Origin of the sequence: Streptomyces filipinensis (assembly GCF_014649495.1) — a bacterium.
In the GTDB taxonomy this organism is placed as follows: Bacteria; Actinomycetota; Actinomycetes; order Streptomycetales; family Streptomycetaceae; genus Streptomyces; species Streptomyces filipinensis.
Window position 1 is genome coordinate 288358 of sequence record NZ_BMTD01000009.1, and the last position, 56652, is coordinate 345009.

Consider the following 56652-nt stretch of genomic DNA (forward strand, 5'->3'; position numbering starts at 1 on the left):
TGCTGTGGACGACCTGGGCGGTGCTGGGCCTGTGGTGGGCCGTCGGCCGCTGGGTGAAGTCCCGGGAGCCGCGGATCCTGCTGGACGTCATCGCCAACGTCCTGCACAACGGCGCCCTGTTCGTGATCATGGCCGAGGCCTGTCTGATCTACGCGACGGCCGGCTGGTACAAGATCCAGGGCTCGCGCTGGCAGGACGGCACCGCCGTCTACTACCCGCTCCACCTGGACTACTTCTCGCCCTGGCCCGGACTGGCCGACCTGATGTCCTCCAGCGGCACGATCATGATGGTCGCCGCCTACGGAACGGTCATGGTGCAGGTCGCCTTCCCGTTCACCCTGTTCAACCGGCGGGTCAAGAACGTCCTGCTGGTCGTGATGATGCTCGAACACGCGGTGATCGCGGTGGTGCTCGGCCTGCCGTTCTTCTCGCTGGCGATGATCACCGCCGACGCGGTCTTCCTGCCGACGTCGTTCCTGCGCCGGCTGGGCGCGCTGGTGGCGGGCGCGCGTGGGCGGATCGCCCGGCGCGGTGACCGTACGGTGCCCGCGCCCCGCTCCCCCGAAGACGAGCCCGGCCACAGGCCCGAAGGCAAGCCCGACAGGCCCGAGGAGAGCGCGGAGGGCCGCGTAGGGTTCACCGCATGACCGACCCGACGAACCGCTGGCGCGAGCACGCCGGTGCCGCCGTGCTGCTCGACGGCTTCCACGCCCTCAAGCACGCGCTGCGCTTCGGGGCCGAGGTCCCGGTGGCGGTCGCCACCGACCGGCGGGCCGCGCTCGCCCTCGCCGAGGAACTGGCCGAAGACGTACGGGACGCGCTGGACGCGCTGCTCACGCAGGTGTCCGCGGAGACCTACGCCTCCCTCGTCCCGCGGCCCCACCCGACCGGTGTGGCCGCGCTCGCCGTACGGCCGTCACGCGAGGCCAACCTGCGTGCGCTGGCCCGCACCCCCCGCACCGCCCCGGTCGTGGTCCTGGACAACCCCCGCAACCTGGGCAACGCCGGTGCCGTGATCCGGCTGGCCGCCGGTTTCGGGGCGACCGGAGTGGTCACCACGGGCACGCTCGACCCCTGGCATCCCACGGTGGTGCGCGGCGGCGCCGGCCTGCACTTCGCGACCGCGGTGGAACACCTCGGCGTCGACGAGCTGCCGGCCGGGCCGCTGTTCGCGCTCGACCCGGAGGGCGAGGACATCCGCGGCACCGAGCTGCCCGACGACGCCGTGCTGGCGTTCGGCTCGGAGCGCAGCGGCCTGTCGGCCGAGTTGCGCGCGCGTGCCGACCATCTGCTGGCCCTGCCGATGCGCCCCCAGGTCTCCAGTTACAACCTCGCCACCAGCGTGGCGATGACGCTGTACCACTGGAGCGCGGCCGGGGGCGCACCCGCCGCGAACTGAGAGGGCTCAGACCTCCCGGCGGACCTCCACCACCCGGAACCGGTTGGCCACGAACGCGCCGTCGCACAGTGCGGCGTTCGCCGCGGGGTTGCCGCCCGAGCCGTGGAAGTCGGAGAAGGCCGCCGTCTGGTTCACGTACACCCCGCCGGTCAGGTTGAGCGACAGCTGGGCCGCCTCCTCCAGGCACACCTCCTCGACGGCCTGCTCGACCTCGCTGTCGGTGGTGTAGGCGCCGACCGTCATCGCGCCCTTCTCGCGGACCGTGCGGCGCAGCAGCTCCACCGCGTCGGTCACCGAGTCGACGGCGACGGCGAAGGAGACCGGCCCGAAGCACTCGCTCATGTAGGCGGCCTCGTCGTCGGGCTTGGCGCCGTCCAGCTTGACGAGTACGGGGGTGCGGACCACCGCGTCCGGGAACTCCGGGTTGGTGATCTCCCGGGAGGCGAGGGCGACTTCACCGAGTCCGGTGGCGGCTTCCAGGCGGGCCTTGACGTCGGGGTTGACGATGGCGCCCAGCAGCGCGTTCGCGCGCGCGTCGTCGCCGAGGAGGCCGTCGACCGCGCGGGCGATGTCCGCGGTGACCTCGTCGAAGGTCTTGGCGCCCTGCTCGGTCCGGATGCCGTCCCGGGGGATCAGCAGGTTCTGCGGGGTGGTGCACATCTGGCCGCTGTACAGGGACAGCGAGAACGCCAGGTTGGACAGCATGCCCTTGTAGTCGTCCGTGGAGTGCACGATCACCGTGTTGACGCCGGCCTTCTCGGTGTAGACCTGCGCCTGGCGGGCGTTGGCCTCCAGCCAGTCACCGAAGGACGTCGACCCCGTGTAGTCGATGATCCTGATCTCGGGGCGGGCGGCGAGGGTCTTGGCGATGCCCTCGCCGGGGCGCTCGGCGGCCAGCGCCACCAGGTTCGGGTCGAAGCCGGCCTCGGCGAGCACGTCCCGGGCCACCTGCACGGTGAGCGCGAGCGGCAGCACGGCGCGCGGGTGCGGCTTGACCAGGACGGCGTTGCCGGTCGCCAGGGAGGCGAACAGGCCCGGGTAGCCGTTCCAGGTCGGGAAGGTGTTGCAGCCGATGACCAGGGCGAGGCCGCGCGGGACCGGTGTGAACTGCTTGGTGAGGGCCAGCGGGTCGCGCTTGCCCTGGGGCTTGGTCCACTCGGCCGTCCCGGGCGTGCGGATCTGCTCCGCGTAGGCGTACGCCACCGCCTCCAGACCGCGGTCCTGGGCGTGCGGGCCGCCCGCCTGGAACGCCATCATGAACGCCTGGCCGGAGGTGTGCATGACCGCGTGCGCGAACTCGTGCGTACGGTCGCTGATCCGCTTGAGGATCTCCACACAGACCACGGCCCGCATCTCGGGGCCCGCGTCCCGCCAGGCCGCCTGCCCGGCCTTCATCGCGGGCAGCAGGGTGTCGATGTCCGCGTGCGGATAGGTCACGCCCAGCTCGATGCCGTACGGCGAGACCTCGCCGCCCACCCAGTCGTCCGTGCCGGGCTGGCCGAGGTCGAGGCGGTTGCCCAGCAGGGCGTCGAAGGCCGCCTTGCCCGCCGCCGCGTCCAGGCTGCCGTTCTCGCCGTAGGCCTTCGGGTGCTCGGGATGCGGGGACCAGTACGCGCGCGTACGGATCGCCTCCAGCGCCTGGTCCAGGGTGGGCCGGTGCTTCGCGATCAGCTCGTGCGTGGTCAGTTCGGCGGCCATACGGAACCAACTCCTCGTCTGGAGAACTCGTCGTCGAGTTCATTGACCTGGGCAGAAACATGGGCAGGGACGGCCGGTCAGAGCTAGAGTAACCGAACGATCGGTCGGGACAAGGGGGTCCGGCGCATCTGTGGAAAACGTCGTGCGGGAGGATCGCGCACATGACAGCACTCGACCTCAGCAGCCCCGTGGCCGTCGTCGGCACCGGCACCATGGGCCAGGGCATCGCCCAGGTCGCGCTGGTCGCCGGCCACCCCGTGCGGCTGTACGACGCAGCCGCCGGGCGCGCCCGGGACGCGGCCGCAGCGATCGGCGCCCGCCTCGACCGGCTCGTGGAGAAGGGAAAGCTCCCCGGTGCCGACCGGGACGCCGCGCGCGCCCGCCTGCAGCCGGTGGAGAGGCTCACGGAACTGGCGGACTGCGGGCTGGTCGTCGAGGCCGTCCTGGAGCGGCTGGACGTCAAACAAGAGCTCTTCGGCGCGCTGGAGGACATCGTCGCCGACGACTGCCTGCTCGCCACCAACACCTCCTCGCTGTCGGTGACGGCCATCGGCGGCCCCCTGCGCCATCCCGGCCGCCTCGTGGGCCTGCACTTCTTCAACCCGGCACCGCTCATGCCGCTGGTCGAGGTCGTCTCCGGGTTCGCCACCGACGTCACGTCGGCCACGCGCGCGTACGAGACCGCCCGCTCCTGGGGCAAGACCCCGGTGGCCTGCGCCGACACCCCGGGTTTCATCGTCAACCGGATCGCCCGCCCGTTCTACGCCGAGGCCTTCGCGGTCCACGAGGCACAGGCCGCCGACCCGGCCACCATCGACGCGATCCTGCGCGAGTCCGGCGGCTTCCGGATGGGCGCCTTCGAACTGACCGACCTGATCGGCCAGGACGTCAACGAGTCCGTGACCCACTCCGTGTGGCAGTCCTTCTTCCAGGACGTGCGCTTCACCCCGTCCCTGGCCCAGCGCCGGCTGGTGGAGTCCGGCCGCCTCGGCCGCAAGACCGGGCACGGCTGGTACGACCACGCCGAAGGCGCGGAGCGGCCCGAGCCGCACACCGCCGACAAGGAGCAGCCGCCGGCGTACGTCGTCGCCGAAGGCGGCCTGGGCCCCGCGGCCGAGCTGCTCACGCTGATCCGCGAGGCGGGCATCCAGGTCCGCGAGGAGGACGAGGACAACGGCACCCGCCTGGTGCTGCCGAGCGGTGGCCAGCTGGTCCTCGCCGACGGGCAGACCGGCGTGGAGTTCCGGGACGTCGTCTACTTCGACCTCGCCCTGGACTACCGCACGGCCACCCGCGTGGCGCTGTCCGCCTCCCCCGACACCTCACCGCGGACCCTCGCCGAGGCCACCGGCCTCTTCCAGGCCCTCGGCAAGGACGTCAGCGTCATCGGCGACGTACCCGGCATGATCGTGGCGCGTACGGTCGCCCGGCTCATCGACCTCGCCCATGACGCCGTCGCCAAGGGCGTGGCCACCGAGGAGGACATCGACACGGCCATGCGTCTCGGGGTGAACTACCCCGTCGGCCCGTTCGAGTGGGACCGCAGGCTCGGCCGTGAGTTCGCCTTCGACGTCCTGGACGAGATGCACGAGCGCGACCCCTCCGGACGCTACGCGCCCTCCCTCGCGCTCTACCGCCATGCGTACGCCGTCGAGGACAGGCGGGAGGGCACCTCATGACCGCGGCCAAGCGCGACACGTACACGCCCGAGACACTGCTCTCCGTGGCCGTGCGGGTCTTCAACGAGCGCGGCTACGACGGCACCTCCATGGAGCACCTGTCCAAGGCGGCCGGCATCTCCAAGTCGTCGATCTACCACCACGTCAGCGGCAAGGAGGAGCTGCTGCGCCGGGCGGTCAGCCGGGCCCTGGACGGTCTGTTCGCCATCCTGGACGAGGAGCGCGCGTGCGGGGGGCGGTCTGTCGACCGGCTGGAGTACGTCGTGCGGCGCATGGTCGAGGTGCTCATAGGCGAGCTGCCGTACGTGACGCTGCTGCTGCGTGTGCGCGGCAACACCGAGACCGAGCGGTGGGCGCTGGAGCGGCGGCGCGACTTCGACCACCGGGTCGCGGAACTGCTGAAGGCCGCGGCGGCCGACGGGGACGTCCGCGGTGACGTCGAGGTCCGCCTGGCCACCCGGCTGGTCTTCGGAATGATCAACTCGATCGTGGAGTGGTACCGGCCGGACCCGCGGGGCGCCGGCGAGCGCGAGGTGGCCGACGCGGTGGTCCAGCTCGTCTTCGCGGGCCTCAAGCAGAGCTGACCCGAGGCCGCGGGCGCGCCCTCGACCGGGCCCGCGGCACACCCCCGGTCACGTCTCCGGCACGCCCTCGACGGTCACGTCTCCGGCACGCCCTCGACGGTCACGCCTCCGGCACGCCCCCTTCGTCACGTCTCAGGCACCCCTCAGGTCACGCTTCAGGCCACGCCTCGGGCACCCCTCAGGCCACGCCTCGGGCACCCCTCAGCTCACGTCTCCGGCTCCACGTCGTCCTCCTCGAACACCAGCAGCGTGCGCGTGCTGAGCACCTCGGGGATCGCCTGGAGCCGGGTGAGCACCAGCTCGCGCAGTGCCCGGTTGTCGGGCGTGTGCACCAGCAGCAGCACGTCGAAGTCGCCGCCCACCAGCGCGATGTGGGAGGCGCCGGGCAGCTGTCTGAGCTGCTCGCGGACCGTGCGCCAGGTGTTCTGGACGATTTTCAGCGTGACGTACGCCGAGGTGCCGTGCCCCGCCCGCTCGTGGTCCACACGCGCGCTGAAACCCCGGATGACTCCGTCCTCGACGAGCCGGTTGATGCGCGCGTAGGCGTTGGCGCGCGAGACGTGGACACGTTCGGCGACGGACCGTATCGAGGCGCGCCCGTCCGCCTGAAGGATCTTCAGGATGTCCTGGTCGATGGCGTCCAGCGGGCGCGGCGGCAGCGGGACGCCGTCCTGCGGTCCGTCGGCCATTTGTTCAGCTGCCATTGCCCCCCGCTCCCTCGCCGTGGACGTCCTGCGTTCATTCCAGGCTGTGGAGAACCGTTTGTCCACAGCCTGGAGGGGGCTGTAGCCAAAATGTGCCGACGACCGAACAATCGGTTGGTGAGGCGCCTCAGAGTCGACGCGCCTCCCGTAGCCGCTCCCACGAGGAGGTGCCGTCATGACGGTTCTGGAGCAGCGGGGCGCGTACCGGCCTTCGCCGCCGCCCGCCTGGCAGCCCCGTATGGACCCCGCGCCGCTGCTGCCCGACGCCGAGCCCTACCGCGTCCTCGGCACCGAGGCGGCCGCCAAGGCAGACCCGGACCTGCTGCGCCGGCTCTACGCCCAGCTGGTGCGCGGCCGCCGCTACAACACGCAGGCCACCGCGCTCACCAAGCAGGGCCGCCTCGCCGTCTACCCCTCCAGCACCGGCCAGGAGGCCTGCGAGGTCGCCGCCGCCCTGGCCCTCGACGCACGTGACTGGCTCTTCCCCAGCTACCGCGACACCCTCGCCGTCGTCGCCCGGGGCGTGGACCCCGTCGAGGCCCTCACCCTGCTGCGCGGCGACTGGCACAGCGGCTACGACCCCCACACCCACCGCGTGGCCCCCCTCTCCACCCCGCTGGCCACCCAGCTCCCGCACGCCGTCGGCCTCGCGCACGCCGCCCGGCTCAAGGGCGACGACGTGGTCGCGCTCGCCCTGGTCGGCGACGGCGGCACCAGCGAGGGCGACTTCCACGAGGCACTGAACTTCGCCGCCGTCTGGCAGGCGCCGGTCGTCTTCCTCGTGCAGAACAACGGCTTCGCGATCTCCGTCCCCCTCGCCAAGCAGACCGCCGCGCCCTCCCTGGCCCACAAGGCCGTCGGATACGGCATGCCGGGCCGGCTGGTCGACGGCAACGACGCCGCGGCCGTGCACGAGGTCCTCAGCGACGCCGTACGGCACGCGCGTGCCGGCGGCGGCCCCACCCTGGTGGAGGCGGTGACGTACCGGATCGACGCCCATACCAACGCCGACGACGCCACCCGCTACCGCGGCGACGCCGAGGTCGAGGCCTGGCGCGCCCACGATCCGATCGAGCTGCTGGAGGCGGAGCTGACCACGCGCGGGCTGATCGACGAGGCCGGCATCGAGGCCGCCCGGCAGGACGCCGAGGCGATGGCCGCCTCCCTGCGCGAAGCCATGAACCGCGACCCCGAACTGAACCCGATGGACCTCTTCGACCACGTCTTCGCCGAGACCACCGCCCAGCTGCGCGAACAGCGCGCCCTGCTCAGGGCCGAACTGGAAGCCGAGCAGGAGCAGCACGGCACCCAGGAAGGCGGGGCCCGATGACCACCGTCGCCGTCAAGCCCGCCACCATGGCGCAGGCCCTCACCCGCGCGATGCGCGACGCGATGGCCGCCGACCCGTCCGTGCACGTCATGGGCGAGGACGTCGGCACCCTCGGCGGCGTCTTCCGCGTCACCGACGGCCTTGCCAAGGAGTTCGGCGAGGACCGCTGCACCGACACCCCGCTCGCCGAGGCCGGCATCCTCGGTGCCGCCGTCGGCATGGCCATGTACGGCCTGCGCCCGGTGGTGGAGATGCAGTTCGACGCGTTCGCCTACCCGGCGTTCGAGCAGCTCATCAGCCATGTCTCCCGGATGCGCAACCGCACCCGCGGGAAGATGCCCCTGCCCATCACCGTCCGTGTCCCCTACGGCGGCGGAATCGGCGGCGTCGAGCACCACAGCGACTCCTCCGAGGCCTACTACATGGCCACCCCGGGCCTGCACGTGGTCACACCCGCGACCGTAGCCGACGCCTACGGCCTGCTGCGCCAGGCCATCGCCTCCGACGACCCGGTCGTCTTCCTGGAGCCCAAGCGGCTGTACTGGTCCAAGGACTCCTGGGACGCCGAGCACCCCACGGAGGTCGAGCCCATCGGCCACGCGGTGGCGCGCCGCCCCGGCAGCAGCGCCACGCTGATCACCTACGGCCCCTCCCTGCCCGTCTGCCTGGAGGCCGCCGAGGCCGCGCAGGCCGAGGGCTGGGACCTGGAAGTGGTCGACCTGCGCTCGCTGGTGCCGTTCGACGACGAGACGGTCTGCGCGGCCGTGCGCCGCACCGGACGCGCGGTCGTCGTCCACGAGTCCACCGGGTTCGGCGGACCGGGCGGCGAGATCGCGGCCCGGATCACCGAGCGCTGTTTCCACCACCTGGAGGCGCCGGTGCTGCGCGTGGCCGGCTTCGACATCCCCTACCCGCCGCCCATGCTGGAGCGGCACCACCTGCCCGGCGTCGACCGCATCCTGGACGCCGTGGCCCGGCTGCAGTGGGAGGCCGAGGGCTGATGGCACAGGTGCTGGAGTTCAAGCTCCCCGACCTCGGCGAGGGACTCACCGAGGCGGAGATCGTCCGCTGGCTGGTCCAGGTCGGTGACGTCGTCGCCGTCGACCAGCCGGTCGTCGAGGTGGAGACGGCCAAGGCGATGGTCGAGGTGCCCTGCCCCTACGGCGGTGTCGTCACCGCCCGCTTCGGCGAGGAGGGCACCGAACTGCCGGTGGGCGCACCGCTGTTGACGGTGGCCGTCGGCGAACCGGCCGCGCACACCGAGCCGGAGGGCTCCGGCAACGTCCTGGTCGGCTACGGCACCTCCGACGCGCCGGCCCGGCGCCGGAGGGTGCGGCCGACTCCCGTGGTGACGGCTGCCGCGAACGGCAGCACCGGTCCGGGCGGCCCACGGACCCCGAGCGCGCCCTCGGAGACCGGCCCGGAACCGCGGCCCGACCGGGCCGCGGCCTCCACCGGTACGGCGACCGACGGGACGGCCCACACGCGCGTGGACGCACTCCACCTGGAGGGCCCGGTACCCGTGATCTCCCCCCTGGTCCGACGGCTGGCCCGCGAGGGCGGTGTGGACCTGCGGCAGCTCGCGGGCTCGGGCCCGGACGGACTGATCCTGCGCTCGGACGTCGAGGACGCCCTGCGGACCAGGGCCGCTCCGGGCAGCCGTACGGCCGGAGCACCCGCCGCGACGCACAGTGCCGTCGTGGCCCCGCCGGCACCCGCCGCCGCCTCGGCCACACACGCCGCGGGCATCCGCATCCCCCTCAAGGGCGTTCGCGGCGCCGTCGCCGACAAGCTCTCCCGCAGCCGCCGGGAGATCCCGGACGCCACCTGCTGGGTCGACGCCGACGCGACCGAACTCATGGGCGCGCGTGCCGCGATGAACGCCGCGGGAGGACCGAAGATCTCCCTCCTCGCGCTGCTCGCCCGCATCTGCACGGCCGCGCTCGCCCGGTTCCCCGAACTGAACTCCTACGTCGACGTCGAAGCCCGCGAGGTCGTCCAGCTCGACCAGGTCCACCTCGGGTTCGCCGCGCAGACCGCGCGCGGGCTCGTCGTACCGGTCGTCCGGGACGCCCACGCGCGCGACGCCGAGTCGCTGACCGCCGAGTTCGCCCGGCTCACCGAGGCCGCCCGCACCGGGACGCTCACCCCCGGGGACCTCACCGGCGGGACCTTCACACTGAACAACTACGGGGTCTTCGGCGTCGACGGCTCCACACCGATCATCAACCACCCCGAGGCGGCCATGCTCGGCGTCGGCCGGATCGTCCCCAAGCCGTGGGTCCACGAAGGAGAGCTGGCGGTCCGCCAGGTCGTCCAGCTCTCGCTCACCTTCGACCACCGGGTGTGCGACGGCGGCACGGCGGGCGGATTCCTTCGGTACGTGGCGGACTGCGTGGAACACCCGGCGGTGCTCCTGCGCACCCTGTGACGCCCGCGGGGCCCGCGAGGAAGGCCCCCTCGGGAGACACGAGCAGCACTCCTCGGGACATACTCGGGGGGTGACCGACAACGCCCCCGCCGCCCCCGGGACGCCGGTGCCGTACGACGCCGTCGTGCTGGCCGGCGGTGCCGCCCGGCGGCTCGGCGGAGCCGACAAGCCCGGCCTGCGCGTCGGCGGCCGGGCCCTGCTCGACCGGGTCCTCACCGCCTGCGCCGGCGCGGGCACGACCGTCGTGGTGGCCGACCGGCGGCCCACCGCGCGGCCCGTGCGCTGGACGCGCGAGGAACCGTCCGGCGGCGGACCGGTCGCCGCGCTGGCCGCGGGCCTGCGGCTCACCACCGCCGAACACGCCGTCGTCCTCTCCGCCGACCTGCCCTTCCTCCAGCCGGACACGCTGCGGCGCCTGCTGACCGCCCTGTGCGGCACCGGAGCCGACGGCGCGCTGCTCACCGACGCCGACGGCCGCGATCAGCCCCTCGTGGCCGCCTACCGCACCGCCGCGCTCCGCCGCGAGCTGGCCGGGCTCACGGCCGGCCCGGAGGGACTGACCGGGCTGCCGCTGCGCCGGCTGACCGGCGCCCTCCGTCTCACCCGTGTCCCGGACCCGCTCGCGTCCTTCGACTGCGACACCTGGGACGACATCGCCGACGCCAGGGCACGCATCAGGGAGCATGGGCACGTGTTGGATGAATGGATCTCCGCAGTCAAGGACGAACTGGGCATCGACCTGGATGTCGACACCGGCCTCCTGCTCGACCTGGCCCGCGACGCCGCGCACGGCGTGGCCCGCCCGGCCGCCCCGCTGACCACCTTCCTCGTCGGCTACGCAGCGGCCCAGGGCAAGGGCGGCCCCGAGGCCGTCGCCGAGGCCGCGCGCAAGGCGGCCGCGCTCGCACTGCGCTGGGAAGAGGAGAACGAGGAGAACAACGAAGGCGACAGCGGGGGCCCGAGCGCCCCGGACGCCGGATGACCGCCCCCGGAACGCGGGCCGGAGCGCCCGCCGAGGACAGCGACGACCTCGATGTCGAGGAGGCCCTGGCCCTGGTGAGGGAAGCCAAGGACGACCCCGGGGGCCAGGGCCAGGCGCCCGCCCCGGCGCCCGGAGCACACAGCGAGCGGCACCGGGCCACCCCATGGCCCGAGGCCCGCGAGACCGCCGCCCGTGCCGCCCGCGCCCGGGTCCGCCCCGCCCCCGTCACCGTGCCGCTCGCCGACGCCCTCGGCCTCACCCTGGCCGCCCCCCTCAACGCGCTGACCGATCTGCCCTCCTTCGACACCTCCGCGATGGACGGCTGGGCGGTCGCCGGACCCGGTCCCTGGGACGTACGGGACGAGGGAGTGCTCGCCGGGCATGCGCAGCCCGAGCCGCTCACCGACGGCGAGGCGGTCCGCATCGCGACCGGGGCCCGCATCCCCGCCGACACCACCGCCGTCCTGCGCAGCGAACACGGCCGCATCGACGCACAGGACCGGCTCCACGCCACCCGGGAGATGGCACACGGCCAGGACATCCGGCCGCGCGCCCAGGAATGCCGCAGCGGTGACCAGCTGCTGCCCATCGGCACCGTGGTCACCCCCGCCGTCCTGGGTCTGGCCGCGGCGGCCGGATACGACACCGTCACCGCCGTACCGCGCCCGCGTGCCGAAGTCCTCGTGCTCGGCGACGAACTGCTCACCGAGGGACTGCCACGCGACGGGCTCATCCGGGACGCGCTCGGTCCCATGCTGCCGCCCTGGCTGCGGGCGCTCGGTGCCGAGGTCCTGGCCGTGCGCCGGATCGGCGACGATGCCAAGGCCCTCCAGCGGGCCGTCACCGGCTCCCAGGCCGACCTCGTCATCACCACCGGCGGCACGGCCGGCGGCCCCGTCGACCACGTCCACCCCGTCCTGGAACGCATCGGCGCCGAACTCCTCGTCGACGGCGTCAAGGTGCGACCCGGCCACCCCATGCTGCTGGCCCGCACCAAGGACGACCAGCACCTCGTCGGCCTGCCCGGAAACCCCCTCGCGGCCGTCTCCGGCCTCCTCACGCTCGCCGAGCCGTTGCTGCGCACGCTCGCCGCCCACCCGGCCCCGGAGCCGTACGCACTGCCGCTCAGGGAGGCGGTCCAGGGGCACCCGTACGACACCCGGCTCGTCCCCGTGATGCTGCGCGGCGACCTTGGCGTACCGCTGCACTACAACGGTCCGGCCATGCTCCGCGGTATCGCCGCCGCCGACGCGCTGGCCGTCGTACCGCCGGGCGGGACACGGCAGGGGGAGGAGGCGGAGCTGATCGATCTGCCGTGGGCGGCGGCCGGCATCGAGGTGTGTTTCACGTGAAACTTCCGGGCCATGACGCCATCGCCCGCCAGGCGGGCGAGCATCTGGTGACCCAGCGGGTGAGACTCCCGAGGAAAGTGGTGGAGCGCCCGATCCGCCAGGTCGTCAAACGGCTGCTCATGGCCCTGCTCGTGCTGGTCGCCACCGCGCTGGTCGTCTACGTCGACCGCGACGGCTACCGCGACAACGCCGATGGCCCGGTCGACCTGCTCGACGCCTTCTACTACGCGACCGTGACGCTCTCCACCACCGGATACGGCGACATCACCCCGGTCAGCGACGGCGCCAGGCTCACCAACATCTTCGTCATCACGCCCCTGCGCGTGCTGTTCCTGATCATCCTGGTCGGCACCACGCTGGAGGTCCTCACCGAACGCACGCGGGAGGAATGGCGCCTGAACCGCTGGAGGTCCACCTTGCGTGACCACACCGTCGTCATCGGGTTCGGTACCAAGGGCCGGTCGGCGATCCAGACCGTCTGCGCGACGGGTCTGAAGAGGGAGCAGGTGGTCGTGGTCGACCCGAGCGCCAAGGCGGTCGACGCCGCGAACGCCGAGGGCTATGCGGGGGTCATGGGCGACGCGACCCGCAGTGACGTGCTGAAACGGGCCGAGGTGCACAAGGCCCGGCAGATCATCGTCGCCCCGCAGCGCGACGACACCTCCGTGCTCGTCACGCTGACGGCACGGCAGCTCAACCGGAGCGCGAAGATCGTGGCCGCCGTGCGCGAGGAGGAGAACGCGCCGCTGCTCAAGCAGTCCGGGGCCGACGCCGTCATCACCAGCGCCAGCGCGGCCGGCCGGCTGCTCGGCCTCTCCGTGCTCAGCCCCGCCGCCGGCATGGTCATGGAGGACCTGATCCAGCAGGGCAGCGGACTGGACCTCGTGGAACGCCCGGTCGTCCGCAGTGAGGTGGGCAAGCGGGCCCGTGAGACCGACGACCTCGTCCTGAGCGTCGTACGCGGGCACCGGGTGCTCGGTTACGACGACCCGGCCGTCGGCACGCTCCAGCTGACCGACCGGCTCATCACGATCGTCCGTGTCACTCCCGGTGCCCAGACCACCCCGGCCGCCCGGCAGCTGTCCCGCGACTGACGGGGCGCCCTGGGCCCCCGGGAGCGAGCGGGTCTGCCTCGAAGACGCCGTCGGCGGGGAGTAGCGTCGCGCGCATGCATGCGATCACGATTCCCGAACCTGGTGGTCCTGAGGCGCTGGTGTGGGCGGAGGTCCCCGACCCGGAGCCCGGCGAGGGCGAGGTACTGGTCGAGGTGGTGGCCAGCGCCGTCAACCGTGCCGACATCCTGCAGCGCCAGGGCTTCTACAACCCGCCGCCCGGTGCGTCCCCCTACCCCGGCCTGGAGTGCTCCGGCAGGGTCGCCGCGCTCGGCTCCGGCGTGTCCGGCTGGGCCGTCGGCGACGAGGTGTGCGCGCTGCTCTCGGGCGGCGGTTACGCGGAGAAGGTCGTCGTACCGGCCGGGCAGCTGCTGCCCGTGCCCGACGGGGTCGGCCTCACGCAGGCGGCCGCGCTGCCCGAGGTGGTCTGCACGGTCTGGTCCAACGTGTTCATGATCTCCCACCTGCGGCCCGGCGAGACGCTGCTCGTGCACGGCGGGTCCAGCGGCATCGGCACCATGGCCATCCAGCTCGCGAAGGCCGTCGGAGCCAAGGTCGCGGTGACGGCGGGCACGAAGGAGAAGCTGGAACGGTGCGCCGAGCTGGGCGCGGACATCCTCGTCAACTACCGGGAGCAGGACTTCGTCGCCGAGATCAAGCAGGCCACCGGCGGCGCGGGGGCCGATGTGATCCTCGACAACATGGGGGCGAAGTATCTGGACCGCAATGTCCAGGCGCTCGCCGTCAGCGGACGGCTCGCGATCATCGGCTTGCAGGGCGGCGTCAAGGGTGAGCTGAACATCGGCATGCTGCTGGGCAAGCGGGCCGCGATCAGCGCGACCTCGCTGCGGGCGCGGCCGCTGACCGAGAAGGCGGCGATCGTGGCGGCGGTGCGGGAGCATGTGTGGCCGTTGCTCGCCGGGGGGCATGTGCGGCCGGTCGTGGACCGCGAGCTGCCGATGCCGGAGGCGGCCGAGGGGCATCGGGTGGTGGAGGAGAGCGGGCACGTCGGCAAGGTGCTGTTGGTGGCACCCTGAGGACCTGAGGACCTGAGGACCTGAGGACCTGAGGCCCTGACGCCCTGACGCCCCGGCGGCACGACTGCCCGCGGCTGTGCGGGTACGGCTGCCCGCCGATGGGTGGGGCACGTCGGTGCCGTCAGCCTCGGCGGAGTCTGAGGGCCAGGAAGGCCAGCCCCAGACCGAGGCCTATGAGCACCAGACCGCTGCCCAGCGGGAGGAGCTGCAGGACCGGTTCGGTGGCGTCCCCGCTCTGCTGGGCGGCGGCGCTCTGGGCCGGGGTCCGGGTGGGGTCGAGGCCGGCCTGGTCCGGGACGGCCGAGGCCGACGGCGTCACGGTCGGGAGGTCCGCTGTCTCCGGCTCCTCCGGTCGGCCGCTGTCCGGAGCGCGGGTGGTCACGGGGTCGTCGTCGCCCTCCACCGCGGCCGCGGGCCCGTCCGGCCGGCCCGGTCGCAGCCGTCCCTCGCCCGCGCGGCTGCCCGCACGGGACGGCTCGACGGCCACGGGGCGGTACGAGGCGGAGGCGGAATCGGTGGGCATGGGGACGCGCGAGGCGGTGGCGGTGACGGGACCCTGGTGGCCGTGACGGTGGCCGGGTGGGTCCGGGTGCTCGGCACCGGCACCGCCCGAGCGGGCGTCCGCCGACAGCTCCGCGGACGCCGAGCCCTCGGTGTGCTCCGCACGGCCGGGGCGGCCCTCGTCCGCGGTGGCGGCCCGGTGCGGGTGTCCCGGGGCGGCGAACCCGGCCGGGGGCTCGGCGGCGTACGCCACGGTGGCGTACAGGGGGACGGTGCCGTACGCGGGAAGGGCCGCCGCGAGGACGAGCAGCAGCCGTGCGCAGGGGAACGTGATGCGCAGCCATGGAGTCACGTCGGTGACCTCCCGGAGCCCGGATGGCGTGATCGATGGATAACCGACGGAAATAAGCCTCACATTCAATGGCAAACAGGGCATTTCAGAATGCTCCGTTGGGCCTAAACGGTGGATCAGCCCCATGAGGGGGCACCACGGTGATGAGGTGTACGGGTGCGAGAGAATGGCGGCATGGAGATGCCGAGGAACGAACGGTCGCCGGAGAACCCCCAGATCCTCGTCGTGGGCCAGGACGGGATGGCGCTCGGCGGCGGCAACGGGGACGACGACTCCCGCGAGATTCCGGTGACGGAGCAGGTCGAGCAGCCTGCCAAGGTCATGCGGATCGGCAGCATGATCAAGCAGCTCCTGGAGGAGGTGCGCGTTGCTCCGCTGGACGAAGCGAGCCGGGTGCGGCTGAAGGAGATCCATGCCAGCTCCGTCAAGGAGCTGGAGGACGGCCTCGCGCCGGAGCTGGTCGAGGAACTTGAGCGGCTCTCCCTGCCGTTCACGGATGACGCGACCCCGAGCGACGCGGAACTGCGGATCGCGCAGGCCCAGTTGGTGGGCTGGCTGGAAGGCCTTTTCCACGGGATCCAGACGACGCTGTTCGCCCAGCAGATGGCCGCGCGGGCCCAGCTGGAGCAGATGCGCCGCGCGCTCCCGCCGGGTGTGTCCGGTCACGAGGGCGGCGACGACCCCCGCGCCGCGGGCCGCTCGGGCGGTCCGTACCTGTAACGGCCGCAGCGACGAGCAACGAGCGGAGCCCGGCACGGAATCGTGCCGGGCTCCGCTCGTCGCGTGTGGGCGGATGGTGTCAGGCAGGGTTGCCCGTCGAGATGGTCACCTCGATGGTGCCCGGGTCCTTCTGGTTGACGTCCGAGCCCTGGGAGGGGAACTGGTTCAGGACGGTGCCGTCGCCCCAGGTGTTGTCGTCCTGCTTGTCGACCTTGATCTTCCAGCCGGCGGCCTGGATGCAGTCCTTCACGGAGTTGATGTCCTTGTACCGGAAGTCGGGCAGCTGGACCTTGTTGGGGTCGTCCCAGGCCTCCGTCGGATTCGTGCACTTCTCCTTGTCGATCACCCGGCTCCTGTCCGGCCCGCGATAGCCGGGCTTCTGGGAGCTGGACGCGGAGGCACTCGCCCCGCCCTTGCCGGTCTGGTCGTCGCTGCCGCTGTTCAGCGTCAGCGCGACGACCAGGGCGACGACCGCGACGAGCGACACGGCGACCGAGCCGATGATCACCGGCTTGTTGCTCTTGCCCCCGCCGGAGCCCGCGGCGGACGGCTGCTGCGAGACCGTGTACGGCGGCGGGGTCGACGCGACCTGCGGAGCCTGCGGGCCGTAGCCCATCGGAGGCGGCGTCTGGTAGCCGCCCTGCTGCGGGTAGCCGTAGGACGGGGCGGGTGTCTGCGGCGCGCCGTACGGGCCGGGGGTGTACGGCGTCTGGACCGGTCCGGGGGCCGTCGGGGCGCTCTGGCCGACCGGCGGGAACACCGCGGAGCCGACGCCCGCGCCACTCTGCGTCGGCGCGGCGCCCGACACGATGCTCGGCGCGGCCGCCTGGAAGGAGCCGGCGACGCGCAGGCACTCGTCCCGCATGGCCTCGGCGGTCGGGAAGCGCTCGTTCGGGTTCTTCTTCAGCGCGCGGGCGACCAGGGCGTCCACCGACGGCGGCAGGGACCGGTTGATCGACGAAGGAGCCACCGGCTCCTCCTGGACATGCGCGTAGGCGATCGCCAGCGGTGAGTCGGCGTCGAACGGCAGCCGCCCGGTGACCAGCTGGAACAGCATGATGCCGACCGAGTACAGGTCGGAGCGGGCGTCCACGCCACGGCCGAGGGCCTGCTCGGGGGAGAGGTACTGCGGGGTGCCGACGACCATGCCGGTCTGCGTCATCGACGTCACACCGGACTGCATGGCGCGGGCGATGCCGAAGTCCATGACCTTGACCACGCCGCGCTTGGTCACCATCACGTTGCCCGGCTTGATGTCGCGGTGGACCAGCCCCATCTCGTGGCTGATCTCCAGCGCGGCCAGCACGTCCGCGGTGACCTTGAGCGCCTTGTCGGCCGGCATCGCGCCGTACTGCCGGATGTCCTCTTCGAGGACCGAGCCCAGCGGGCGGCCCTCGACGTACTCCATGACGATGTAGGGCGTCGTCAGACCGCCGAGATCGTCCTCGCCGGTGTCGAAGACCGAGACGATATTGGTGTGCGTGAGCTTGGCCACGGCCTGGGCCTCGCGCCGAAAGCGCTCGCGGAAGGCCTGCTCCCGGCCGAGTTCCGTGTGGAGCGTCTTGATCGCGACCTGGCGGTCGAGCACGGCGTCGTACGCCAGGTGCACCGAGGCCATGCCACCCTCGCCGAGCAAGTCGCGCAGCTGGTAGCGGCCACCGGCCAGCGCCTGTCCCGCGTACCGCCCGTGTGCGCCGTCCTGGCTCATCTCTCCGTGTCCCCCACTGGCCGGCCGGCGCCTTCGCTCATCGCACGGGCCTTGATCGAATGTGTCATTCCCGGCCAAGTCTGCCCCAGGGCACTGACACGTCAAGCTCGGTGCCCGTTCCGTGACCGTACGCGCAAGAAGCGTCGCGCAAGCGTTACAGGGGGCGTACGACCAGTGCACAGAATTTGCACGACAGCGCGTGCTACGGGTTTCATGACCGGTCCGGCTCCGGTCGGTCCGGGTTCCGGTTCCGAACCGGTGGCTCGCGCGGAGGCTGTAGCGTGGCCGACGGAGACCGTGACAACACCGCGCGCACCGCGGGCAGAAACGACGGCGAGGACTGATGGCACAGACGCAGCGCGCCCAGGGCCCGTCCGACCCCGAGGCGAGTGGCGGCGGTATGTCGGACGCGCCGGAGTTGTGGGGCAACGGCGGGCTCGTCGGCGACGGCCGGTACCGGCTGACCCACCGGCTGGGCCGGGGCGGCATGGCCGAGGTGTTCGCGGCCGAGGACGTCCGTCTGGGCCGTACCGTCGCGGTGAAGCTGCTGCGCGCCGACCTGGCCGAGGACCCGGTCTCCAAGGCCCGCTTCACGCGTGAGGCGCAGTCCGTCGCCGGCCTGAACCACCACGCGATCGTCGCCGTGTACGACTCCGGCGAGGACTTCGTCGGCGGCCAGTCCGTGCCGTACATCGTCATGGAGCTGGTCGAGGGCCGCACCATCCGCGATCTGCTGCTGAACGCCGAGGCACCGGGTCCCGAGCAGGCCCTGATCATCGTCTCCGGAGTGCTGGAAGCGCTCGCCTACTCGCACCAGCACGGCATCGTGCACCGCGACATCAAGCCCGCCAACGTGATCATCACCGACAGCGGTGCCGTCAAGGTGATGGACTTCGGCATCGCGCGCGCCCTGCACGGCGCCTCGACAACGATGACGCAGACCGGCATGGTCATGGGCACGCCGCAGTACCTCTCCCCGGAGCAGGCGCTCGGCAAGGCCGTGGACCACCGCTCCGACCTGTACGCGACCGGCTGCCTGCTGTACGAACTCCTCGCGCTGCGGCCCCCGTTCACCGGCGAGACCCCGCTGTCGGTGGTCTACCAGCACGTCCAGGACATCCCCACGCCCCCGTCCCAGGTCTCCGACGCCGTGCCGCCGGAGCTGGACGGCCTGGTCATGCGCTCGCTCGCCAAGGAGCCGGACGACCGGTTCCAGACGGCCGAGGAGATGCGCGGCCTGGTCCAGTACGGCCTGCAGATGCTCTACGAGCAGGGCGCCCACACCGGCACCTGGAACACCGGCCCGGTGGAGGCCCATGACGGCCGGCACACCCCGGCGGCCGGTTTCGCGGGCACCACCGCGATGCAGCACCCGGGCGACTTCGGCGCCGGGACCGCGCAGATCCCGCAGCCGGTCCTGCCCCAGGGCTACGGCCACGGCGACGACGGCGGCTTCGAGGGGCACGGAAACAAGGGCAGCGGCCGCGGCAAGCTGTGGATCCTCGCCGTCCTCGCGGTCATCGCCATCGCGGCGGGTGTCGCGCTGGCGCTGAAGAGCGCGGGCACCGGTACCGGCACCCACCCCGGGACGGACACCAAGCCGGCGACGACGCACTCGAAGTCCACGAAGGACCACTCGGACTCCCCGCCCCCGTCGGACGACAACACCGACCAGCCCACGGACACCGACACCGACACCAGCTCGGACACGAGTTCGGGCGGGGGCGGTTACCCGCCGTCGGACCCGCAGACCTCGCAGTCGCAGTCCACGGGCCCCACCGACGAGCCGTCGGACCCGCAGACCTCCCCGTCGCAGTCCACGGATCCCACCACCGGCGGCACGGACACCGGCACCACCGACGGCGGCACGGACACCGGCACCACGAACGCCGGCACCGACACCGGCACCACGAACGCCGGCACCGACGCGGGCACCACCGACGGCGGCACCACCACCGGGAACACGGCGGACGGCGGCGCGGGCGACCCCACCGGTTGAAGGACACCCACCGCGCCCGTGACCGCGTCACCCTGAGGTGATCCGGCCGTCGCCGCGGGCGCGGGCGCGCCGGGGTGCCCCGGCCCGTGACCGCGGGCGCTCACCGTACGAACGCGTCGCACACCGCGTCGTACTCGCGTGTCCACCACACCGCGAGCGCCGACGCGGCCGGGAACTGGCAGTCCGCGCGCGTGTCGCCCCTTTCGTAGTGCCAGCGCAGCATCCAGAAGTCGTTCAGCCGCTCCCACCACACCCGGTGCACGGCCGCCGTCAGCTCCGCCGGCGTGGCGCGGGCCGCGCGCCGGTACGCGCGCGCGTAGGCACGCACTTTCGGCAGGTCCAGGGGGCCCGGGGGCCGGACGAAGAAGATCGCGGCGGCACGTACGGCCTCCTCGGCGCGGGGCTGCACGCCGAGCCGGTCCCAGTCGACGATGGCCGCCGGGGCGTCGTCCTTGTAGAGCAGGTTGAACGGGTGGAAGTCGCCGTGCACCCAGCCCACCGAGTCGCCGCGCGGCGGCCGCCGGTCCGCGTGCTGCTCCAGCAGCGCCCGGCGTTCCAGCAGCCGGTGCCGGGCGAGCTCGTCGAAGGCGTCGGCGGGGCGGTGCCGCCGTACGTGGGCGAGCAGGTCGTCGATGAGGGCGAAGGTGTCCTCCGGATCGGCGCTCTCCACGGGATGGGGGCTCGTAGCCGGGCGGGTGCGCCCCTTGGGGGGCATCACGCGCTCCAGACAGGCGTGTACGGCCCCCAGGAGCGCCCCCAGGCGTGCACTCTCCCCGAGCGTGAGCTGGCCGCCGTGACGGTGCCTGCCGTCGATCCACGGGTGCAGGGCGTAGGCATGGCCCCCGACGACGGCGACCGTCCGGCCCTCGCGGTGCGCGAGCGGTACGGAGACCGGGACGCCGAGGTCGGCCAGGCGCTGGGTGGCGCGGTGCCGGCGCTCGATGGCGGCCGGGTCCGCGGTGTCGGGGTCGAAGTGGTGCTTGAGGAAATATCGGCCGCGGGTGGTGCGCAGCCGGTAGCCGCGGTTCAGCAGGCCCTGGTCGACCGGCTCACAGGTGAGGGCGGTACCGGCGGCGTACAGGCGGAGCAGGGCGCTGAGAGGGGGCGCATGGGGTACAAGGGGTGGTACACAAGAGCGCGGCACGCCGCAGATGCTAGGGCACGAAAAGACGCTGTGAGCTGGGGCTTGTCACAGGCAGTCTCCGATGATCGCTTTCGGTCACACGGCAGGCTTTATCAGAGAGTTCCGGCACTTCCGCTTTTTTCCGCCTGCATTCGGGCGACATAAGCAGCGGTCCTGGAGGCGGCGCCGCATACCGGGTTTCACGGCGGACTCGACACGTAATTCTTGATCGACTTCTCGGCCGGAGGCAGTCGTTCGCCGGTCGGCGAGCTGAAATACGCTGATTTTTCATGCTTCGAGCAAGGAGTCGGTCTCCGACACAAACTCTTCCCGAGAGCTGGGTGTGCGGGATAACGTGCCGGTGCTCCGGCCTTTCGCAAGGCTGTGACCAGCGCGCTTCCAGCCTTCTCCGATTTACTTGGAAATCCAAGCAAAATCGCAGGTCAGGTGGGGTTTCACAGAAATGTGGAGCACTGGGTAACGTGATGGTTGCAGGGCGCTCGCCGGGGCACCTGTCACGCCTGTTCCCGGCCGAGTGGCACCCACCCCGTGCCCGGTGGTCGAGACAGGTGAGCCGCACTGGCCTACCGGCAACCCCGGGGGCCGGAACGACGGAGGAGCACACGTGACCGTGGACAGCAGTGCCGCGCGCAAGCCGCGACGCAGCGCCGCAGGCAAGGCCGGCACCACCGGCACCAAGACCGGCAGGGCCGGGACCGCGTCCGGAGCCACCGGCACCAAGCGCACCACGCGCGCCGCCGCGAAGCAGAGCGCCGAGCCGCAGCTCGTACAGCTGCTGACGCCCGAGGGCAAGCGGGTCAAGAACGCCGAGTACGACGCCTACGTCGCCGGCCTCACCCCCGAGGACCTGCGCGGTCTGTACCGGGACATGGTGCTCACCCGCCGCTTCGACGCCGAGGCCACCGCCCTGCAGCGCCAGGGCGAGCTGGGCCTGTGGGCCTCCCTGCTCGGCCAGGAGGCCGCCCAGATCGGCTCCGGCCGCGCGCTGCGCGACGACGACTACGTCTTCCCGACCTACCGCGAGCACGGCGTCGCCTGGTGCCGCGGGGTCGACCCGACCAACCTGCTCGGCATGTTCCGCGGCGTGAACAACGGCGGCTGGGACCCGAACAGCAACAACTTCCACCTGTACACGATCGTCATCGGCTCCCAGACGCTGCACGCCACCGGCTACGCGATGGGCATCACCAAGGACGGCGCGGACAGCGCGGTCATCGCCTACTTCGGCGACGGCGCCTCCAGCCAGGGCGACGTGGCTGAATCGTTCACCTTCTCCGCGGTCTACAACGCTCCCGTGGTGTTCTTCTGCCAGAACAACCAGTGGGCGATCTCCGAGCCGACCGAGAAGCAGAGCCGCGTGCCGCTCTACCAGCGCGCGCAGGGCTTCGGCTTCCCCGGCGTGCGCGTCGACGGCAACGACGTACTGGCCTGCCTCGCGGTCACCAAGTGGGCGCTGGAGCGCGCCCGCGACGGCGAGGGCCCCACCCTGGTCGAGGCGTACACCTACCGCATGGGCGCCCACACCACCTCCGACGACCCCTCCCGCTACCGGGGCGACGAGGAGCGGCAGTCCTGGGAGGCGAAGGACCCGATCCTGCGCCTTCGCCGCTACCTGGAGGCCTCGAACCACGCGGACGAAGGATTCTTCGCGGAACTCGACGCCGAGTCCGAGACGTTGGGCAAGCGAGTGCGCGAAGCGGTCCGCGCCATGCCCGACCCGGACCACTTCGCCATCTTCGAGAACGTGTACGCGGACGGGCACGCGCTCGTCGACGAGGAGCGCGCGCAGTTCGCCGCCTACCAGGCGTCGTTCGCGGACGCAGCTGAAGGGGGTCGCTGAGATGGCCGAGAAGATGGCGATGGCGAAGGCCATCAACGAGTCGCTGCGCCGCGCCCTGGAGGAGGACCCCAAGGTCCTGGTCATGGGCGAGGACGTCGGCAAGCTCGGCGGCGTGTTCCGGGTGACGGACGGCCTCCAGAAGGACTTCGGCGAGAGCCGCGTCATCGACACCCCGCTGGCGGAGTCCGGCATCGTCGGCACCGCGATCGGCCTCGCCCTGCGCGGCTACCGCCCGGTGGTCGAGATCCAGTTCGACGGCTTCGTCTTCCCGGCGTACGACCAGATCGTCACCCAGCTCGCGAAGATGCACGCGCGCTCGCTGGGCAAGGTCAAGATGCCCGTCGTCGTCCGCATCCCCTACGGCGGCGGCATCGGAGCGGTCGAGCACCACTCGGAGTCCCCCGAGGCGCTGTTCGCGCACGTGGCGGGCCTGAAGGTCGTGTCTCCGTCGAACGCGTCGGACGCGTACTGGATGATGCAGCAGGCCATCCAGAGCGACGACCCGGTGATCTACTTCGAGCCGAAGCGCCGCTACTGGGACAAGGGCGAGGTGGACCTTGAGGCGATCCCGGCCCCGCTCCACAAGGCGCAGGTCGTCCGCGAGGGCACCGATCTGACCCTGGCCGCCTACGGCCCGATGGTGAAGCTCTGCCAGGAGGTCGCGGCCGCCGCGGCCGAGGAGGGCAAGTCCCTGGAGGTCCTGGACCTGCGCTCGGTCTCTCCGCTGGACTTCGACGCCATCCAGGCCTCGGTGGAGAAGACCCGCCGCCTGGTCGTGGTCCACGAGGCACCGGTGTTCCTCGGCTCCGGTGCGGAGATCGCCGCACGGATCACCGAGCGCTGCTTCTACCACCTGGAGGCGCCCGTCCTGCGGGTCGGTGGCTACCACGCCCCGTACCCGCCGGCGCGTCTGGAGGAGGAGTACCTGCCGGACCTGGACCGCGTGCTCGACGCCGTCGACCGCTCGCTGGCGTACTGAGGAGAGGGTCGTGACGACGATGACGGAAGCGTCCGTACGCGAGTTCAAGATGCCGGACGTCGGCGAGGGACTCACCGAGGCCGAGATCCTCAAGTGGTATGTCCAGCCGGGTGACACGGTCACCGACGGCCAGGTGGTGTGCGAGGTCGAGACCGCCAAGGCGGCCGTCGAACTGCCCATCCCCTACGACGGTGTCGTGCGCGCACTGCACTTCCCCGAGGGCACCACGGTCGACGTGGGTACGGCCATCATCGCGGTGGACGTGGCGGGCGGAGCGGCGGCACCGGTGGCGGAACAGCCCGCGGCGCAGCCCGCGCAGCCGGCCGAGGAGGAGCCGAAGGCGCAGGGCCGCCAGCCGGTCCTCGTCGGCTACGGCGTGTCGACCTCCTCCACCAAGCGGCGCCCCCGCAAGGGCCCCGAGGTCACCGTCCCGGCCCCCGCACAGGCGATCCAGGCCGAGCTGAACGGCCACGCGCCGGTCATCGACAAGGCCCGCCCGCTGGCCAAGCCGCCGGTGCGCAAGCTGGCCAAGGACCTCGGCGTCGACCTGGACACGGTCACCCCGTCCGGCCCGGACGGCATCATCACGCGCGAGGACGTCCACGCGGCGGCCACGCCGAAGGCCGCCGAGCCGGTCGCCCCGGCCGCCACCGCCGCCCCGGCCGCCACCGCCCCGGTGACGCCGGCGCCGGTCGCCTCCTACGACGGCGCCCGCGAGACCCGCATCCCGGTGAAGGGCGTCCGCAAGGCCACGGCGGCGGCGATGGTCGGCTCGGCGTTCACCGCGCCGCACGTCACGGAGTTCGTGACGGTCGACGTGACCCGCACGATGAAGCTGGTCGAGGAGCTGAAGCAGGACAAGGAGATGCAGGGCCTGCGGGTCAACCCGCTCCTGCTCGTCGCCAAGGCCCTGCTGGTCGCCATCAAGCGCAACCCCGAGATCAACGCGTCCTGGGACGAGGCCAACCAGGAGATCGTGCAGAAGCACTACGTCAACCTGGGCATCGCGGCGGCCACCCCGCGCGGCCTGATCGTGCCGAACATCAAGGACGCGCACGACAAGACGCTGCCGCAGCTGGCCGCCGCACTCGGCGAGCTGGTGTCGACGGCGCGGGAGGGCAAGACCTCCCCCGCGGCCATGCAGGGCGGCACGGTCACGATCACCAATGTCGGTGTCTTCGGCGTCGACACCGGCACGCCGATCCTCAACCCCGGCGAGTCGGCGATCCTCGCGATCGGCGCGATCAAGCTCCAGCCGTGGGTCCACAAGGGCAAGGTCAAGCCGCGTCAGGTGACGACGCTGGCGCTGAGCTTCGACCACCGCCTGGTGGACGGCGAACTGGGCTCGAAGGTGCTGGCGGATCTCGCGGCGATCCTGGAACAGCCGAAGCGGTTGATCACCTGGGCGTGACGATCCGGCGCCGATAGCGCTGGAAACACGAGGGGCCGGCCGCAACACTGACTTGCGGCCGCCCCGCTCTCCTTCGAGGTCCGGCTCTCAGCTCCGGCTTCTTCGAGGTCCGGTTCTCAGCTCCGGTCGAGCACCTGCACCGGCGGTGGGCGGGCCTCTCAACTGCCGTAGATTTACCGCATGGTAACGGGGGAGAAGACCACAGCCCGGCATGCGAAGCCCAAGGCGACGGCGGGGGTCGGGCGCGCCTCCGCGCTCATGGCCGCCGGCACCGTCGTCTCGCGGGCCGGCGGTCTGATCCGGCAGGTGCTGCAGGGGGCCGCGCTCGGGACAGGGCTGCTCGCCACCACGTACAACACGGCCAACACCGTGCCGACCAGCCTGTACACCCTGCTGATCGGCGGCGCGCTGAACGCCGTGCTGGTGCCGCAGCTGGTGCGGGCCCGGGCGACGCATGCCGATGGCGGGCGGGCGTACGAGCAGCGGCTGGTGACGCTCGTCGTCAGCGTGCTGGCCGTCGGGACGCTGCTCGCCGTGTGGGCCGCGCCGGAGATCGTGAGCCTGTACATCAGGGATACGCCCAAGGAGCACGCGGCGTTCCGGCTGACCGTCGTGTTCGCCAGGTTCCTGCTTCCCCAGATCTTCTTCTACGGGCTGTTCGCGATCCTCGGCCAAGTGCTGAACGCACGGGAGAAGTTCGGCGCCATGATGTGGACGCCCGTGCTCAACAACGTCGTCCTCGTCTCCATGTTCGGCGTCTATCTCGGGATGATGACCGTCCCCCACTCCGTCGCCGACGTCACGGACGCCCAGGTCCGCTGGCTCGGTGTCGGTACGACCCTCGGGATCGCCGTACAGGCCCTCGCCCTCGTTCCCTTCGCGCGCGCCGCCGGTTTCCGGTTCCGGCCGCGGTTCGACTGGCGTGGCGCGGGGCTCGGATCCGGGGTCCACGCGGCCAAGTGGACGCTGCTGTTCGTGCTGACCAACCTGGTCGGGCTCACCGTCGTCACCAACTTCGCCACGGCCGCCGACACACGACTGCCGAACGCGGGCGTCGGCTACACGGCGTACAGCACCGCGCAGACGATCTGGATGCTGCCCCAGTCGATCGTCACCGTCTCCCTGGTCACGGCGCTGCTGCCGCGTATGAGCAAGGCGGTGGCCGAGGGGCGGACCGGTGATCTGCGTGCCGACCTGTCCCGGGCGCTGCGGGTCAGCGGGGTCGTCATCGTCCCTGCCGCCTTCCTCTTCACCGCGCTCGGGCCGGACATCGCCACCCTCCTGTTCGCCCATGGCGCCGCCGATCCCGCCAGCGCCGCGCCGCTCGGCCATATGCTCCAGGCCTTCGGGCTCGGGCTGATCCCGTTCTCGGCGCAGTACCTGCTGCTGCGCGGTTTCTACGCCTTCGAGGACACCCGTACGCCGTTCTTCATGGCCGTGTGGACCCAGGCGGTGAACATCGCGCTCGCCACCGCCTGCCATCTGCTGCTGCCGGTGCGATGGGCGGTCACCGGCATGGCCGGTGCCTACAGCGTCTCCTACGTCGCCGGACTCCTCCTCACCGCCCGCCTGCTGGCCCGCCGCACGGGCGGCCGGCTCGACGACGGCACCCTGCGCCGCACCTACGCCAAGCTGCTGTGCGCCGGAGGCGGCGGTGCCCTGGCCGGCTGGGCGGCGGCACGGGGCTGCGCCGGTGCGCTGGGGGACGGCACGGCGGGGGCGGTCCTGACGACCGTCGCCGGCACGCTCGCACTGGGTCTCGGCTATCTGGTGGTGGGCAAGGCGCTGAAGATCGGTGAGCTTCGGCGGATCCCCGGGCTCCGCTGACGGCGACCGCTTCGACTCCCTCTCCGGCGACCATCCCTGACGTGGCATCAGGGATGCGTGAGGGTGCGGTCGGGGACGTCACGGATGGTGGTGGAGTGGTCGCGGCGGCACGCTGGTGACATGACGAAATCCGCTGCCGCTCGCCCCGGTTCCTCTCCCGTCCGCCGTGCCGCCGCCTTCGCGGGCGCCGCCGTCCTCGCCGGTACGGCGGCGGTGTGCGCGCCGGGTGTCGCCTACTCCGCGCCGCGTGTCACCGCCGCCACGGCGACCGATTTCGGTGACTGCCCGGCCCTGCCCGACGGCGTCGACCCGAGCCGGTGGAGATGCGAAGTGCACACGGCGGCCCCGCGGTTGACCCTGGGCAGCGTCACGGTGAACCTCGCCACGATCACCATGACGCATGCCGAAGGCCCGATGCCGGACGGCAGCGACGGGCAGGTGTGGGGCGCGATGCACAGCTCGCCCACCGCCCTTCCGGGAGGACTGACCGGCACTCCCGCAGGCGATCGCACGGCCGTCCTGGGGCTGGCGATACAGCCGGAGTACGGCGGCCGGTCCGACTTCTACACCGGACGGTTCAGCCTCCGGTTCCGGCTCATCGGCCCGCTGGTATCGCACGCCTGCACCATCGGGACGGGCGCTCCCGTCGACTTTCAGCTGAAGCGCTCAGGTCCCTCCCGGTGGGTCTCCCAGGACCCTCCGGTGATCGAGTTCTCGGCGTACGACGACACGTTCGCGGCCCCGGCCGCCGGACACTGCGGGCCGCTCACCGCAGCCCTGAACCGGCGACTCGGTCTGCCGGCCGCCCAGGGGAACCGGCTGTCGTACGACGCCTCCTACACCTTCAAGACGTACGACCAGCTCCCGGCCGAGCACGACAAGGAACAGAAAGGGGGGAACCTTTCGCGCTGACCCGTACTCCTGACCCGGCAGCGCGGGCCCGAGGGGGGACCGCACCGGCCCGAGAGGGGTCACGGATGGCACCGCACAGCGAACGTCCGCTGCCGAACGACGGGCGTGCCGAGCACCGTTGGCCGACCGTACGCGGCATCCGGCTGCATCTCGCCGAGTACGCCGGCACCGGCACGCCGCTGCTGATGCTGCACGGCTTCCCGCAGCACTGGTACGCCTGGCACAAGGTCGCCGGACAGCTGTCCGAGGGGTACCGGCTGCTCTGCCCGGACCTGCGCGGCTTCGGCTGGTCGCAGAGCACACGGCGCGGTTACGACATGGACGGCCTGGCGGACGACGCACTCGCACTGCTCGACGCGCTCGGGCTGGAGCGGGTCGGGCTGGTCGGGCACGACTGGGGAGCGCATCTCGGGTTCCGGCTGTGCCTGCGCGCGCCGGAGCGCTTCACCGGATATCTCGCGCTCAACATGTCCCACCCGTGGCCCCGGCACCGCGCGGTGCTGCCGAACCTGTGGCGGCTGTGGTTCACCGCGTTCGTCGAGTACCCGGTGCTGGGGCGGGCCGTGCTGCGGCACTGGCCCGGCTTCACCCGCTTCCTGCTGCGCCACCAGGTCGCCGACCCGGCGGCCGTGTGGACGGACGCGGAGATCACCGAGTACGCCGGGGCCACCTCGCACAGCGCCGCCGCCGTCCAGTCCCTGTTCTGGCAGTACGTCCTGCACGACATACCGGCGCTGGTGCGGGGCACCGCGCGGCGGCAGCGGCTGACCGTGCCGACGCTGCTGCTCGGCGGTGCGCGGGACAACGTCGTCGTGCCGTCGATGCTGGCGGGCGCCGAGCCGTACGCCGACGCGCTGCGGGTGCGGCTGGTGCCGGGGGCCGGTCACTATCTGCCGCAGGAGCGTCCGGAGCAGGTGGCGGAGGCGATCCGTGACCTGTTCACCCCCTTCGGCCGAGGCACACAGGAGGTCTGACATGGCGCGGGAGGTCTAACGCAGTGCCGCCCGCTCGGCGAGCCGGTCGATGAACGCCCGTCCGCGCCGTTCGCCGAGCAGCCGGCCGTAGAGCCACTGGGCGGGTCGCAGGACGGTGGGGCGGGTGGCGCCCAGGACGGCGAAGCGGGTGCCGTCCGCCTCCGGGGTGGCCGCCATGCCGCCGACGACGAGGCGGGACTGCATCAGGCACCAGCCGGGCGCGAGCCGGACCTCGAAGGGCTCCGTCAGGCCGGAGCGGCCCACGGCCAGCGCCGGTGTGCGGTCCGTGTCGCCGGGCGGCACCCGGAACTCACGCAGAAACGGCAGCAGGTGCGGCAGTTCGGCCTCCAGGTCCGCGGCCACCGCCCACACCCGGTCGTAGGGCAGCGGCAGATGCTCCTCGGCGTACAGGCCGGCGTGCAGCCCTGCGGCCAGCACCCGCAGCCGCAGCACCGGATCGGAGGAACTCATCGTGACCACGCCTTCCGGAAGGAGGAACGGGCCCGGCTCAGCCGGGACTTGACGGTGCCCTGGGGTACGCCCAGCAGACCGGCGACGGTGGCCTCGTCCAGGCCCTCCAGCTCGCGCAGGACCAGGACCGCGCGGTGCCGGACCGGCAGCCGCGCCAGGACGTCCCGGACGTCGGCCGGCAGCTCCCCGTCGGCGTCCGCGCGCAGTCCGCCGAGCCGGGCCAGGTCGGCGGGGTCGGCGGGTTCCTCGGCCGGGGCGCGGCGGGCGACCCGTACCGCCTCGCGCACGGTGGCCGTACGCACCCAGCCGTAGAAGGCCCGCGGATCGCGGAGCGTGCGCAGGCCCTTGAAGACGGCGAGCAGGGACTCCTGGACGGCGTCGGCCACCTCGTGCGGCGCGATCGGGCGGCACAGCCGGGTCACGTACGGCGTCACCAGCGCGAGCAGTTCGTCCATGGCCAGGGCGTCCCCGTCCTGCGCGGCCCGCACCAGCGCGGCGGCCGCGTCCCAGGGGGCCGCCCGGCCGCCGTCCTCCCCCTGGATCCCCTGGATCCCCTGGATGTCCTGGCGGTCCATGCCCGGATCAGGCTCTCCGGAGCAGTGCGTTCAGCAGGGACGCGCCCCGTTCGGCGTCGTCCACGCTCACCGCGAAGTCCGTGCGGCGGCCCCGGGGGCGTACGACCAGGCAGTCGCCGGCGCGGAGCATGACCGTCGTGCCGAGGCCGCTGAGGCGGTAGCCCCAGCCGCCGACCTGGGACGGCAGCCGGTGCTCGGCGCGGGCGGACTCGATGGCGGCCGGGGACCAGCGGCGGACGGGCCAGCCGAGCGGGCCGAACGACACCTCCAGACCCGCCTCCGACACCTTCGCCTGGGCCGAGGAGAAGACGGCGCCGGCGAGGGCGGTGACGCCGCAGGCCGCGCACACCAGCCACAGGGCGGCGGAGCCGGACAGGCCGACGGCCAGCGCCACCAGGGCGCCGACGGAGACCAGGCCGGCCAGCGCGGCCGTCAGCTGCAGCCAGGGGTTGGCCGCACGGGAGAACCACACCAGCCGCTCGCCCTCGGGCAGGTTCAGTTCCGGGGCGGCGGTGACCGGTGTCGGGGTGGGCCGGGTGCTCCAGCGCCAGGCCACCACGCCGGCGATCACCGCCGGCACCAGGATCAGCACGACGTCCAGGGCGGGTTCGCGGGCCTCGTGCCAGTCGGTGCGGTCGAGGTTGGCGCGGACGATGGACGCCTGCGCGCCGACGAGCAACGTCGCCAGGGGCGCCAGCGCGATCAGCCGCCAGGGGCGTACGGCCGGCCAGGAGCGGCGCCAGCGCACGCTCACGGCGAGGGCGATCAGCAGCCAGACGCCGGCCGGGAAGAGGGAGGCCGCCCACAGCGGCGCCGAGCCGTCGGGGGTGTCGCCGCCGCTCCAATGGGTGGCCAGTCGGTCGGGCAGCCGGTCGTGCGCGGCCCAGGGAAGGCTCACGAGCAGGGCGGCGACGGCCGCCGCGCATCCCGCGCCGCCCCAGAGCGCGGCGCGGGTCCGGCCGCTTTTCGGATCGTGCCCGTTCGTCATGTCGTCCCCCGGATCATCTCGATGAGGTCGGTGCGGCTGTAGCCGAGCCGGGATGCCTCCGCGATCAGCTCCCGCACCCTGATCTGCAGTCCGGAGCGTCCGTCCGCCCCCTCGGCGACGGTGATCCCGCGGCCCCGGCGAAACTCCAGCAGGCCCTCGTCCCGCAGTTCGCGCAGGCCGCGCAGGACGGTGTTGACGTTGATGTCCAGCGCGGTGGAGAGGTCGCGGGCCGAGGGCAGCCGGTCACCGGCGCGGCACTCGCCCTCGGCGACGGCCCGCCGGATCGCCGCCGCGACCTGCTCGTGCAGGGGGCGGGTGTCGCTCTTGTCCAGACGCAGCAGCATGGTGCTAATGAAACTAGCACTATCAGCTTCATCGCGCATCCGGCGGCGGGTTTCCGGGCAGCAGAACGGGCCCGCCGCTCGCGCGACGGGCCCGTCAGTGCCTGGTGGCGAATCAGCCCAGCTTGGCGAAGCTGTAGTTGAGGAGCTTCGTGGCGTCCGCCGCGCGCTGTGCGTACGTGGTGGAGGCCAGGACGGTGCCGATGACCGTCTTGCCGTTACGGGTGGCGGCGAAGACGAGGCAGGCACCCGCCTCGGGGCCGGAGCCGGTCTTCACGCCGATGGCGCCGCTGTAGCTGGAGAGCAGCGTGTTGGTGTTGGTCCACGTGCCCATCGTGCGGGTGCTGCCCGTCTTGGTGATCGTCTTGGCGGTGTACGCCTTCGTCTTGACGATCGTGCGGAACGTGGAGTTCTTCATCGCGCTGCTGGCGATCTTCGTCAGGTCGCGCGGTGTCGAGTAGTTGCTGCCGTTGCCGATGCCGTCGAAGGAGTCGAAGTGCGTGTTCGTCAGGCCCAGGCTCTTCGCGGCGGCGTTCATCTTGCCGATGAAGTTGCTCACGCGCGCGGCACGGGTGGAGCCCGAACCGTAGGTGTCGGCGAGTGCGTAGGCGGCGTCGCAGCCGGACGGCAGCATCAGGCCGTACAGCAGCTGGCGGACGGTGACCTTGTCGCCGACGATCAGGTGGGCCAGCGAGGCCTGGTTCTTTACGACGTAGTCGCTGTACGCCTGCTGGATCGTCACCTTCTTGTCGAGGTTGAGGTTCGACTGCGCGAGCACGACCTTGGCGGTCATGATCTTGGTGGTGGAGCCGGTGGAGCGGCGGGTGTCCGCCGTCTTGGTGTACAGCGTCGAACCGCTCGCGTTGTTCATCACGAAGCCGCCCTTGGCCACGATCGAGGGCGTGGTGACGGCCTGAGCGGGCGCCGCGGTGAGGGCACCGGTCGCGAGCAGCGCGCCCGAGGTGACGGCGACGGCGGCGGCTCTGCGAAGACGTGTGGCGTGTGTGCCCTTGATGCCGGTAATCAAAGTAAAATACCCCGATTGTCGTGAATGCCCCTGGAGTGCGGCCCAGTTGAGCTGGCGGGAGCAGGGAGCCGCACGTGTGAGACACGTAAGTAGCACAGAAAGTTGTGCCGTCGCTGCGCGGGGCCCTCGTTTCACGTCCGGATGCTGGACGGCGCCCCCGTATGCGTACGTGTTGTATCTATCCTGTGGGCATGCAGACGGCCGTACAGCAACCCGCACGCCGGCACGACAAGCCGCCGCCCGCCGCAGACCGCGTGTACGCCCACGTCAAGCAGGGCGTCCTCGACCGCCGCTACGAGGGCGGGACCCTGCTCACCGAGGGCGAGCTGGCCGAGGCCGTCGGGGTCTCCCGCACGCCCGTGCGGGAGGCGCTGCTGCGGCTGGAGGCCGAGGGCCTGATCCGGCTCTATCCGAAGAAGGGCGCCCTGGTGCTGCCCGTCTCAGCGCAGGAGATCGCCGACGTGGTGGAGACCCGCCAGCTGGTCGAGGAGCACGCCGCCCGCAAGGCCGTACCCGCCCCGCCCGGGCTGCTGCGGCGCCTGACCGAGCTGCTGGAGCTGCAGAAGACGCAGGCCGCCGCCGGTGACCTGGCCGCGGCCGCGGTGACGGACCGCTGCTTCCACGCCGAGATCGTGCGCAGCGGCGGCAACGAGATCCTGTCCCGCCTCTACGACCAGCTGCGCGACCGCCAGCTGCGGATGGGCGTCGCCGTCATGCACTCCCACCCCGACCGGATCGCCAAGACGCTCGCCGAGCACGAGGAGATCCTGGCCGCGCTGCGCGCCGGGGACGCGGAGGCCGCCGTCGAGGTCGTGCATCGGCATGTGAGCTGGTTCGAGCACCTCGCCCGGGGTGAGGTGCGATGAGCGGCCCGTCGAGGAACGTCACTCTTCCGGGTGATCCGCCGGGCGGCCGGCGCGCCGTCACCGTGTGGTGCACGGGCGTCGCCGTTTACTTCGTCGCCGTCATCTTCCGTACGTCCCTGGGCGTGGCCGGACTCGACGCGGCCGACCGCTTCCATGTGGGCGCCTCCGCCCTGTCGACGTTCTCCATCCTGCAGCTGCTCGTCTATGCCGGCATGCAGATACCCGTCGGCCTGCTGGTCGACCGGCTCGGCACCAAGAAGGTGCTCAGCATCGGCGCCGTGCTGTTCACGGCCGGACAGCTCGGCTTCGCCTTCTCCCCCTCGTACGGCACCGCCCTCGCCGCCCGCGCCCTGCTCGGCTGCGGTGACGCGATGACCTTCATCAGCGTGCTGCGGCTCGGCAGCCGCTGGTTCCCGGCCCGGCGCGGCCCGCTGGTCGCGCAGCTCGCCGGGCTGGTCGGCATGGCGGGCAACCTGGTCTCCACGCTGGTCCTCGCCCGGCTGCTGCACGGCATCGGCTGGACCCCGGCGTTCGCCGGCAGCGCGCTCGCCGGTGTCGTCGTCCTCGTCCTGACCCTGCTGTTCCTCAAGGACCACCCCGACGGGCACGAGCCCGAGCCGTCGCCGCACCAGGGCGCGGCCTACGTCCGCCGGCAGATCGCCGCGGCCTGGCGGGAGCCCGGCACGCGTCTCGGGCTGTGGGTGCACTTCACCACCCAGTTCCCGGCGATGGTGTTCCTGCTGCTGTGGGGCCTGCCGTTCCTGGTCCAGGCACAGGGGCTCAGCCGCACCACGGCGGGTGAGCTGCTCACTCTGGTCGTGCTGTCCAACATGGTGATCGGGCTCGTCTACGGCCAGATCGTCGCCCGGCACCACGCGGCACGGCTGCCGCTGGCGCTGGGCACGGTCGGGACGACCGCGCTGCTGTGGGCGACGACGCTGGTGTACCCCGGCGAGCGCGCGCCCATGTGGCTGCTGGTCGTGCTGTGCACGGTGCTGGGCGCCTGCGGACCGGCCTCGATGATCGGGTTCGACTTCGCGCGGCCGGCCAACCCGCCCGAGCGACAGGGCACGGCGTCGGGCATCACCAACATGGGTGGGTTCATCGCCTCGATGACGACGCTGTTCGCGGTCGGGGTGCTGTTGGACGCCACCGGGGACGACTACGCCGTGGCGTTCAGTGCGGTGTTCGTGCTGCAGGCACTCGGGGTCTCGCAGATTCTGCGGCTGCGGGGGCGGGCCGCGCGGCGGGAGCGGGAGCGGTTGGTGGCGAGCCGGGTGGAGACGGTGCACGTCCCCGCGGCGTAGCCGCGTCCCCCCAACGCGCGGTGCTCCGTCGGCGGCGCTGCGCCCGTGCTGCTGCTGTCAGGGCTACGGCGTCACCGCGAAGTTGCGCAGGATCGCCGCCGCCAGGTCCGGGTCGCCCTCCGTCTTCACACGGTCCGCCACCGCCTCCGGGGCGACGCGGCCGCAGGCGAGGCGGACGTACGTCTCCCAGTCGAGGGTGAGGGAGGCGGCCGGGCCGAGGGCCGGGGTGGTCTCCAGGGTGCCGCGGCCCTGGATGTCGACGCGGATCGTGCGCAGGAACTCCACCGGGCCGTGCACGTCGAACACGATCGCCGAGCTGCGCGGCGCGCCCGCGTCCTTCGCGACGACCTTCGGCAGCGCCTCCAGCAGGACGTCCCGCACCACGGCCGCGCCGGGCGAGTCCAGGTTGCCGGGCCGGCCGAGGGCCGTGCGCAGGTCCTGCTCGTGCACCCACACGTCGAACGCCCGGGTGCGGTAGGCCTGCTCCAGCGTGATCTCCGCGCTCAGCGGGCCGCGCACCGTGGTGCCGGGGTCGCGGGACTCGCCGCGCAGCTGGCGGTTGCGGCGGATGACCGTGTATTCCAGCTCGGCCGTCATCTCCGGCGCCGTGTGGTGGCGGCGGACGTCGACCTGCACCTCCATGTACCGCTGGTGCTCGGTGGTGACGTGGAAGAGGTCACGGGGCAGCGAGTGGATGGGACGCGGGTCGCCGAGCATCTCGCAGTCCAGGCCGATCACATGGGACACGAGGTCCCGCACGGACCAGCCCGGGCACGGGGTCCGCCGGTTCCACTCCCCTTCCGCGAGCGACTGGACCATCTCGGATATCGCGTCGATGGAGTGGGTCCAGGCGTCGGCGTAGGGCTGGAGGGTGGGATGCAGACTCACGGAACGGGACCCCTCGGCGGTCGGTACACGGGCAGGTTGTGGCGGCGTTGCCAGCGGGCGGCGGCGCACTTCGGTGGGTGTCTGGGACGCTAAGTTACGCTGCTTGCAGGCACCCCGGCAGTGCTTTCGTGTGACGATCGTAGGCCTGTATGGACGACTCGAATGCCAGGACGGTGGTAGTGTGCGCGCCTCGCTGATCCAGATCGCCGTGAACGAGGACGAATCGGTCGACTCCCGGCGGCAGCGGGTGGCCGCCCTGGTGCGGGAGCAGGCCGGCGCCGACCTCGTGGTCCTGCCCGAACTGTGGACCACCGGTGCCTTCGCCCACGAGGAGTTCGGCCGGGAGGCCGAGCCGCTCGAAGGGCCGACGTACGAGACGATGGCCAAGGCGGCGAGCGACGCGGGCGTCTGGCTGCACGCCGGCTCCATTCCCGAACGGGACCCCGACGGCCCCCTCTACAACACCTCGCTCGTCTTCTCCCCCTCCGGTGAACCGGTCGCCGCCTACCGCAAGATCCATCGCTTCGGCTTCGACAAGGGCGAGGCCGTGCTGATGGGAGCCGGGCGGGACCTGGTGACGGTCCGGCTGCCCGGGACCACGCTCGGCGTGGCCACCTGCTACGACCTCCGTTTCCCCGAACTCTTCCGCGGACTCGTCGACGCCGGCGCCGAGACGCTGGTGATCCCGGCGGGCTGGCCCGAGCGGCGACGCGCGCACTGGACGCTGCTGGCTCAGGCGCGGGCGGTGGAGAACCAGGCGTTCGTGCTCGCGTGTGGAACGGCCGGGACCCATGCGGGAGTTCCGCAGGCGGGTCACTCGATCGTGGTGGATCCGTGGGGCGAGGTGCTCGCCGAGGCGGGCCCGGACGAGGAGGTCCTCACGGTCGACTTCGACCCGGCGAAGGTGGCGGCCACACGCGAGCAGTTCCCGGCCCTGAAGGACCGGGTCCTGGGCCTCGAACCCCCGCGCCGCTGAGCGCACTTCGAGCCGCCGGCGGCGGGGCCGGTCAGGAACCGTGGGAGTGGACCGGCTGCCCGCCCAGGCTCGTCAGCCGGTCTCCCGTTCCTTCTGTGCCAGATGGATCACGCATACCGCCACCGCGATGAGCAGGGCCGGGTCGGCGTCCTCGCGCAGGATGTCGACGCCGTACGTGTCCCGCAGGTGCAGCCAGCGGCGGGAGATCACCGCGAGGAGTTCACCGTCGTACTCGATGGCGAACTCGTGGTCGAGGATCTTGCCGCTGACGTCCAGCTCGGCGCCGTCGGCCAGGGACACCCGGTAGTGGTTGCGCAGCAGCGACAGCCGTTTGCGCCGGATCGTGGCGAGCCCCTCGCCGTCCCGCTCGATCACCATGGTGTCGCGCAGCGCGAACATCTTCTGGTGGATGTCGACCAGGACGCGCCCCTGGGCGTCCTTCAGCTCGAAGGTGTCGCGCAGCCGCATGGCCTTGCCGTCGACGAGGAACACCTTCCGGCCGTGCTCGTCCTCGATCCAGTAGTCGTCACCGATGCCGAGAAGCCGGTCGCGTACGAGGAGTCTCATGCGGTGACCGTTCCCCGCCGCGAGCGGGTCATCACGGTCCCGCCGGTCCGAAACGCCTGCGGTAGCCCGATGGGCTCAGCCCCGTCTCCCGGCGTAGCCGGGCCCGCAGATTGGCCGCCGTGCCCAGTCCGCTGCGGGCCGCGACGACGTCCAGGCGCTCCTCGCCCCGCTCGATCAGCCGGCAGGCCAGCGCCACCCGCTCCCCGGTGAGCCAGGCCAGCGGCGTCGTGCCCAGCTGGGCCCGGAAGCGGCGGTGCAGCGTGGCGGGGCTGACGGCCGCGCGGGCGGCGAGATCCGCCACCGTCAGCGGCTCGCCGAGCCGTTCCTGCGCCCAGGCCAGCAGCGGGCCGAGCGACTCGTCGGGCACGTCGGGCACCGGGCGCTCCACGAACTGCCGCTGGCCGCCGTCCCGGTGGGCCGCGAAGACGAGGCGCCGGGAGACATGGTTGGCGATCTCCGCGCCGTGGTCCCGGCGCACGATGTGCAGGCCCAGGTCGAGCGCCGAGGCGCTGCCGGAGGCGGTCAGGATGTCGCCGTCGTCCACGAAGAGCACGTCCGGCTCCAGGCGCACCCGGGGGAAGCGGCTGCGGAAGGCCTCCGCCCACATCCAGTGGCAGGCCGCCCGGCGCCCGTCCAGCAGACCCGCCTCCGCGAGGGTGAACGCGCCCGAGCAGAAGCCGACGAGCCGGGCGCCGCGCGCGTGTGCCCGGCGCACGACGTCCAGGACACGCTCCTCGCGCGGGACCTCGGTGTCGGGCCGGTTCGGCACGATCAGCGTGTCCGCGTCCTCGGCCGCCGCCAGCCCCGCGACCCCGGTGAGCGTGAAGAAGCCGTCCCGCATCCGGGTCTCGGGACCGGCGGCACACAGCCGGAAGTCGTACAGGTCACGCCCGAGTTCGGGCCGCCGCAGCCCGAAGATCTCGATGGCGCAGCTCATCTCGAAGGGGTTGGAGTTCTCGTCGACCACCAGCACGATGCGGTGAGAGGATCCTTGCGGCATATGCGATTCCTAGCACTCGTACGACGGCCCCGGCCACCCGCACGATGAACCCATGGAACCGATCTTTCTGGAGCAGGCCCTCGCCTCCTTCACCGAGCGGTGGAGCCCCCGCATCGTCACCACCGTCAACGACTACGACGTGCGCGTGGCGAAGGTGGAGGGCGAACACCTCTGGCACGTCCACGACCACACCGACGAGTTCTTCCTGGTGCTCGACGGCGAACTGCACATCGGCCTGCGCGAGCCGGCCGGGGAGCGCACGGTCGTGCTGTCCAGGGGCTCGGTCTTCACCGTCCCCCGCGGCACCGAGCACAAGCCGTACGCGCCCGTGCCCACCTCGATCCTCGTCATCGAGCCCAGCGGCACCCTCACGGTCGGCGACCGGCACGAGGAGGTCCCGGACCACGTGGACGCGACCACCGGCCACGCCCTGCCCTGACCGGGCCCGGGAGCGACTTTTCCACAGGCGCCGGATCGGCTGTCGGAGTCGGGTGGCACTCTTGGAGCCATGACCGACTCCGCACCCCGACGCGCCCGCGTCCGCGCCCCCGAACTGGTCGGCAAGGGCGGCTGGCTGAACACGGGAGACACCCAGTACACCCTCTCCGACCTGCGCGGACGCATCGTGGTCCTGGACTTTTGGACCTTCTGCTGCATCAACTGTCTGCACGTCCTGGACGAGCTGCGCGAGTTGGAGGAGAAGCACCGGGACACGGTGGTGGTCATCGGTGTGCACTCGCCGAAGTTCGTGCACGAGGCCGAGCACCAGGCGGTCGTGGACGCGGTGGAGCGGTACGGGGTGGAGCACCCGGTGCTGGACGACCCCGAGCTGGCCACCTGGAAGCAGTACGCGGTGCGCGCCTGGCCGACGCTGGTCGTCATCGACCCGGAGGGGTACGTCGTCGCCCAGCACGCGGGCGAGGGGCACGCCCACGCCATCGAGCGGCTGGTCGAGGAGCTGGAGGCCGAGCACGAGGCGAAGGGCACCCTGCGCCGTGGCGACGGCCCGTACGTGCCGCCGGAGCCCGAGCCGACGACGCTGCGCTTCCCCGGCAAGGCGCTGCTGCTGCCGTCGGGGAACTTCCTGGTCAGCGACACCACCCGGCACCAGCTGGTGGAGCTGGCCGAGGACGCCGAGACCGTCGTACGGCGGATCGGCTCCGGCATGCGCGGGTTCGTGGACGGCGGCCCCGGGGAGGCGTCCTTCAGCGAGCCGCAGGGGCTGGCCCTGCTGGACGGCGGCGGTGTGGTCGTCGCTGACACCGTCAACCACGCCCTGCGCCGCCTCGACCTCGCCACCGGCGCGGTGACGACCCTGGCCGGCACCGGGAAGCAGTGGTGGCAGGGGTCCGCCACCTCCGGTCCGGCCCGCGGGGTCGACCTCTCCTCACCCTGGGACGTGGCGGTGTTCGGCGGCAAGGTGTGGATCGCCATGGCGGGCGTCCACCAGCTGTGGACGTACGACCCCGAGGCGGGCACGGTCGCCGTCGCGGCGGGCACCACCAACGAGGGACTGGTCGACGGCCCCGCCGCGCAGGCCTGGTTCGCCCAGCCGTCCGGCCTGGCGGCCACCGCCGACCGGCTGTGGCTCGCCGACTCCGAGACCAGCGCCCTGCGGTGGGTGGATCTCGACGGACGTGTCCACACGGCGGTCGGCACGGGTCTGTTCGACTTCGGCCATCGTGACGGCGCCGCCGGGCAGGCGCTGCTCCAGCACCCGCTGGGCGTCACCGCCCTGCCGGACGGATCGGTGGCCGTCGCCGACACCTACAACCACGCTCTGCGCCGCTACGACCCGGCGACCGGCGAGGTCACGACGCTGGCCACGGATCTGCGCGAGCCCAGCGACGCCGTGCTCGCCGGCGAGGACGTCGTGGTCGTGGAGTCGGCCCGGCACCGGCTGACCCGGCTGCGGCTGCCGGAGGAGGCGGTGCGGGTGGAGTCGGTCGCCCACCGCACCCGGCGCGCCGCGACCGAAGTCGCTCCCGGCGCACTGCGGTTGGATGTCGTCTTCCAGGCGCCCGCGGGCCAGAAGCTCGACACCCGCTACGGTCCGTCGACGCGTCTTCTGGTCTCCTCGACCCCGCCCGGACTCCTGCTCAGCGGCGAGGGTGCGGACACGGACCTGTCCCGCGAGCTGGAGCTGAACCCGGCCGTCACGGAGGGCGTCCTGCACGTCTCGGCGATGGCCGCCTCCTGTGACGACGATCCTTCCCACGAGTACCCCGCCTGCCATGTCCACCAGCAGGACTGGGGCGTCCCGGTCCGCCTCACCGAGGGCGGGGCGGACCGGCTGCCGCTCGTTCTGGCAGGAATGGACGAGCAGTAGGCGGGCGCGGTCCTGCGGCCGGGGCGCGTCAGACGCCGTAGCCGTCGCTGTAGTCGTCGACGCGGTGGTGATGGTGGTGGCGCGGCTCCTCCTCGACCACCGGCGTCGGCGGCATCACGACCCGCCGGCGCCGGGCGATGCCGCTGAACGTCGCCACACCGATCAGCCCCACCGCCATCAGGATCAGGCCGACGACGGTGAGGTTGACGCCGTGCATGTGCCAGTCGGTCGCGAACGTGAGGATGGCCCCCACGGCGATGAGGATGATGCACCCTCCGAGCCCCATGAGAAGTCGCCTCCCCTTTCGGTTCCGGAATCTCCGGTGCCGTCCGGGTACCCGCGCCGTTCCCGGCTAGCCCTCCAGGAACGCGGTCAGGGCGTTCGCCAGCAGGAACGGGTCGTCGGCGCCGCACAGTTCGCGCACGCTGTGCATGGAGAGGATCGCGACGCCGATGTCCACGGTCCGGATGCCGTGCCGGGCCGCGGTGATCGGGCCGATGGTGGTGCCGCACGGCATGGAGTTGTTGGAGACGAAGCTCTGGAACGGCACGCCCGCCTTCTCGCAGGCGGCGGCGAAGACGGCGCGGCCCGAACCGTCCGTGGCGTAGCGGTTGTTGACGTTGACCTTGAGGATCGGGCCGCCGTTGACCCGCGGGTGGTGCGTCGGGTCGTGCCGCTCCGCGTAGTTGGGGTGGACGGCGTGGCCGGTGTCGGAGGACAGGCACACGGTGCCGGCGAAGGCCCGTGCCCGGTCCTCGTACGAGCCTCCGCGCGCGAACACCGAGCGTTCCAGCACGGATCCGAGCAGCGGGCCGTCCGCGCCGGTGTCCGACTGGGAGCCGTTCTCCTCGTGGTCGAAGGCGGCCAGGACGGGGATACGGGTGAGGGGGGTGCCGGAGGTCGCGACGGCGGCCAGCGCGGCGGTGCCCGCGTGCACCGACAGCAGGTTGTCCATGCGCGGTCCGGCGACCAGGTCCCGGTCCCGGCCGAGGTAGGCCGGGGCCTCCACGGGGTGCGTCATCAGGTCCCAGCCGGTGACCGAGCCGGCCGCGAGCCCCGCCTCCTGTTCCAGGAAGGCGATCAGATCGCCGTCGCGGACGTCGTCGCCGAGGCCCCACACCGGCTGCAGATGGCGCTGCTTGTCGAGCTTGAGCCCCTCGCTGCTGACGGAACGGTCCAGGTGGATGGCGAGCTGGGGCACGCGCAGCAGCGGACGGTCCACGTTGACCAGCACGGTGGAGCCGTCGCGCAGGCTGAGCCGGCCGGCCAGGCCCAGGTCGCGGTCCAGCCAGGAGTTCATCAGCGGTCCGCCGTAGATCTCGACGGCGGCCTGGCGCCAGCCGTGCGCCCCGCTGTCCGGGCGCGGCTTGATCCGCAGGTTCGGGGAGTCGGTGTGCGCGCCGACGATGTGGAACGGAGTGTGCGGATCGGCGCCTTCGGGGACGTACCAGGCGATGAGCGCGCCGCCGCGCAGCACGTACTTGCCGCCGCTCGACGCGTCCCAGGCGTCGGTCTCCGCGACCTGCCGGAAGCCTGCCTTCTCCAGCCGCTCGGCGGCGTTGGCCACCGCGTGGTACGGCGACGGGCCGGCCGCCAGGAAGGACATCAGGTCGTCGGTGTGGCCGCGGTCGAAGCGGGCTGCTGCGCTCATGGGATTCACCTTAACGACGTGCACGGGCCCGCTCCCGGAAAGAGAGCGGGCCCGCACAGTATCTACAGGGACGTACCCGCGGGGACCTGCGGGTACGTATCCGGAAGGGCGTCTTCTAGAACGCGGCTTCGTCCAGCTCCATGAGGTCCAGCTCGACCGTCGAGGCGACCTTGCGGGCCAGCGTGACGCCCGGCAGGACGTTGGCCGCGAAGAACTTCGCCGCCGCGATCTTGCCGGTGTAGAAGGCCTGGTCCTTGGCGGAGGCCGAGGTCAGCTTCTCGGCGGCGATCGCGGCGCCCTTCAGCAGGAGGTAGCCGACGACGACGTCACCGGAGGCCAGCAGCAGGCGGGTGGTGTTCAGGCCCACCTTGTAGATGTTCTTGGTGTCCTGCTCGGTGGCGGCGAGGTCGGTCAGCATCAGGCCGACGATCGCCTCCAGCTCCACGGCCGCCTTGGCCAGGTGCTCGCGGGCGCCGGCCAGCTCCTCGCCGCCGGTGCCGAGCGCCAGGAACTTCTTGATGTCCTCGGCGAGGGAGTTCAGCGCGGCGCCCTGGTTGCGGACGATCTTCCGGAAGAAGAAGTCCTGGCCCTGGATCGCGGTGGTGCCCTCGTACAGGGTGTCGATCTTGGAGTCCCGGATGTACTGCTCGATCGGGTACTCCTGCAGGAAGCCGGAGCCGCCGAAGGTCTGCAGCGACTGGGCGAGCTGCTCGTAGCCCTTCTCGGAGCCGTAGCCCTTGACGATGGGCAGCAGCAGGTCGTTCAGCGCCTCCTCGGCGGAGGCGTCCTCGCCGTTCGCCTCCTTGACCTGGATCGCGTCCTGGATCGAGGCGGTGTACAGCACCAGGGCGCGCATGCCCTCCGCGTACGCCTTCTGCGTCATCAGCGAGCGACGCACGTCGGGGTGGTGGGTGATGGTGACCTTGGGCGCGGTCTTGTCCATGAAGTTGGCCAGGTCCGGGCCCTGGACGCGCTCCTTGGCGTACTCCAGCGCGTTCAGGTAGCCGGTGGACAGCGTGGAGATCGCCTTCGTGCCGACCATCATGCGGGCGAACTCGATGATGCGGAACATCTGGCGGATGCCGTCGTGCTTGTCACCGATCAGCCAGCCCTTGGCGGGGTGCTGGTCGCCGAAGGTCATCTCGCACGTGTTGGAGGCCTTCAGGCCCATCTTGTGCTCGACGTTGGTGGCGTAGACGCCGTTGCGCTCGCCCAGCTCGCCGGTCTCGAAGTCGAAGAGGTACTTCGGGACGAGGAAGAGGGACAGGCCCTTGGTGCCGGGGCCGGCGCCCTCGGGACGCGCGAGCACGTAGTGGAGGATGTTCTCCGACATGTCGTGCTCACCGGAGGTGATGAAGCGCTTCACGCCCTCGATGTGCCAGGAGCCGTCCTCCTGCTGGATCGCCTTGGTGCGGCCGGCGCCCACGTCGGAGCCCGCGTCGGGCTCGGTGAGCACCATCGTGGAGCCCCACTGCTTCTCGGTGGCGACCTTGGCGATGTGCTTCTGGACCTCGTTGCCCTCCTCGAAGAGGATGCCGGCGAACGCGGGGCCGGAGGAGTACATCCACACGGCCGGGTTGGCGCCCAGGATGAGCTCGGCGTAGGCCCAGATCAGGGAGCGCGGTGAGTTGGTGCCGCCGATCTCCTCGGGCAGGCCGAGCCGCCAGTACTCGGAGTCCATGAAGGCCTTGTAGCTCTTCTTGAAGGACGCCGGGACCGGCGCGGTGTTGGTCTCCGGGTCGAAGACCGGCGGGTTGCGGTCGGCGTCGGCGAAGGACTCCGCCAGCTCGTTCTCCGAGAGGCGGGTCATCTCCTCCAGGATGCTCTTGGCGGTGTCGACGTCCATCTCCTCGAACGGGCCGGTGCCGTACACCTTGTCGCGCCCCAGTACTTCGAAGAGGTTGAACTCGATGTCGCGGAGATTCGACTTGTAGTGCCCCATGGCGACGGCTCCGTAGAGGGATCGGCGAGGCACTGACTCCTCGCACCTAGTTCACGTACCAACAAGTAGCACGATGATGCTACCCGTCGGTAATAAGAAGCAACCCCTGCCGGTCAAGTGTGAGAAGGGTCTACTCCTTCCTGCCGGGGAACGGGGCCGTGAGCAGCGCCGCCCACTGGTCCGGGTGTTCGGCGTAAGGCAGGTGACCGCCCGGTATGCGCATCAGCCGGGCTCCCGGTATCCCCGCCGCCACCTCCCGGTGCAGCCGGGGTGCGATCAGCGGGTCGTCGGCGGGTGAGACGACCAGGGTGGGCACGGTGATCCGGGGCAGGTCGGCGGTCACGTCGAGCCGCTCCGCCAGCTCCACGTGTTCCGGCGTGCCGGCCGGGGCGTCCCCGCCCGCCTGCTTCACCGCGCTCTCCAGCTCCTGCGGGTCCATCGCCTGCAGGGCGGCCGGGCTCAGGCTGTGGGCGAGCAGGAACCGTCCGAGGGTGTCCGGGTCGCCGGCCTCGATGAGCGACCGCCACACGCGCGCGACCAGCCGGACCTGCGCGTCCGCGCGGGCGAAGGGCGCGGTGAGCAGGAGTGCCGTGACCCGCTCGGGATGCCGCACGGCCAGCCGTATCGCCACGGCGCCGCCCAGTGAGAACCCTGAGACGGCGAAGCGTGCTGCTCCCTCCGCGTCGGCGGCGGCCGCCAGCCGGTCGGCCAGGTCGTCCAGTTCCAGCGGCTCTCTCGCGCGCGGGGCGCCGCCCGCGCCCGGGTAGTCGGCGCCGATCACGCGGTACCGGGCCGTCAGGGCGGCCATCACGGGGCCGTAGTTGGCCGCGAGGGAGCCGCCGGCGCCGTGGGCGAGGAGCAGAGCGGGACGCGGATCGGTGCCGGACATGAGGTACCCCCCGGAGGACGCTGTCTGTAGCGATCGATACAAAAACCGTACCAGCATTATCTAGCGACCGCTACATAAATTCTCCCGGGGGTCATCGCGCCGCTCCCGCTCGGTACGCTTGCGCCCATGTACGGCTACGACCAGAACGTCGGTGCTCAGCAGCAGTACGCCGCACCCCAGCAGCCGATGGCCGGCGGCTACGGGCAGCAGCCGCCGCTGTATCCCGAGCCGTCCCCACCCTCCCTCGCGGACGCGGTGCGCGCGTTCACCACCGGGCAGATGTCCGCCGAGGACTTCCAGCAGATCTTCGCGACGTCGAAGGTGTACTGCCCGCGCGGCGACACCCCCGGCTTCCTCGCCCTGCACAACACCCAGCAGCCGGTGATCCCGATGTTCACCTCGCTCAAGGAGCTGCGCCGCTACGCGGGCAAGGAGTCCAAGTACTTCGTGATCACCGGCGCCGAGGTGATCGACCTGCTGCCGACCGGCTACGGCTTCGTCCTGGACATGGAGGGCGAGCACCGGATGGTGTTCGACGCGAAGGCGGTCGAGCAGATGGTCGACTTCGCGATGCGCCGGATGTACGGCTAGAGGCCGTCGCCGCGCGGGCGGCCGGCCCGTCCCCGAGACCGCGAGCCCGGAGGGAATTCCCTCCGGGCTCTCTCTGTTGTGGGTGGCAGAAAGTTCAATGCTCAACTAAAGTGGGCGCACAAGGAGGTACCGACCATGCCTGCAGACCGCTTCCGCCGATGCGGTGGCGCGTCCGGTGCTGGCAGTGACGACCGCACCGAGCGGGCACGTACATCATCGACGGGATCTTCGACCACCAGGACTCCCAGGGGGGCGGCGGCACCATCACCAACGGCGACACCCAGTGGATGACCGCGGGCTCCGGCCTGCTGCACATCGAGGCCCCGCCGGAGTCCCTGGTCGTGTCCGGCGGTCTCTTCCACGGTCTGCAGCTGTGGGTGAACCTGCCGGCCAAGGACAAGATGATGGCGCCGCGCTACCAGGACATCCGCGGCGGCAACGTCCAGCTGCTGACGACTCCTGACGGCGGTGCCCTGCTGCGTGTCATCGCGGGCGAACTTGACGGCCACAAGGGTCCCGGCATCACCCACACCCCGATCACGATGATCCACGCGACCCTCGCCCCGGGTGCCGAGATCACCCTGCCCTGGCGGGAGGACTTCAACGGCCTGGCCTACGTCCTCGCGGGCCGCGGCAGCGTCGGTACGGACCGCCGGCCGGTCCACTCCGGCCAGACCGCCGTGTTCGGATCCGGCTCCTCGCTGACCGTCCGCGCGGACGAGAAGCAGGACGGCAACGCCCCGGACCTGGAGGTCGTCCTCCTCGGCGGACAGCCCATCCGTGAACCCATGGCCCACTACGGCCCGTTCGTCATGAACACCAAGGAAGAGCTGATGCAGGCCTTCGAGGACTTCCAGAAGGGCCGCCTGGGCACGATCCCGGCGGTGCACGGCATGACCGGGGACGGGCTGTAGATCCCGCCCGCTCAAGGAGAGAAGGCCCCGTCCGGGCATCCGGGCGGGGCCTTTTGTGTGCGCGATGCAAGGAGGCGCGCCGACCCGGATGGACTAGTTCGGGAAGGCGTCGCACCGAATGGGCCCCTAGCGTCGCAATTGCGCCGCTTCGTTCAGCAGGGCGCACGAGTGGTCGCTCCTGGTAGCCGACACCACGCACACACACCAGTTCAGGAGACACATATGAGCAGCATCCGCAGCACCCTCGCGTGCACCGCGGCCGGCGTCCTCCTCACCGTCGGCGGCGTCGCGCTGGCCGCCCCCGCTCAGGCACAGACGGCGCCCGCCCCGCGGAGCGTGGCCACGGCCGCCGACGACGGCACCGGTACCGGCACCGACGCGGGTTCCGACACCAACATCAACAACAACAACTCCAACACGGTGACCAACTGCGGCCTCCTCAGCCTGGGATGCCTCCTCCATGGTCTCCTCGGTGGCGTCCTCGGCTGAGGAAGCTGCGACAGCACACGTGCGGTCACCGCGTGAGCGGCCGTCCTGGAAAGGGCGGCCGCTCACACCGTCGAGGGGGGATCTCACCCGCCCGGCCCCGTGCGGCAGGACACCCCTCGGCGCCCGTGATCCGCTGGTGGCGTGCAGCTGTTGCCCGACCCCGTGCGCCGCCTCGCCGCCTGGTGTGCCGTGCTGCTGCTCGTCGCCGGGGTCGGCTGGGTGGGGGTGCGGCTGTGCGGGGAGTTCCGTACGGCCGTCATCCCGGTGCTGCTCGCCCTGCTCGGGACCGCGCTGCTCGGCCCGCTGCACCGGCGCCTCGTGCGGGCGGGCGTGCAGGCATCCGTGTCGGCCGGGCTCACCTGTGTCGCCGTGGTGGCCGTCGTCGGCGGTGCCCTGTACATCGTCGTCGCCGCGCTCATCGACACCGGCGACCAGATCCTCGCCTCGCTGCGGGCCGCCGCCAAGGGGGTCTCGCGGCACTTCGGGGCCGCCGGCACCGGGCTCGACGACCTCGCCACCCACGCCCGCGAGCTGCTGGGCAAGTTCGGCGGTACGGCCGCGTCCAACGTCATCAGCGGGGTCAGCGTCGTCGGCGAGAGCATCGCGATGGCCGTACTGGCGCTGCTACTCGTCTTCTTCTTCCTGCGCGACTCGCAGCAGGCCGTCGTCACGCTGCGGTCGGTGGCGCCCGGCGGCACCGCCGACACCCTGGAGGCCATCGCCCGGCGCGCCTTCGACGCGATGGAGGGGTTCATGCGCGGGACGACGGTCATCGCGCTCATCGACGCCCTGTGCATCACCGTCGGCCTGCTGATCCTCCAGGTGCCCGGCGCGCTCGGCCTGGGCGCGCTGGTGTTCGTCGGTGCCTACATCCCCTACCTCGGCGCCTTCATCTCCGGCGCGGTGGCCGTCCTGGTGGCCCTCGCCGACCGGGGCTTCGTCATCGGGCTGTGGGCGCTCGGTGTCGTGCTCGCCGTACAGGTGCTGGAGGGGCATGTGCTCCAGCCGGTCATCCAGAGCCGGACCGTGCAGATGCATCCGGCCGTGGTGATGCTGACGATCACCGGAGGGGCGTCCGTCGCGGGGATCCTCGGGATGCTGCTCGCGGTCCCGCTGACCGCGGCGGCCTTCGGGGTCGCACGAGAGCTGCGGACGCGTTACGCGACCCCCTCCGACGCGTCCTCCTCCCAGGCGTCCTCTTCCTCTTCCCAGGCGTCCTCTTCCGACGCGCCGCCCTCCGACGCCTCCCCCGACTCGTAGAGCTCGAACCAGATGCTCTTGCCCTCGCCCCGTGGGTCCACGCCCCAGGCGTCCGCGAGCAGTTCGATCAGCATCAGGCCCCGGCCGGAGGAGGCCAGCTCGCCGGGCCGGCGCCGGTGCGGGAGATCGTCGCCCGTGTCGGTGACCTGCACCCGCAGCCATCGCGCCCCCGCCTCACCGGTCACCTCGGCGAGCAGCAGCGCGTCGGCGTCGGTGTGGACGAGGACGTTGGTGACCATCTCCGAGACCAGCAGCACGGCCGCGTCGACCTGGTCGGCGCCGGCCCAGTCGTGCAGCAGCTCGCGCAGGTGACGGCGGGCCTCGGCGATCCGGTCCGGCTCGTCCTGCGCCACCGACAGCAGCGTGCGCCGGATCGTGGGCCGTACCGTGTCCCGCGGCGGCCGGCCCAGCAGCACCAGCGCGATGTCGTCCTCGCGCCGGTCGGTCAGGGGGCCGGTGGTGTGGTGTGAGGACGGCCCGTGCACACCCTGCACCAGCGCGTCGGCCAGCGCCTCCAGCTCGGGCCCGTCGGTCCCCCCGTGCTCCTCCAGGATCGCGCGCAGCCGGCGCCAGCCGCTCTCCATGTCGTGCCCGCCGGTCTCGATCAGGCCGTCGGTGCAGAGCATCAGCGTCTCGCCGGGTTCCAGGGTGAACCCGGTCGTCGGATAGTCCCCCTCCGGGTCGATGCCCAGCGGCAGCCCGCCTGCCGTCGGCCGCATCATCACCGTGCCGTCGGCCATCCGGATCGCCGGGTGCGGGTGCCCGGCACGGGCGATCTCCAGCGTCCCGGTCACCGGGTCGGCCTCCACGTACACGCAGGTCGCGAAGCGGAGGTCGGTCATCTCGTCGTCGTGGGTGATGCCGTGCAGGAACCGGGACGCCCGGGAGAGCACGGCGTCCGGGCGGTGGCCCTCGGAGGCGTAGGCGCGCAGCGCGATGCGCAGCTGGCCCATGAGACCCGCGGCCCGTACGTCATGGCCCTGGACGTCCCCCATGACCAGGGCGAACCGGCCGGAGGGCAGCGGGATCAGGTCGTACCAGTCGCCGCCGACCTGGAGACCGCCGCCGGTCGGGATGTACCGGGCGGCCACGTCCATGCCGGGGATCTCCGGGCCGAGCGAGGGCAGCATGGAGCGCTGCAGGCCCTCCGTCAGCTCCCGCTCCGACTCCGCGGCACCGGCCCGGGACAGCGCCTGGGCGAGCATCCGTGCCACCGTCGCCAGGACGGCGCGCTCGTCGGGTGTGAACGCCACCGGATAGGTGAAGGCCGCCAACCAGGCACCCATCGTGCGCCCGGCCGCCGTCAGCGGCAGGAAGGCCCAGGAGCGGCGGCCGAAGGGCTGGGCGAGCGGCCAGGCCGCCGGATAGCGCTCCCTGTACTCCTCGGGCGAGGACAGGTACACCGCGCGGCCCGTGCGGACGACCTGGGCGGCCGGGTAGTCCGTGCTCAGCGCCATGTGCGAGAAGGGGCCCAGGTCGCCCGGCTGGTGCCCGTGCTGGCCGATGATCGTCAGCCGGTCGCCCTCCACCCCGAACACCACGAGCCCGTCCGGCGAGAAGCCTGGCATCGACAGGCCGCCGGCCACCCGCAGCACCTCCGCGGTGGACCGCGCCTCGGCCAGCGCCCGGCCCGCGTCCAGCAGGAACGCCTCCCGCGAGCGTCGCCAGTCACCGGTGACCGCGCTGCGGGCGGCCCGTGTGCCCGGGGTCGGCTCGGTGACCTCCTGGAGGGTGCCGACCAGTTCGTACGCCCGCCGCTCGGGATCGAAGGTCGGCTTGGACCGGCTGCGGACCACCCGCAGGACGTTCCCGCACCCGTCCATGATCCGGATGCGTACCTCCGCGAGCGTGCCCTCGTCGACCGCCAGCGGGATCACGCCGGTGATCTCGTTCCAGTCCTCCGGGTGCAGCCGGGCCCGGGTCTGGGCCTCCGTGAGGGTGGTCGCCTCCGCGGGCAGGCCGAGCAGCCGCGCCGCCTCCGCGTCCACGGTGACCAGACCGGCGCCCGTGTCCCAGCGCCATAGCCCGGTCGCGAGGGCGGCGAGGACGTCCCCGACGGACGGGAGGGTCTCGCCTGTACGCATTGCCCCACTTTAGGAAGATCTGATCGAGGGGTGCCACTGTAAGAAGACCCGATCCGGGAGACTCGTGGTTGGAGGTGTCGCCGAAGATCCGGCGCCGTCACCGCGCGGCTGGGCGTTAAGGGTGGGAGCCGATCTTGGCGTGCCCGGTACCCTTGATGGGTCCGGGCCCCGTGCCCGTTCTGGCCGGGGAGAGCACACACCCCGCAGACCTCACACACGAAGGACGATGAACGACGATGCATCGGTACAGGTCCCACACCTGCGGCCAGCTCCGCGCCTCTGACGTCGGCACCGACGTCCGGCTCAGTGGCTGGCTGCACAATCGGCGCGACCTGGGCGGCATCCTCTTCATCGATCTGCGCGACCACCACGGCATCACGCAGCTGGTCGCCCGTCCCGGCACGCCCGCCTACGAGGCCCTGGACAAGATCTCCAAGGAGTCCACGGTCCGCGTCGACGGCCGCGTTGTTTCACGTGGAACCGAGAACGTGAACCCGGACCTGCCGACCGGTGAGATCGAGGTCGAGGTGGCCGAGGTCGAGCTGCTCGGCGCCGCCGCACCGCTGCCGTTCACCATCAACGCCGAGGACGGTGTCAACGAGGAGCGGCGCCTGGAGTACCGCTTCCTGGACCTGCGCCGCGAGCGCATGCACCGCAACATCATGCTGCGTACGCAGGTCATCTCGGCGATCCGGCACAAGATGGCCGCGATGGGCTTCAACGAGATGGCGACGCCGATCCTGTCCGCCACCTCCCCCGAGGGCGCGCGTGACTACGTGGTCCCCTCCCGCGTGCACCCGGGCAAGTTCTACGCCCTGCCGCAGGCCCCGCAGCAGTTCAAGCAGCTGCTGATGATCTCCGGCTTCGACCGCTACTTCCAGATCGCGCCCTGCTTCCGGGACGAGGACGCCCGCGCCGACCGCTCGCCGGGCGAGTTCTACCAGCTCGACGTCGAGATGAGCTTCGTCGAGCAGGAGGACGTCTTCCAGCCGATCGAGAAGCTCATGACCGAGCTGTTCGAGGAGTTCGGAGGCGGCCGGCATGTCACCTCCCCCTTCCCGCGGATCCCGTTCCGCGAGGCGATGCTGAAGTACGGCTCCGACAAGCCGGACCTGCGCGCCAAGCTGGAGCTGGTGGACATCACCGACATCTTCGAGGGCTCGGAGTTCAAGGCCTTCGCCGGCAAGCACGTGCGCGCCCTGCCGGTGCCGGACGTGTCCGCGCAGCCGCGCAAGTTCTTCGACCAGCTCGGCGACTTCGCCGTGACCCTGGGCGCGAAGGGCCTGGCCTGGGTCCGTGTCGGCGAGGACGGCACGCTGTCCGGCCCGATCGCGAAGTTCCTCACCGAGGAGAACGTCGCCGAGCTGACCAAGCGCCTGTCGCTGGCCCCCGGTCACGCCGTGTTCTTCGGCGCGGGCGAGTTCGACGAGGTCTCGAAGATCATGGGCGCGGTGCGGGTGGAGGCCGCTCGTCGTGCCGGCCACTTCGAGGACGGCGTCTTCCGCTTCTGCTGGATCGTCGACTTCCCGATGTACGAGAAGGACGAGGAGACCGGCGCGATCGACTTCTCGCACAACCCGTTCTCCATGCCGCAGGGCGGCCTGGAGGCCCTGCAGACGCAGGACCCGCTGGACATCCTGGGCTGGCAGTACGACATCGTCTGCAACGGCGTCGAGCTGTCCTCCGGCGCCATCCGGAACCACGAGCCGGAGATCATGCTCAAGGCCTTCGAGATCGCGGGCTACGACCGCGAGACCGTCGAGGAGAAGTTCGCCGGAATGCTCCGCGCCTTCCGCTTCGGCGCCCCGCCGCACGGCGGCATCGCCCCGGGCGTGGACCGTATCGTCATGCTCCTCGCGGACGAGCCCAACATCCGCGAGACGATCGCCTTCCCGCTCAACGGCAACGCCCAGGACCTGATGATGGGCGCCCCGACCGAGCTGGACGAGTCCCGCCTGCGCGAGCTGCACCTGAACATCAGGAAGCCGCAGCCGAAGTAGCAGAACCCGCCGTGCGCGCCGATCCGTCCTGACTGGCTCCTGACGATCGGCGCGCACAGCCGTCTCCGGGCACGGTCCTCGTGGCGGGCGGCGCCGGCGTGGCGCCGGGCCTCGGCGGCGCCCTCGCGGCCGGCGCCCCTCCCCCCCGGCGGGCACGGCGGAGGCGGCGGTCACCAGGCCCCCCCGACGACACCCCACACCGGTCGGCTGTTCTTCGCCGAGAAAGCGGGGCGCGCCTCAGTCCCCCTGCTCCTCCTCGCCCTGCTCCTCCTCGCTGTCGGGGGACGCGCCGTCCTCCAGCAGCCGTTCGGCGATGTCGTCGGACCAGTGCTGGGCCCAGGCGCGCAGCGCGCCGACCCGGTCCTCGTCCAGCCCGTAGCGGACGAAGTCCCCGTCCGAGTAGAAGTCCGTGCCGGTCAGCCGGGACTGCAGGGTGGTCAGGTCGAACGGGTCGTGGGCGTGCCTGCGGCCCAGTTCCTCCAGGCCGGGCAGGGTGAAGCGGGACGCGGCGGCCCGCGCGTCGATCAGGTCGACGGCCGCGCCCCGGTCGTACAGCGCCCGGATCTTCGTACCGACGGCGTCCTCAAGGGACAGGGCCGGGCCGTACTCGGTCAGCTCCGGCGGCTGCCAGAAGGCCTCCTTGTGCAGGACGAGGGCGCACGGTGCGCCGGTCGGCGGGTCGGTGACCGTCAGCTGGGCGGTGAGGGCGGTGCCGGCGCCGGCCCGGACCTGCCGGCCGCGGGCCTCCAGGGCGGCGGCGAGGGCGCCGGCGATCCGCTCCATGGGCTCGGGGCTCTCGGTGGCGAAGTCGAGGTTCGCGTGCGGGCGCCGCAGCAGACCGTGCGCCTGCAGGGCGTAACCGCCGGCGAGGACCAGCCCGTACGGGCCGCCCGCCGTGACGACGTCCGCCAGGAGCCGCCGGTGAGGTTCGGGGAGGTTCACGACATCGGTACTTTGCCAGAATTTTTTTCCGGGCCGCTGTCACACGGCCGTGCGCGGCGGTGTCAGAGAGACGTCCACACCTTCACGGCGTCTCTCCAGGAGCTGGTCATGCACACCGCCTACGTCATCGTCACCCTGCTCGCCGCGCTGATGGCCGGGTTCTCCGGGACCGTGCTGCTCCTGCGGGCCGAGTGGATCGTCAAGGCGCTCACCGACTACGCGGTGCCGCGCGCCTGGTGGACCCCGCTCGGACTGGCCAAGGCCGCCGGGGCCGTGGGACTGGTCGTCGGGCTGTTCGTGCCCGTGATCGGGGTGCTGGCCGGGGCCTGCCTGGTGCTCTACTTCCTCGGCGCGGCCGTCACCGTGGCGCGGGCCCGCTGGTACGCGCACATCCCCTTCCCGCTCGTCTACGCCGCGCCCGTGGTCGGCGCACTCGTCCTCGGCCACGCCGGCTGAGCCCGCACCCGCCGACAAATCTCCGCGACGCGGCAACTTCCCTGGCGGCAGCGGCCACCGAGGAGCCGTAGGACATGGTCAGCACACCCTTGGAGGACTCCTCCGTGGCAGCTGCCTCCCACCGCCGGTCCCTCCGCAAGCGGCGCACCCTCGCCGTGTCCGCCGCCGGCGCGGGCACCACCGGCGCCGGGGTCCTGAAGCAGGACGGCCCCCGTGCACGTGAGGGCGCCGAGCCCGGTGGCGCGGCGCCCTCACCCGGATCAGTACGGGGCGATCAGCCTTCCTCGCCGCCGAAGCGCTCCTTGTAGGCGGCCAGGTCCTCGTCCGTGAGCTTGGCGAACAGCACCGGCGGGACCGTGAACGGCGTGCCGGCCGGGACGGCGGCGAGGGCCTTCGCCTCGGCCCGGGTCACCCAGACGGCGGTGTCGTCCTGGAGCGAGAAGGCCTGGCGCATGGCGGCGGACGTGGCCGGGATCAGCGGCTCCGAGACCACCGCGTACAGGTGGATCAGATTCATCGCCGTACGCAGGGTGAGGGCCGCCGCGTCCTGGTCGGTCTTGATCTGCAGCCAGGGGGCCTTCTCCTCCAGGTAGGAGTTGCCGGCCGACCACAGGGCACGCAGGGCCGCGGCGGCCTTGCGGAACTGCAGCGCCTCCATGTGCTCCTCGTACTCGGCGAGCAGCCGGGCGATCTCCTCGCCGAGCCGGGCCTCCGCCACACCGGGCTCCCCGCCGGCCGGGACCTCCTCGCCGAAGCGCTTCTTCGAGAAGGACAGCACACGGTTGACGAAGTTGCCGAGGGTGTCGGCGAGGTCCTTGTTGACCGTGGCGGTGAAGTGCTCCCAGGTGAAGGACGAGTCGTCCGACTCCGGGGCGTTGGCGATCAGGAAGTAGCGCCAGTAGTCGGCGGGCAGGATGTCCAGGGCCTGGTCGGTGAAGACGCCCCGCTTCTGCGAGGTGGAGAACTTCCCGCCGTAGTACGTCAGCCAGTTGAAGGCCTTGACGTAGTCGACCATCTTCCAGGGCTCGCGGATGCCGAGTTCCGTGGCCGGGAACATCACCGTGTGGAAGGGGACGTTGTCCTTGGCCATGAACTCCGTGTACCGGACGGGGTTCTCGCCGCGGTCCGCCTCGTACCACCAGGACTTCCAGTCGCGGTTGTCCGGGTCCTGGTCGGCCCATTCCTTCGTCGCGCCGATGTACTCGATCGGGGCGTCGAACCACACGTAGAAGACCTTGCCCTCGGCGGCCAGCTCCGGCCAGGTGTCGGCCGGGACCGGGACGCCCCAGTCCAGGTCACGGGTGATCGCACGGTCGTGCAGGCCCTCGGTCAGCCACTTGTGGGCGATGGAGGAGGCCAGCTGCGGCCAGTCCTTGTCGTGCCGGGCGACCCACTCGCGGACCTCGTTCTCCAGCTTCGACTGGAGCAGGAAGAGGTGCTTGGTCTCGCGGACCTCCAGGTCCGTGGAACCGGAGATCGCCGAGCGCGGGTCGATCAGGTCGGTCGGGTCCAGGACGCGGGTGCAGTTCTCGCACTGGTCACCGCGGGCCTTGTCGTAGCCGCAGTGCGGGCAGGTGCCCTCGACATAGCGGTCGGGCAGGAAGCGGCCGTCGGCCGGGCTGTACACCTGGCGGATCGCCCGCTCCTCGATGAAGCCGTTCTCGTTCAGCTTGCGGGCGAAGTGCTGGGTGATCTCGCGGTTCTGCGGGGAGGAGCTGCGGCCGAAGTAGTCGAACGCGAGGGCGAAGCCGTCGTAGACCGCCTTCTGGGCGTCGTGCGCCTGGGCGCAGAAGGCGTCGACCGGGAGACCCTGCTCCTTCGCGGCCAGTTCTGCGGGGGTGCCGTGCTCGTCCGTCGCGCAGATGTACAGGACGTCGTGGCCGCGCTGGCGGAGGTAGCGGGAGTACACGTCCGCCGGGAGCATGGACCCCACCATGTTGCCCAGGTGCTTGATCCCGTTGATGTACGGAAGGGCGCTGGTGATGAGGTGTCGAGCCATCGTGGCTGCTCCCAGGTCGCGTTTTCTGCGGTTTCGAACCTTGAAATCGTAGCCGACAGGGGTGGGCCGCCCGCTTCCCGTTTTGCAGGGTGGGAAGGGGCGGCCCGAGGGGCTGCCTACGGTGACTGCGCGTTACGGACGCCAGTCGGCGAGTACGCCCTCGTAGAGCTCGGCGTCGGTCAGCTCGCGGGGGGTGGGGCCCGCGTGGAAGAAGGACGCGTTGCCGGTCTTCAGCTTGCGGAGGTAGTCGAAGGCCTTGTTGTCGTGGTCACCGAAGGCGACGAAGGAGAAGAAGAGGCCGGGGTGGGACTCGGCCGCCGCCGTGAGGGACTGGGTCGCGGGGGTCTTCGCGTCCGGGGCGCCGTCGGTCTGGAAGACCACGAGGGCGGGGGTGCGGGGGGTCGCGTGCTGGTCCGTGTGCTTGTCGTAGTGGGCGAGTACGGCTTCCACGGCGGCGTGGTAGCTGGTACGGCCCATACGGCCGAGGCCGGCGTGGACGTCGTCGATCTTGGTCTCGTGGTCCGGGGTGAGGGTGAGGTCGGTGGTGCCGTCGACCTCCGTGGAGAAGAAGACGACGTGGACCGTGGCGTCGGGGTCCAGGTGGGCGGCGAGGGCCAGGGTCTGGTCGGCGAGGGCCTGGGCGGAGCCGTCCTTGTAGTACGGGCGCATGCTCGCGGAGCGGTCCAGAACGAGGTAGAGCTTCGCTCGGGTGCCGGTGAGGTCGGTCTTCTTGAGGGTGGCTGTGGCGGCCTTGTAGGCGGCGGCGAGGGCGGGGGTGCGGGACTTGACCCTGGTGAGGGGGGTGGCGGGGGTCGGCTTCCGCGTGGCGTCGGCGGGTGCGGGTGCGGGTGCCTGCGGCTCCGGGTCCTTCGCCTCGGCTTCGCCTTCGGCGGGGTTCTCGTTCCCACCCGCACCACCCGTGCGGGTTTCGTCGTCGGGTGCGGGTGGCCCCTGCGGGGCGTCCTCGCCGTCGGCGGCCGGCGGCGCGCTCGCCACCTCGGCCTCCGGCTCCGCCTGATTCTCGGGCCGGGCCTTCTCCTCGACCGGGGCCTCGGGCTCCGTGGGCGACTCGGCGGGCTGTTCCTCGACCTGGGCCTCGGGCTCCGGCTTCTCCTCGGGCTCCGGCTCTGCGAGTGTCTCGGCGGCTGTCTCGGTGGCCTCGGGCTCGGGCTGGGTGGGGGTCTCGGCGGTTGCCTCGGTGAGCTCGGGCTCGGGCTGGGTGGGGGTCTCGGCGGTTGCCTCGGTGAGCTCGGGCTCGGGCTGGGTGGGGGTCTCGGCTGCTGCCTCGGTGAGCTCGGGCTCGGGCTCGGTGGAGGTCTCGGGCTCTTCCGGGGTGGCAGGTTCCGGGTGGAGGTTGTCCTCCGTGGGTTCCGACGGGCGCGGTACCTGGACGTTGTTGAAGGCCGCCGACACCAGTTCGTGCTC

General features: G+C 71.8%; 50 protein-coding genes and 1 pseudogene (2 of these 51 cut by a window edge). 30 read left to right on the plus strand and 21 right to left on the minus strand.

All coding sequences use genetic code 11. The features are described 5' to 3' along the window. Together IE244_RS21810 and IE244_RS21815 are read left to right on the plus strand one after the other, a co-directional pair. Window positions 1-647 carry the 3' portion of an HTTM domain-containing protein gene (locus tag IE244_RS21810; RefSeq protein ID WP_191875216.1) on the plus strand. 610 nt of this gene lie to the left of the window's left edge, so 647 of the gene's 1257 nt are visible here — the last part of the coding sequence; its start codon lies beyond the left edge, outside the window; the stop codon is at window positions 645-647. Then, window positions 644-1399 carry a TrmH family RNA methyltransferase gene (locus IE244_RS21815; protein ID WP_191875217.1) on the plus strand — a complete coding sequence of 252 codons (756 nt, stop codon included), beginning with the start codon at window positions 644-646 and terminating at the stop codon, window positions 1397-1399. The genes IE244_RS21810 and IE244_RS21815 overlap by 4 nt, the downstream gene beginning before the upstream one ends. 6 nt (window positions 1400-1405) lie before the next feature. Here IE244_RS21815 and paaN read toward each other — a convergent pair whose 3' ends face one another. After that, a complete protein-coding gene (gene paaN / locus IE244_RS21820; protein WP_191875218.1) occupies window positions 1406-3097 on the minus strand; it encodes a phenylacetic acid degradation protein PaaN in 1692 nt (563 codons plus the stop codon). Window positions 3098-3258: 161 nt separating this feature from the next. On the opposite strand from paaN, the gene IE244_RS21825 reads away from it, so the two are divergent. Together IE244_RS21825 and IE244_RS21830 are read left to right on the plus strand one after the other, a co-directional pair. Beyond that, a complete protein-coding gene (locus tag IE244_RS21825; RefSeq protein WP_191875219.1) occupies window positions 3259-4776 on the plus strand; it encodes a 3-hydroxyacyl-CoA dehydrogenase in 1518 nt (505 codons plus the stop codon). Then, complete coding sequence (locus IE244_RS21830) at window positions 4773-5360, plus strand: TetR/AcrR family transcriptional regulator (protein WP_191875220.1); 588 nt, start codon at window positions 4773-4775, stop codon at window positions 5358-5360. The genes IE244_RS21825 and IE244_RS21830 overlap by 4 nt, the downstream gene beginning before the upstream one ends. Before the next feature lie 206 nt (window positions 5361-5566). Here the strand turns inward: IE244_RS21830 and IE244_RS21835 are convergent, their stop codons facing one another. Beyond that, complete coding sequence (locus tag IE244_RS21835; RefSeq protein WP_373305763.1) at window positions 5567-6064, minus strand: Lrp/AsnC family transcriptional regulator; 498 nt, start codon at window positions 6062-6064, stop codon at window positions 5567-5569. Between the two features lie 175 nt (window positions 6065-6239). Here IE244_RS21835 and pdhA (IE244_RS21840) point away from each other — a divergent pair, with 175 nt between their 5' ends. The 7 genes from pdhA (IE244_RS21840) (at window position 6240) to IE244_RS21870 (ending at window position 14308) form a co-directional block, all read left to right on the plus strand. After that, window positions 6240-7394, plus strand: coding sequence for a pyruvate dehydrogenase (acetyl-transferring) E1 component subunit alpha (gene pdhA / locus IE244_RS21840; protein ID WP_191875221.1), 1155 nt, complete (start codon window positions 6240-6242; stop codon window positions 7392-7394). After that, window positions 7391-8395: an alpha-ketoacid dehydrogenase subunit beta gene (locus IE244_RS21845; protein WP_191875222.1), complete on the plus strand. Its 1005-nt coding sequence runs from the start codon at window positions 7391-7393 to the stop codon at window positions 8393-8395. Before pdhA (IE244_RS21840) ends, IE244_RS21845 begins: the two co-directional genes overlap by 4 nt. Then, window positions 8395-9825, plus strand: coding sequence for a dihydrolipoamide acetyltransferase family protein (locus tag IE244_RS21850; RefSeq protein WP_191875223.1), 1431 nt, complete (start codon window positions 8395-8397; stop codon window positions 9823-9825). The genes IE244_RS21845 and IE244_RS21850 overlap by 1 nt, the downstream gene beginning before the upstream one ends. 70 nt (window positions 9826-9895) lie before the next feature. Then, window positions 9896-10807, plus strand: coding sequence for an NTP transferase domain-containing protein (locus IE244_RS21855; RefSeq protein ID WP_191875224.1), 912 nt, complete (start codon window positions 9896-9898; stop codon window positions 10805-10807). Then, the gene (locus IE244_RS21860) at window positions 10804-12159 is read left to right on the plus strand and encodes a molybdopterin molybdotransferase MoeA (protein ID WP_191875225.1); all 1356 of its coding nucleotides are present in this window, start codon (window positions 10804-10806) and stop codon (window positions 12157-12159) included. The genes IE244_RS21855 and IE244_RS21860 overlap by 4 nt, the downstream gene beginning before the upstream one ends. After that, the gene (locus IE244_RS21865) at window positions 12156-13253 is read left to right on the plus strand and encodes a potassium channel family protein (protein WP_191875226.1); all 1098 of its coding nucleotides are present in this window, start codon (window positions 12156-12158) and stop codon (window positions 13251-13253) included. Before IE244_RS21860 ends, IE244_RS21865 begins: the two co-directional genes overlap by 4 nt. A gap of 74 nt (window positions 13254-13327) precedes the next feature. Then, entirely contained in the window at window positions 13328-14308 is a 981-nt protein-coding gene (locus IE244_RS21870) for an NAD(P)H-quinone oxidoreductase (RefSeq protein WP_191875227.1), read from the plus strand. A 121-nt stretch (window positions 14309-14429) separates the two neighbouring features. On the opposite strand, the gene IE244_RS21875 is transcribed toward IE244_RS21870, so the two are convergent. Beyond that, window positions 14430-15161 carry a hypothetical protein gene (locus IE244_RS21875; RefSeq protein WP_191875228.1) on the minus strand — a complete coding sequence of 244 codons (732 nt, stop codon included), beginning with the start codon at window positions 15159-15161 and terminating at the stop codon, window positions 14430-14432. 174 nt (window positions 15162-15335) lie between these two features. Between IE244_RS21875 and IE244_RS21880 the strand changes: the two genes are divergently transcribed. Further along, entirely contained in the window at window positions 15336-15881 is a 546-nt protein-coding gene (locus tag IE244_RS21880) for a bacterial proteasome activator family protein (protein WP_191875229.1), read from the plus strand. A gap of 79 nt (window positions 15882-15960) precedes the next feature. On the opposite strand, the gene IE244_RS21885 is transcribed toward IE244_RS21880, so the two are convergent. Then, the gene (locus IE244_RS21885; RefSeq protein WP_191875230.1) at window positions 15961-17589 is read right to left on the minus strand and encodes a Stk1 family PASTA domain-containing Ser/Thr kinase; all 1629 of its coding nucleotides are present in this window, start codon (window positions 17587-17589) and stop codon (window positions 15961-15963) included. A gap of 343 nt (window positions 17590-17932) precedes the next feature. Between IE244_RS21885 and IE244_RS21890 the strand changes: the two genes are divergently transcribed. Beyond that, window positions 17933-19588, plus strand: a complete 1656-nt coding sequence (locus tag IE244_RS21890) for a protein kinase domain-containing protein (RefSeq protein ID WP_191875231.1) — start codon at window positions 17933-17935, stop codon at window positions 19586-19588. Window positions 19589-19688: 100 nt separating this feature from the next. On the opposite strand, the gene IE244_RS21895 is transcribed toward IE244_RS21890, so the two are convergent. Beyond that, the gene (locus IE244_RS21895; RefSeq protein ID WP_191875232.1) at window positions 19689-20732 is read right to left on the minus strand and encodes a phosphotransferase; all 1044 of its coding nucleotides are present in this window, start codon (window positions 20730-20732) and stop codon (window positions 19689-19691) included. A gap of 604 nt (window positions 20733-21336) precedes the next feature. Between IE244_RS21895 and pdhA (IE244_RS21900) the strand changes: the two genes are divergently transcribed. The 6 genes from pdhA (IE244_RS21900) to IE244_RS21925 all read left to right on the plus strand — a co-directional run bounded on the left by pdhA (IE244_RS21900) (window position 21337) and on the right by IE244_RS21925 (window position 28675). Next, window positions 21337-22572 (plus strand): pyruvate dehydrogenase (acetyl-transferring) E1 component subunit alpha, encoded by a 1236-nt coding sequence (gene pdhA / locus IE244_RS21900; RefSeq protein ID WP_191875233.1) that lies wholly within the window; start codon window positions 21337-21339, stop codon window positions 22570-22572. Window position 22573: 1 nt separating this feature from the next. After that, the gene (locus IE244_RS21905; RefSeq protein WP_191875234.1) at window positions 22574-23551 is read left to right on the plus strand and encodes an alpha-ketoacid dehydrogenase subunit beta; all 978 of its coding nucleotides are present in this window, start codon (window positions 22574-22576) and stop codon (window positions 23549-23551) included. Window positions 23552-23561: 10 nt separating this feature from the next. Then, window positions 23562-24962, plus strand: coding sequence for a dihydrolipoamide acetyltransferase family protein (locus IE244_RS21910; RefSeq protein ID WP_191875235.1), 1401 nt, complete (start codon window positions 23562-23564; stop codon window positions 24960-24962). 180 nt (window positions 24963-25142) lie between these two features. Further along, window positions 25143-26789 (plus strand): murein biosynthesis integral membrane protein MurJ, encoded by a 1647-nt coding sequence (gene murJ / locus IE244_RS21915; protein WP_268252905.1) that lies wholly within the window; start codon window positions 25143-25145, stop codon window positions 26787-26789. A gap of 120 nt (window positions 26790-26909) precedes the next feature. After that, window positions 26910-27701: a hypothetical protein gene (locus IE244_RS21920; protein ID WP_191875236.1), complete on the plus strand. Its 792-nt coding sequence runs from the start codon at window positions 26910-26912 to the stop codon at window positions 27699-27701. Between the two features lie 65 nt (window positions 27702-27766). After that, the gene (locus IE244_RS21925; protein WP_191875237.1) at window positions 27767-28675 is read left to right on the plus strand and encodes an alpha/beta fold hydrolase; all 909 of its coding nucleotides are present in this window, start codon (window positions 27767-27769) and stop codon (window positions 28673-28675) included. 15 nt (window positions 28676-28690) lie between these two features. Here the strand turns inward: IE244_RS21925 and IE244_RS21930 are convergent, their stop codons facing one another. From IE244_RS21930 to IE244_RS21950, 5 genes are all read right to left on the minus strand, one after another. Beyond that, complete coding sequence (locus IE244_RS21930; protein WP_191875238.1) at window positions 28691-29146, minus strand: hypothetical protein; 456 nt, start codon at window positions 29144-29146, stop codon at window positions 28691-28693. Beyond that, window positions 29143-29721 (minus strand): RNA polymerase sigma factor, encoded by a 579-nt coding sequence (locus tag IE244_RS21935; RefSeq protein ID WP_191875239.1) that lies wholly within the window; start codon window positions 29719-29721, stop codon window positions 29143-29145. The genes IE244_RS21930 and IE244_RS21935 overlap by 4 nt, the downstream gene beginning before the upstream one ends. A gap of 7 nt (window positions 29722-29728) precedes the next feature. Continuing rightward, window positions 29729-30709: a DUF1648 domain-containing protein gene (locus IE244_RS21940; protein ID WP_229854261.1), complete on the minus strand. Its 981-nt coding sequence runs from the start codon at window positions 30707-30709 to the stop codon at window positions 29729-29731. Beyond that, entirely contained in the window at window positions 30706-31053 is a 348-nt protein-coding gene (locus tag IE244_RS21945) for a GntR family transcriptional regulator (protein WP_191875240.1), read from the minus strand. Before IE244_RS21945 ends, IE244_RS21940 begins: the two co-directional genes overlap by 4 nt. A 112-nt stretch (window positions 31054-31165) precedes the next feature. After that, window positions 31166-32077 carry a D-alanyl-D-alanine carboxypeptidase family protein gene (locus tag IE244_RS21950; RefSeq protein ID WP_191875241.1) on the minus strand — a complete coding sequence of 304 codons (912 nt, stop codon included), beginning with the start codon at window positions 32075-32077 and terminating at the stop codon, window positions 31166-31168. A gap of 191 nt (window positions 32078-32268) precedes the next feature. Here IE244_RS21950 and IE244_RS21955 point away from each other — a divergent pair, with 191 nt between their 5' ends. Beyond that, a complete protein-coding gene (locus tag IE244_RS21955; RefSeq protein WP_191875242.1) occupies window positions 32269-32943 on the plus strand; it encodes a GntR family transcriptional regulator in 675 nt (224 codons plus the stop codon). Continuing rightward, a complete protein-coding gene (locus IE244_RS21960; protein ID WP_191875243.1) occupies window positions 32940-34250 on the plus strand; it encodes an MFS transporter in 1311 nt (436 codons plus the stop codon). Before IE244_RS21955 ends, IE244_RS21960 begins: the two co-directional genes overlap by 4 nt. Window positions 34251-34313: 63 nt before the next feature. On the opposite strand, the gene IE244_RS21965 is transcribed toward IE244_RS21960, so the two are convergent. Continuing rightward, the gene (locus tag IE244_RS21965; protein WP_191875244.1) at window positions 34314-35138 is read right to left on the minus strand and encodes a maleylpyruvate isomerase family mycothiol-dependent enzyme; all 825 of its coding nucleotides are present in this window, start codon (window positions 35136-35138) and stop codon (window positions 34314-34316) included. Between the two features lie 181 nt (window positions 35139-35319). Between IE244_RS21965 and IE244_RS21970 the strand changes: the two genes are divergently transcribed. Beyond that, window positions 35320-36114, plus strand: a complete 795-nt coding sequence (locus tag IE244_RS21970; RefSeq protein ID WP_191875245.1) for a carbon-nitrogen family hydrolase — start codon at window positions 35320-35322, stop codon at window positions 36112-36114. Window positions 36115-36186: 72 nt separating this feature from the next. Here IE244_RS21970 and IE244_RS21975 read toward each other — a convergent pair whose 3' ends face one another. Together IE244_RS21975 and IE244_RS21980 are read right to left on the minus strand one after the other, a co-directional pair. Further along, window positions 36187-36681, minus strand: coding sequence for an LURP-one-related/scramblase family protein (locus IE244_RS21975; RefSeq protein ID WP_191875246.1), 495 nt, complete (start codon window positions 36679-36681; stop codon window positions 36187-36189). Window positions 36682-36712: 31 nt separating this feature from the next. Further along, entirely contained in the window at window positions 36713-37681 is a 969-nt protein-coding gene (locus IE244_RS21980) for a GlxA family transcriptional regulator (protein ID WP_191875247.1), read from the minus strand. A gap of 52 nt (window positions 37682-37733) precedes the next feature. Between IE244_RS21980 and IE244_RS21985 the strand changes: the two genes are divergently transcribed. Further along, on the plus strand, window positions 37734-38120 hold the full coding sequence (locus tag IE244_RS21985; protein WP_191875248.1) for a cupin domain-containing protein: 387 nt from the start codon (window positions 37734-37736) through the stop codon (window positions 38118-38120). 69 nt (window positions 38121-38189) lie between these two features. Beyond that, window positions 38190-40010, plus strand: a complete 1821-nt coding sequence (locus tag IE244_RS21990) for a thioredoxin-like domain-containing protein (RefSeq protein ID WP_191875249.1) — start codon at window positions 38190-38192, stop codon at window positions 40008-40010. Window positions 40011-40038: 28 nt separating this feature from the next. Here the strand turns inward: IE244_RS21990 and IE244_RS21995 are convergent, their stop codons facing one another. The 4 genes from IE244_RS21995 to IE244_RS22010 form a co-directional block, all read right to left on the minus strand. Next, on the minus strand, window positions 40039-40296 hold the full coding sequence (locus tag IE244_RS21995) for a DUF6458 family protein (protein WP_191875250.1): 258 nt from the start codon (window positions 40294-40296) through the stop codon (window positions 40039-40041). A gap of 66 nt (window positions 40297-40362) precedes the next feature. Then, on the minus strand, window positions 40363-41661 hold the full coding sequence (locus tag IE244_RS22000; protein WP_191875251.1) for a M18 family aminopeptidase: 1299 nt from the start codon (window positions 41659-41661) through the stop codon (window positions 40363-40365). Window positions 41662-41776: 115 nt separating this feature from the next. Further along, window positions 41777-43603: an acyl-CoA dehydrogenase gene (locus IE244_RS22005; RefSeq protein ID WP_191875306.1), complete on the minus strand. Its 1827-nt coding sequence runs from the start codon at window positions 43601-43603 to the stop codon at window positions 41777-41779. A gap of 130 nt (window positions 43604-43733) precedes the next feature. Beyond that, the gene (locus tag IE244_RS22010) at window positions 43734-44492 is read right to left on the minus strand and encodes an alpha/beta fold hydrolase (protein ID WP_191875252.1); all 759 of its coding nucleotides are present in this window, start codon (window positions 44490-44492) and stop codon (window positions 43734-43736) included. 126 nt (window positions 44493-44618) lie between these two features. On the opposite strand from IE244_RS22010, the gene IE244_RS22015 reads away from it, so the two are divergent. The 4 genes and pseudogenes from IE244_RS22015 (at window position 44619) to IE244_RS22030 (ending at window position 47746) form a co-directional block, all read left to right on the plus strand. Continuing rightward, window positions 44619-45083 carry an SseB family protein gene (locus IE244_RS22015; RefSeq protein WP_031172737.1) on the plus strand — a complete coding sequence of 155 codons (465 nt, stop codon included), beginning with the start codon at window positions 44619-44621 and terminating at the stop codon, window positions 45081-45083. 203 nt (window positions 45084-45286) lie between these two features. Then, window positions 45287-45997, plus strand: a pseudogene (locus IE244_RS22020) (pirin family protein); the annotation flags it as partial. A gap of 222 nt (window positions 45998-46219) precedes the next feature. Then, window positions 46220-46486: a hypothetical protein gene (locus tag IE244_RS22025; RefSeq protein ID WP_191875253.1), complete on the plus strand. Its 267-nt coding sequence runs from the start codon at window positions 46220-46222 to the stop codon at window positions 46484-46486. 141 nt (window positions 46487-46627) lie between these two features. Then, window positions 46628-47746 (plus strand): AI-2E family transporter, encoded by a 1119-nt coding sequence (locus IE244_RS22030; protein WP_191875254.1) that lies wholly within the window; start codon window positions 46628-46630, stop codon window positions 47744-47746. On the opposite strand, the gene IE244_RS22035 is transcribed toward IE244_RS22030, so the two are convergent. Next, the gene (locus IE244_RS22035; protein WP_191875255.1) at window positions 47644-49830 is read right to left on the minus strand and encodes an ATP-binding SpoIIE family protein phosphatase; all 2187 of its coding nucleotides are present in this window, start codon (window positions 49828-49830) and stop codon (window positions 47644-47646) included. The two genes, IE244_RS22030 and IE244_RS22035, sit on opposite strands and share 103 nt — an antisense overlap. 236 nt (window positions 49831-50066) lie before the next feature. Here IE244_RS22035 and aspS point away from each other — a divergent pair, with 236 nt between their 5' ends. Further along, a complete protein-coding gene (gene aspS, locus IE244_RS22040) occupies window positions 50067-51830 on the plus strand; it encodes an aspartate--tRNA ligase (RefSeq protein ID WP_191875256.1) in 1764 nt (587 codons plus the stop codon). 237 nt (window positions 51831-52067) lie between these two features. Here aspS and IE244_RS22045 read toward each other — a convergent pair whose 3' ends face one another. Beyond that, the gene (locus tag IE244_RS22045; RefSeq protein WP_191875257.1) at window positions 52068-52772 is read right to left on the minus strand and encodes a hypothetical protein; all 705 of its coding nucleotides are present in this window, start codon (window positions 52770-52772) and stop codon (window positions 52068-52070) included. Window positions 52773-52880: 108 nt separating this feature from the next. On the opposite strand from IE244_RS22045, the gene IE244_RS22050 reads away from it, so the two are divergent. Then, entirely contained in the window at window positions 52881-53228 is a 348-nt protein-coding gene (locus tag IE244_RS22050; RefSeq protein ID WP_191875258.1) for a DoxX family protein, read from the plus strand. Window positions 53229-53502: 274 nt separating this feature from the next. Here IE244_RS22050 and metG read toward each other — a convergent pair whose 3' ends face one another. Together metG and IE244_RS22060 are read right to left on the minus strand one after the other, a co-directional pair. Continuing rightward, complete coding sequence (gene metG / locus IE244_RS22055) at window positions 53503-55227, minus strand: methionine--tRNA ligase (RefSeq protein ID WP_191875259.1); 1725 nt, start codon at window positions 55225-55227, stop codon at window positions 53503-53505. Window positions 55228-55359: 132 nt separating this feature from the next. After that, a protein-coding gene (locus tag IE244_RS22060) for a VWA domain-containing protein (protein WP_191875260.1) crosses the window boundary here: on the minus strand, window positions 55360-56652 show its 3' portion. 303 nt of this gene lie beyond the right edge of the window; 1293 of the gene's 1596 nt are visible here — the last part of the coding sequence; its start codon lies beyond the right edge, outside the window; the stop codon is at window positions 55360-55362.

Coding starts and splice junctions, on each gene's coding strand:
- IE244_RS21995 (WP_191875250.1), bottom strand. CDS start 40,296: ATGGGGCTCGGAGGGTGCATCATCCTCATCGCCGTGGGGGCCATCCTC.
- IE244_RS21845 (WP_191875222.1), top strand. CDS start 7,391: ATGACCACCGTCGCCGTCAAGCCCGCCACCATGGCGCAGGCCCTCACC.
- IE244_RS21955 (WP_191875242.1), top strand. CDS start 32,269: ATGCAGACGGCCGTACAGCAACCCGCACGCCGGCACGACAAGCCGCCG.
- IE244_RS22000 (WP_191875251.1), bottom strand. CDS start 41,661: ATGAGCGCAGCAGCCCGCTTCGACCGCGGCCACACCGACGACCTGATG.
- IE244_RS22035 (WP_191875255.1), bottom strand. CDS start 49,830: ATGCGTACAGGCGAGACCCTCCCGTCCGTCGGGGACGTCCTCGCCGCC.
- IE244_RS21870 (WP_191875227.1), top strand. CDS start 13,328: ATGCATGCGATCACGATTCCCGAACCTGGTGGTCCTGAGGCGCTGGTG.
- IE244_RS22025 (WP_191875253.1), top strand. CDS start 46,220: ATGAGCAGCATCCGCAGCACCCTCGCGTGCACCGCGGCCGGCGTCCTC.
- IE244_RS21930 (WP_191875238.1), bottom strand. CDS start 29,146: ATGAGTTCCTCCGATCCGGTGCTGCGGCTGCGGGTGCTGGCCGCAGGG.
- IE244_RS21935 (WP_191875239.1), bottom strand. CDS start 29,721: ATGGACCGCCAGGACATCCAGGGGATCCAGGGGATCCAGGGGGAGGAC.
- aspS (WP_191875256.1), top strand. CDS start 50,067: ATGCATCGGTACAGGTCCCACACCTGCGGCCAGCTCCGCGCCTCTGAC.
- IE244_RS21980 (WP_191875247.1), bottom strand. CDS start 37,681: ATGCCGCAAGGATCCTCTCACCGCATCGTGCTGGTGGTCGACGAGAAC.
- IE244_RS21885 (WP_191875230.1), bottom strand. CDS start 17,589: ATGAGCCAGGACGGCGCACACGGGCGGTACGCGGGACAGGCGCTGGCC.
- IE244_RS21925 (WP_191875237.1), top strand. CDS start 27,767: ATGGCACCGCACAGCGAACGTCCGCTGCCGAACGACGGGCGTGCCGAG.
- IE244_RS21825 (WP_191875219.1), top strand. CDS start 3,259: ATGACAGCACTCGACCTCAGCAGCCCCGTGGCCGTCGTCGGCACCGGC.
- IE244_RS21835 (WP_373305763.1), bottom strand. CDS start 6,064: ATGGCAGCTGAACAAATGGCCGACGGACCGCAGGACGGCGTCCCGCTG.
- IE244_RS21940 (WP_229854261.1), bottom strand. CDS start 30,709: ATGACGAACGGGCACGATCCGAAAAGCGGCCGGACCCGCGCCGCGCTC.
- IE244_RS22005 (WP_191875306.1), bottom strand. CDS start 43,603: ATGGGGCACTACAAGTCGAATCTCCGCGACATCGAGTTCAACCTCTTC.
- IE244_RS21830 (WP_191875220.1), top strand. CDS start 4,773: ATGACCGCGGCCAAGCGCGACACGTACACGCCCGAGACACTGCTCTCC.
- IE244_RS21815 (WP_191875217.1), top strand. CDS start 644: ATGACCGACCCGACGAACCGCTGGCGCGAGCACGCCGGTGCCGCCGTG.
- IE244_RS21880 (WP_191875229.1), top strand. CDS start 15,336: ATGGAGATGCCGAGGAACGAACGGTCGCCGGAGAACCCCCAGATCCTC.
- IE244_RS21990 (WP_191875249.1), top strand. CDS start 38,190: ATGACCGACTCCGCACCCCGACGCGCCCGCGTCCGCGCCCCCGAACTG.
- metG (WP_191875259.1), bottom strand. CDS start 55,227: ATGGCTCGACACCTCATCACCAGCGCCCTTCCGTACATCAACGGGATC.
- paaN (WP_191875218.1), bottom strand. CDS start 3,097: ATGGCCGCCGAACTGACCACGCACGAGCTGATCGCGAAGCACCGGCCC.
- IE244_RS21850 (WP_191875223.1), top strand. CDS start 8,395: ATGGCACAGGTGCTGGAGTTCAAGCTCCCCGACCTCGGCGAGGGACTC.
- IE244_RS22010 (WP_191875252.1), bottom strand. CDS start 44,492: ATGTCCGGCACCGATCCGCGTCCCGCTCTGCTCCTCGCCCACGGCGCC.
- pdhA (WP_191875221.1), top strand. CDS start 6,240: ATGACGGTTCTGGAGCAGCGGGGCGCGTACCGGCCTTCGCCGCCGCCC.
- IE244_RS21860 (WP_191875225.1), top strand. CDS start 10,804: ATGACCGCCCCCGGAACGCGGGCCGGAGCGCCCGCCGAGGACAGCGAC.
- IE244_RS22050 (WP_191875258.1), top strand. CDS start 52,881: ATGCACACCGCCTACGTCATCGTCACCCTGCTCGCCGCGCTGATGGCC.
- IE244_RS21985 (WP_191875248.1), top strand. CDS start 37,734: ATGGAACCGATCTTTCTGGAGCAGGCCCTCGCCTCCTTCACCGAGCGG.
- IE244_RS21960 (WP_191875243.1), top strand. CDS start 32,940: ATGAGCGGCCCGTCGAGGAACGTCACTCTTCCGGGTGATCCGCCGGGC.
- IE244_RS22015 (WP_031172737.1), top strand. CDS start 44,619: ATGTACGGCTACGACCAGAACGTCGGTGCTCAGCAGCAGTACGCCGCA.
- murJ (WP_268252905.1), top strand. CDS start 25,143: ATGGTAACGGGGGAGAAGACCACAGCCCGGCATGCGAAGCCCAAGGCG.
- IE244_RS21945 (WP_191875240.1), bottom strand. CDS start 31,053: ATGCTGCTGCGTCTGGACAAGAGCGACACCCGCCCCCTGCACGAGCAG.
- IE244_RS21905 (WP_191875234.1), top strand. CDS start 22,574: ATGGCCGAGAAGATGGCGATGGCGAAGGCCATCAACGAGTCGCTGCGC.
- IE244_RS21890 (WP_191875231.1), top strand. CDS start 17,933: ATGGCACAGACGCAGCGCGCCCAGGGCCCGTCCGACCCCGAGGCGAGT.
- IE244_RS21975 (WP_191875246.1), bottom strand. CDS start 36,681: ATGAGACTCCTCGTACGCGACCGGCTTCTCGGCATCGGTGACGACTAC.
- IE244_RS21920 (WP_191875236.1), top strand. CDS start 26,910: ATGACGAAATCCGCTGCCGCTCGCCCCGGTTCCTCTCCCGTCCGCCGT.